Annotated in this window: 51 protein-coding genes (2 of these 51 only partly in view); 29 read left to right on the top strand and 22 right to left on the bottom strand. The window is 33.5% G+C overall.

Features of this window, described 5'->3' with window-relative positions; translation table 11 throughout:
- On the top strand, positions 1-349 hold the end of the coding sequence (locus tag P3U32_RS11410) for a LacI family DNA-binding transcriptional regulator (protein ID WP_323703297.1). The gene continues 659 nt to the left of window position 1, outside the view; the window shows 349 of its 1008 coding nt (coding positions 660-1008); the start codon falls outside the window, past its left edge; it ends in the stop codon at positions 347-349.
- Between the two features lie 15 nt (positions 350-364).
- Here P3U32_RS11410 and P3U32_RS11405 read toward each other — a convergent pair whose 3' ends face one another.
- The 5 genes from P3U32_RS11405 to P3U32_RS11385 form a co-directional block, all read right to left on the bottom strand.
- Positions 365-1591 carry an Nramp family divalent metal transporter gene (locus P3U32_RS11405; RefSeq protein ID WP_323703296.1) on the bottom strand — a complete coding sequence of 409 codons (1227 nt, stop codon included), beginning with the start codon at positions 1589-1591 and terminating at the stop codon, positions 365-367.
- A gap of 40 nt (positions 1592-1631) precedes the next feature.
- Positions 1632-2576, bottom strand: coding sequence for a dihydrodipicolinate synthase family protein (locus P3U32_RS11400; RefSeq protein ID WP_323703295.1), 945 nt, complete (start codon positions 2574-2576; stop codon positions 1632-1634).
- A 325-nt stretch (positions 2577-2901) separates the two neighbouring features.
- Entirely contained in the window at positions 2902-3780 is an 879-nt protein-coding gene (locus tag P3U32_RS11395; protein WP_323703294.1) for a hypothetical protein, read from the bottom strand.
- A gap of 22 nt (positions 3781-3802) precedes the next feature.
- Positions 3803-4093, bottom strand: a complete 291-nt coding sequence (locus P3U32_RS11390) for a hypothetical protein (RefSeq protein WP_323703293.1) — start codon at positions 4091-4093, stop codon at positions 3803-3805.
- Positions 4094-4462: 369 nt separating this feature from the next.
- Complete coding sequence (locus P3U32_RS11385; protein WP_323703292.1) at positions 4463-5641, bottom strand: MFS transporter; 1179 nt, start codon at positions 5639-5641, stop codon at positions 4463-4465.
- 278 nt (positions 5642-5919) lie between these two features.
- Here P3U32_RS11385 and P3U32_RS11380 point away from each other — a divergent pair, with 278 nt between their 5' ends.
- On the top strand, positions 5920-6129 hold the full coding sequence (locus P3U32_RS11380) for a DUF6007 family protein (protein ID WP_323703291.1): 210 nt from the start codon (positions 5920-5922) through the stop codon (positions 6127-6129).
- 72 nt (positions 6130-6201) lie between these two features.
- On the opposite strand, the gene P3U32_RS11375 is transcribed toward P3U32_RS11380, so the two are convergent.
- Positions 6202-6384: a VraH family peptide resistance protein gene (locus tag P3U32_RS11375; RefSeq protein ID WP_323703290.1), complete on the bottom strand. Its 183-nt coding sequence runs from the start codon at positions 6382-6384 to the stop codon at positions 6202-6204.
- Positions 6385-6456: 72 nt separating this feature from the next.
- Positions 6457-7326 carry a LysR family transcriptional regulator gene (locus P3U32_RS11370; protein WP_323703289.1) on the bottom strand — a complete coding sequence of 290 codons (870 nt, stop codon included), beginning with the start codon at positions 7324-7326 and terminating at the stop codon, positions 6457-6459.
- A gap of 115 nt (positions 7327-7441) precedes the next feature.
- Between P3U32_RS11370 and P3U32_RS11365 the strand changes: the two genes are divergently transcribed.
- Positions 7442-7993: a flavodoxin family protein gene (locus P3U32_RS11365; protein WP_323703288.1), complete on the top strand. Its 552-nt coding sequence runs from the start codon at positions 7442-7444 to the stop codon at positions 7991-7993.
- A gap of 212 nt (positions 7994-8205) precedes the next feature.
- A protein-coding gene (locus tag P3U32_RS11360) for an IS3 family transposase (protein ID WP_323702460.1) occupies positions 8206-9347 on the top strand; the annotation gives its coding sequence in 2 pieces (ribosomal slippage) (positions 8206-8476 and positions 8476-9347; 1143 coding nt in all).
- Between the two features lie 57 nt (positions 9348-9404).
- On the opposite strand, the gene P3U32_RS11355 is transcribed toward P3U32_RS11360, so the two are convergent.
- Positions 9405-9659: a DUF3923 family protein gene (locus tag P3U32_RS11355; protein ID WP_323703287.1), complete on the bottom strand. Its 255-nt coding sequence runs from the start codon at positions 9657-9659 to the stop codon at positions 9405-9407.
- 675 nt (positions 9660-10334) lie between these two features.
- On the opposite strand from P3U32_RS11355, the gene lepB reads away from it, so the two are divergent.
- Both lepB and P3U32_RS11345 read left to right on the top strand, forming a co-directional pair.
- Positions 10335-10916, top strand: coding sequence for a signal peptidase I (gene lepB / locus P3U32_RS11350; protein WP_323703286.1), 582 nt, complete (start codon positions 10335-10337; stop codon positions 10914-10916).
- A 93-nt stretch (positions 10917-11009) separates the two neighbouring features.
- Positions 11010-12017 (top strand): aldose epimerase family protein, encoded by a 1008-nt coding sequence (locus P3U32_RS11345; protein ID WP_323703285.1) that lies wholly within the window; start codon positions 11010-11012, stop codon positions 12015-12017.
- Positions 12018-12076: 59 nt separating this feature from the next.
- Here the strand turns inward: P3U32_RS11345 and P3U32_RS11340 are convergent, their stop codons facing one another.
- Positions 12077-13456 (bottom strand): MocR-like transcriptional regulator GabR, encoded by a 1380-nt coding sequence (locus tag P3U32_RS11340; protein WP_323703284.1) that lies wholly within the window; start codon positions 13454-13456, stop codon positions 12077-12079.
- Between the two features lie 102 nt (positions 13457-13558).
- Between P3U32_RS11340 and gabT the strand changes: the two genes are divergently transcribed.
- The 3 genes from gabT to P3U32_RS11325 are packed head-to-tail and all read left to right on the top strand — an operon-like array spanning position 13559 to position 17614.
- A complete protein-coding gene (gene gabT, locus P3U32_RS11335) occupies positions 13559-14845 on the top strand; it encodes a 4-aminobutyrate--2-oxoglutarate transaminase (protein WP_323703283.1) in 1287 nt (428 codons plus the stop codon).
- 35 nt (positions 14846-14880) lie between these two features.
- Positions 14881-16272, top strand: coding sequence for an APC family permease (locus P3U32_RS11330; protein ID WP_323703282.1), 1392 nt, complete (start codon positions 14881-14883; stop codon positions 16270-16272).
- A complete protein-coding gene (locus P3U32_RS11325; protein ID WP_323703281.1) occupies positions 16235-17614 on the top strand; it encodes an NAD-dependent succinate-semialdehyde dehydrogenase in 1380 nt (459 codons plus the stop codon). The genes P3U32_RS11330 and P3U32_RS11325 overlap by 38 nt, the downstream gene beginning before the upstream one ends.
- A gap of 1176 nt (positions 17615-18790) precedes the next feature.
- On the opposite strand, the gene P3U32_RS11320 is transcribed toward P3U32_RS11325, so the two are convergent.
- Positions 18791-20140: an amino acid permease gene (locus P3U32_RS11320; protein WP_323703280.1), complete on the bottom strand. Its 1350-nt coding sequence runs from the start codon at positions 20138-20140 to the stop codon at positions 18791-18793.
- 668 nt (positions 20141-20808) lie between these two features.
- Between P3U32_RS11320 and P3U32_RS11315 the strand changes: the two genes are divergently transcribed.
- The 3 genes from P3U32_RS11315 (at position 20809) to nagE (ending at position 23452) form a co-directional block, all read left to right on the top strand.
- Positions 20809-21399, top strand: coding sequence for a nuclear transport factor 2 family protein (locus P3U32_RS11315; RefSeq protein WP_323703279.1), 591 nt, complete (start codon positions 20809-20811; stop codon positions 21397-21399).
- 80 nt (positions 21400-21479) lie between these two features.
- Positions 21480-21836 carry a zinc ribbon domain-containing protein YjdM gene (locus P3U32_RS11310; protein ID WP_323703278.1) on the top strand — a complete coding sequence of 119 codons (357 nt, stop codon included), beginning with the start codon at positions 21480-21482 and terminating at the stop codon, positions 21834-21836.
- Positions 21837-21979: 143 nt separating this feature from the next.
- Positions 21980-23452, top strand: a complete 1473-nt coding sequence (gene nagE, locus P3U32_RS11305; RefSeq protein ID WP_323703277.1) for an N-acetylglucosamine-specific PTS transporter subunit IIBC — start codon at positions 21980-21982, stop codon at positions 23450-23452.
- Positions 23453-24125: 673 nt separating this feature from the next.
- Here the strand turns inward: nagE and P3U32_RS11300 are convergent.
- A complete protein-coding gene (locus P3U32_RS11300; RefSeq protein ID WP_323703276.1) occupies positions 24126-24875 on the bottom strand; it encodes a MurR/RpiR family transcriptional regulator in 750 nt (249 codons plus the stop codon).
- A gap of 150 nt (positions 24876-25025) precedes the next feature.
- Between P3U32_RS11300 and P3U32_RS11295 the strand changes: the two genes are divergently transcribed.
- The 11 genes from P3U32_RS11295 (at position 25026) to P3U32_RS11245 (ending at position 40719) form a co-directional block, all read left to right on the top strand.
- Positions 25026-26606, top strand: coding sequence for an alpha-glucoside-specific PTS transporter subunit IIBC (locus tag P3U32_RS11295; protein ID WP_323703275.1), 1581 nt, complete (start codon positions 25026-25028; stop codon positions 26604-26606).
- Between the two features lie 138 nt (positions 26607-26744).
- The gene (locus P3U32_RS11290) at positions 26745-27821 is read left to right on the top strand and encodes a M42 family metallopeptidase (RefSeq protein WP_323703274.1); all 1077 of its coding nucleotides are present in this window, start codon (positions 26745-26747) and stop codon (positions 27819-27821) included.
- A gap of 245 nt (positions 27822-28066) precedes the next feature.
- The gene (locus tag P3U32_RS11285; protein WP_323704884.1) at positions 28067-29077 is read left to right on the top strand and encodes a Delta(5) desaturase DesA; all 1011 of its coding nucleotides are present in this window, start codon (positions 28067-28069) and stop codon (positions 29075-29077) included.
- A 697-nt stretch (positions 29078-29774) separates the two neighbouring features.
- Positions 29775-30605, top strand: coding sequence for a BglG family transcription antiterminator LicT (licT, locus tag P3U32_RS11280; RefSeq protein WP_323703273.1), 831 nt, complete (start codon positions 29775-29777; stop codon positions 30603-30605).
- 188 nt (positions 30606-30793) lie between these two features.
- On the top strand, positions 30794-32701 hold the full coding sequence (locus P3U32_RS11275; protein ID WP_323703272.1) for a beta-glucoside-specific PTS transporter subunit IIABC: 1908 nt from the start codon (positions 30794-30796) through the stop codon (positions 32699-32701).
- 15 nt (positions 32702-32716) lie between these two features.
- Positions 32717-34168 carry a 6-phospho-beta-glucosidase gene (locus tag P3U32_RS11270; protein WP_323703271.1) on the top strand — a complete coding sequence of 484 codons (1452 nt, stop codon included), beginning with the start codon at positions 32717-32719 and terminating at the stop codon, positions 34166-34168.
- Entirely contained in the window at positions 34168-35625 is a 1458-nt protein-coding gene (locus P3U32_RS11265; RefSeq protein WP_416361226.1) for a glycoside hydrolase family 1 protein, read from the top strand. Before P3U32_RS11270 ends, P3U32_RS11265 begins: the two co-directional genes overlap by 1 nt.
- Positions 35626-36668: 1043 nt before the next feature.
- A complete protein-coding gene (locus tag P3U32_RS11260; protein ID WP_323703270.1) occupies positions 36669-38612 on the top strand; it encodes a BglG family transcription antiterminator in 1944 nt (647 codons plus the stop codon).
- A gap of 2 nt (positions 38613-38614) precedes the next feature.
- The gene (locus tag P3U32_RS11255) at positions 38615-39055 is read left to right on the top strand and encodes a PTS sugar transporter subunit IIA (protein ID WP_323703269.1); all 441 of its coding nucleotides are present in this window, start codon (positions 38615-38617) and stop codon (positions 39053-39055) included.
- A 1-nt stretch (position 39056) separates the two neighbouring features.
- On the top strand, positions 39057-39341 hold the full coding sequence (locus P3U32_RS11250) for a PTS sugar transporter subunit IIB (protein ID WP_323703268.1): 285 nt from the start codon (positions 39057-39059) through the stop codon (positions 39339-39341).
- A 19-nt stretch (positions 39342-39360) separates the two neighbouring features.
- Positions 39361-40719 (top strand): PTS ascorbate transporter subunit IIC, encoded by a 1359-nt coding sequence (locus P3U32_RS11245; RefSeq protein ID WP_323703267.1) that lies wholly within the window; start codon positions 39361-39363, stop codon positions 40717-40719.
- A 59-nt stretch (positions 40720-40778) separates the two neighbouring features.
- Here the strand turns inward: P3U32_RS11245 and P3U32_RS11240 are convergent, their stop codons facing one another.
- Genes P3U32_RS11240 through P3U32_RS11225 form a run of 4 tightly spaced genes read right to left on the bottom strand, consistent with a single transcriptional unit; the run spans position 40779 to position 44298 of the window.
- Entirely contained in the window at positions 40779-41549 is a 771-nt protein-coding gene (locus P3U32_RS11240; protein WP_323703266.1) for a DeoR/GlpR family DNA-binding transcription regulator, read from the bottom strand.
- A 24-nt stretch (positions 41550-41573) separates the two neighbouring features.
- Positions 41574-42437 (bottom strand): ketose-bisphosphate aldolase, encoded by an 864-nt coding sequence (locus P3U32_RS11235; RefSeq protein WP_323703265.1) that lies wholly within the window; start codon positions 42435-42437, stop codon positions 41574-41576.
- 24 nt (positions 42438-42461) lie between these two features.
- A complete protein-coding gene (locus tag P3U32_RS11230; RefSeq protein WP_323703264.1) occupies positions 42462-43841 on the bottom strand; it encodes a PTS fructose transporter subunit IIC in 1380 nt (459 codons plus the stop codon).
- A gap of 10 nt (positions 43842-43851) precedes the next feature.
- A complete protein-coding gene (locus P3U32_RS11225) occupies positions 43852-44298 on the bottom strand; it encodes a PTS sugar transporter subunit IIA (RefSeq protein WP_323703263.1) in 447 nt (148 codons plus the stop codon).
- Between the two features lie 1330 nt (positions 44299-45628).
- Between P3U32_RS11225 and P3U32_RS11220 the strand changes: the two genes are divergently transcribed.
- From P3U32_RS11220 to P3U32_RS11200, 5 genes are all read left to right on the top strand, one after another.
- Positions 45629-46771, top strand: a complete 1143-nt coding sequence (locus P3U32_RS11220) for an NADH-dependent flavin oxidoreductase (protein WP_323703262.1) — start codon at positions 45629-45631, stop codon at positions 46769-46771.
- Between the two features lie 151 nt (positions 46772-46922).
- Complete coding sequence (locus P3U32_RS11215) at positions 46923-47378, top strand: DM13 domain-containing protein (protein ID WP_323703261.1); 456 nt, start codon at positions 46923-46925, stop codon at positions 47376-47378.
- A gap of 77 nt (positions 47379-47455) precedes the next feature.
- Positions 47456-47893: a DoxX family protein gene (locus tag P3U32_RS11210; protein WP_323703260.1), complete on the top strand. Its 438-nt coding sequence runs from the start codon at positions 47456-47458 to the stop codon at positions 47891-47893.
- Positions 47894-47898: 5 nt separating this feature from the next.
- The gene (locus tag P3U32_RS11205; protein WP_323703259.1) at positions 47899-48579 is read left to right on the top strand and encodes a response regulator transcription factor; all 681 of its coding nucleotides are present in this window, start codon (positions 47899-47901) and stop codon (positions 48577-48579) included.
- On the top strand, positions 48580-49623 hold the full coding sequence (locus tag P3U32_RS11200) for a HAMP domain-containing sensor histidine kinase (protein ID WP_323703258.1): 1044 nt from the start codon (positions 48580-48582) through the stop codon (positions 49621-49623).
- A gap of 364 nt (positions 49624-49987) precedes the next feature.
- Here P3U32_RS11200 and P3U32_RS11195 read toward each other — a convergent pair whose 3' ends face one another.
- Positions 49988-51499, bottom strand: a complete 1512-nt coding sequence (locus tag P3U32_RS11195; RefSeq protein ID WP_323703257.1) for a glycosyltransferase — start codon at positions 51497-51499, stop codon at positions 49988-49990.
- 177 nt (positions 51500-51676) lie between these two features.
- Between P3U32_RS11195 and P3U32_RS11190 the strand changes: the two genes are divergently transcribed.
- A complete protein-coding gene (locus tag P3U32_RS11190; RefSeq protein ID WP_323703256.1) occupies positions 51677-52333 on the top strand; it encodes a CPBP family intramembrane glutamic endopeptidase in 657 nt (218 codons plus the stop codon).
- Positions 52334-52378: 45 nt separating this feature from the next.
- Here the strand turns inward: P3U32_RS11190 and P3U32_RS11185 are convergent, their stop codons facing one another.
- The 6 genes from P3U32_RS11185 to P3U32_RS11160 form a co-directional block, all read right to left on the bottom strand.
- Positions 52379-52795, bottom strand: coding sequence for an Rrf2 family transcriptional regulator (locus P3U32_RS11185; RefSeq protein WP_323703254.1), 417 nt, complete (start codon positions 52793-52795; stop codon positions 52379-52381).
- 69 nt (positions 52796-52864) lie between these two features.
- Positions 52865-53494: an NAD(P)-dependent oxidoreductase gene (locus P3U32_RS11180; protein ID WP_323703252.1), complete on the bottom strand. Its 630-nt coding sequence runs from the start codon at positions 53492-53494 to the stop codon at positions 52865-52867.
- Positions 53495-54018: 524 nt separating this feature from the next.
- Complete coding sequence (locus P3U32_RS11175) at positions 54019-54417, bottom strand: aggregation-promoting factor C-terminal-like domain-containing protein (RefSeq protein ID WP_323703250.1); 399 nt, start codon at positions 54415-54417, stop codon at positions 54019-54021.
- 685 nt (positions 54418-55102) lie between these two features.
- Positions 55103-55975, bottom strand: a complete 873-nt coding sequence (locus P3U32_RS11170; RefSeq protein WP_323703249.1) for a glycine betaine ABC transporter substrate-binding protein — start codon at positions 55973-55975, stop codon at positions 55103-55105.
- A 17-nt stretch (positions 55976-55992) separates the two neighbouring features.
- Entirely contained in the window at positions 55993-56829 is an 837-nt protein-coding gene (locus P3U32_RS11165; protein ID WP_323703248.1) for an ABC transporter permease, read from the bottom strand.
- Positions 56822-57671, bottom strand: partial view of a quaternary amine ABC transporter ATP-binding protein gene (locus tag P3U32_RS11160; RefSeq protein ID WP_323703247.1) — the 3' portion only. It continues 188 nt past the right edge of the window; only the last 850 of its 1038 coding nucleotides appear in the window; the start codon falls outside the window, past its right edge; it ends in the stop codon at positions 56822-56824. Before P3U32_RS11160 ends, P3U32_RS11165 begins: the two co-directional genes overlap by 8 nt.

Raw genomic sequence — 57671 nt, 5'->3', positions numbered from 1 at the left:
CATTAAAGGTCAGGAACAACTCGTTGAAGAATTTTTAAATGATCACAAAGAAATTACTGGCATGATTTGTTCATCCGATAATATTGCGCTAGGGATTATTAATGTTGCTAAGGAACTTAATATAGATATTCCTGGACAATTATCTATTATAGGTAGTGATGATACACCTGTGAGTCATTTAATTACGCCAAAATTGTCAACGACACATGTTGATTTGAAAGAAATTGGAGAGACAGCCGTAACGCGGTTATTAATAAGATTATCGAATGAAAAAGAAGAACTTCGTCGAATGAATTGCATTTTTCCTATGAAATATATCGAACGTGAAACAACAACTTTCTTGAAATAAGAAAGTTGTTGTTTTTTAAAACATATTTATAACAGAGGCGACTATTAATCCAACACAGAATATATAACTGATGACCATTGCGATTTGTAGTAGATAAGGTCTCTTTTCTCCTTTGTTGACATCTTTTTTCAACAGAAGAATGGTCATAAATAATCCTGCAACAGGTGTCGCGATAGATGTTGCGATATTTGAAATGTAAATAAGTTCTATCGGTGATCCACCGTAGCTAAAGCTAATAATTGATGAAATGATGAGTACAATAACTGCACCTATTTGTATTGATTTATGATCTAAGTTAGTTGGCTTATCAAAACCAGCATTTAATAATACAACTGAACGATGTGTATTACCTAACAAAGATGAGAATGCAGCTGCTAATAATGCAACACCCATAACAATTGGTGCAAAGCGATGACCTAAAAATGGTTTCAATAAATCGCTTAATTGTGTAGGTGATGTAATTGATAAATTATAAGGATGTAAAACAATCGCACCAACTAACACGATTGCTCCACTGACAATAATGACACCGACAACATGAGCTAAAGCATCTGCTAACATACCACCATTATATAAATCATCTTTAGACCATTTCTTCTCTTTACTTAGATAGGTTCCATAAATACCAGTTGTAATAGATGCATGAGTGCTTATAAAACCTAATGCAAGCAGCAAGCTACCACCAGGTAACTGCCAATGCGTTAAACCGCTCGTCATTAGTTTAACATCTGGTCCACCAACACTCGCTAAAGAAATGTAAAATGCAATGATCATACCGAAAATACAAAGCAGAATGAGTTTTTCAACTTTTGTATATACATTTTTAGAAAAGTAACAATAAATGAGTACAAGCAACATAATGATTGCACCAATTTTCCAGTCGATACCAAACAATAAGTTCATTGCTGCACCGGTACCTGAAATGTTACCTATTGTAAAGAATACGCATGATAAAAAGGTCGAAACACCAACTAAAATCGAGGCGGGTCGTCCAAAATAATGCCTAATCGCTTTTATTGATGGCATACCTGTCAGTAAAGTAATTCTATATGATGCGATGACAAAGGTAACACCCATAAATGCTATAGGGATAAATAACCATAGTAAGCTGTAACCGTAAGATGCGCCAACCATAGAAGCGGTTGTAATTACGCCAGGACCAATGACGACACCGGTTAATACGATGCCGGGACCAATACGTTGGATGAGTTTAATAAAGTTTAATCTTTTTACATTTTCCAATAGTCATCACCACAGATTTGTTTAGAAGTTACACGAACTTCTAGTATTTTATTTTGTCGAGTAGTCCTACAGATTTTAATCCTTCAGTAATTTCATCCTTTTCTTGTTGAGTTAAAGGTTCTACCGGTTTTCGTGCGTGATTTGTTTTGATGATGCCACGTTGATACATTGCTTCTTTCATACGTAAATGAGAGCTTGATGATGGTTGATCCATTTTATAAATGGCGTGTTTTAATTTGAATATTTCATCGTATGTCTTTTTAGCAGAAGCGATGTCATCGTTTTTAACATGATTTACTAAATCAGAGATTAAATCAGGAACGAAACATCCAAATCCTACTAGTGCACCTTCAATACCTTGAACTAAAGTAGGTAACAAGTATTCGTCATGACATGTAAGTATCGCACAATCGGGTGCTTGTGCTTGTAAATTTCGAACGTGTAGTTCGTAAGTTGCGATGTCCCTTTCACCTAATTTGAAAGCTACTACATTTGGGATTTTAGCCATATCTAATAATTGTTGAGTTGAATAAGAAGATTTTGTATCAGCAGGATATTGATGTACAACGATGCCAATATCAATTGCTTCTGCGACATCAGTAAAGTAATTAACAGGTGAGTCATCTTGCATACTAAATCGTAACCAAGAATGTGGAGGCATTAATAAGATAGCTTCGCCACCAGCTTTTTCAACAGCTTGTGCATGTTGGATCGTTTCAATTGTACCTTCTGCCGAAACACCAGAAATAACAGGAATCTTACCTTGTAATTCATCGACAGCAATACTAACGACTTTCGCACGTTCTTCAGGTAATAAAGTCATAATTTCGCCAGTATGACCATTAACGACAATGCCGTTCACGCCATCATGATCTGCGACCCATCTTACTAAATCTCTGAAACTTTGTTCGTCAATTGAATCATCATCATTAAAAGGTACTAATACAGCTGGGAATACGCCACTCCATTTTTCTTTGTTTTTCATATTAAACACCCCTAAAGTTAATTTACGTAAACGTTTACGTTAAAGAGAATACTAAAGTAAGCGTTTCCATTTGTCAACGAATTTATTATAATTTTTCACTAAAAATATAAAAAGACCCCTACCTTCGAATTGAAATTCAAAGGTAAGGGTGCACTTCATATTAAAAAAATATTTCTATATAAGGGCCAGATTCTCTATTGTTTTTGTTTTCCAATTAATACTTATGTACTTGAATTTGTAAACTATCAAACATAAAAGTACTGTACCGAGAGCTTGTATTTAAATATAAAAAAAACCATTACACAATGTAATGGTTTAAAATGATTTATTTTTCTTTTACTGAATCGTCATCTGGTTGATCTAATTCAAATTTTTCTGTTTTATCTCCAACTTCAGTAACTAAATATCTGTAATCTTCGTAAGCTGGCTCACTGTAGCCATTATCTTCCTCAGTATAATCTATGTCACTCAAACCTGCTATTTTTGTATCATATAATTCCATCGGTGAGACTACATTAGTGAAATAACTTCCATAAATATCAGGATTGGCAGCTTCTTTACTATCCCTATAGATTCCATTTTTACTGTCTTCATCGAAATCATGTCCAGCTAAATTTATAAATTCTTTTTCTGTACTATTTCCTGTTTCGTCAGTAGAAGCTTCTATAGTTAACTTTTCAAAAGATGGTTCTTTGTATTTAGTGTTTTCAACTTTCTTAGCTATTTTTTTGTACAAGTTTAAATGTTTCTTAATTTTTTCATTTGATGTCATGTCATCAGATTCATTATTATTATCTCCATTTCGATCTAAGACCGTTTCATCATCTTCTATATTAGACTTATAATTATTTAATGTTTCGGTTTGGACCTTAGAAAAACTTTCTTTATCTCTATTTTTTATATAATCTATTTTTTCGTTATCTTTCATTTTAATGATTTTTCCTAAAGTCGTATTAGAGGAGTCTTCGCTCATGTCATCATTGTATACTGCTATTTTATTATCTTTACTGACTATGTATTTTACGATTTCAGAATCTTTTCCTAAACTCGCACTATCATCTGAGCTGTTTTTTACTACATAGGAAATTGATTCTTTTCCGTCATTAAATATGTCACTATACTTAACTGTTTCTTGTTCATTTACTTTGCCACAACCTGCCAAAATAATAGTGAATATACTGAATACTGTAATTATTTTTTTCATGTTCTATTTTCTCCTCAATTCTTTATTCTATTTTCTTGAATTTCATTCCATCAAGTATCAATTTATCGTCTTTATATTTAAGATCAGCTTTTTCTCCATCGATATTTGCTTTTAAATCACCATTATCCTTCTCTTCAATCTTTCCTTTTAACGTTAAACCACTTTGTGTGATCTCAAATACATTATCATCTATTTCTAATTGATACCCCTCATTATGTTCGTCTTCCCAGTTACCTTGAATTTTATCTTTAGTAGTACCACAAGCTGTTAAAATAACAGATACTAGCAATAATGGAATAAAAATTTTATTCATGACAATCCCCCTGTGAATATATATAATTATTAAAATATTTAATGCAATGTTATCATACTTTTCTTTATATATTCAATATAAAATTAAAAATAAAATAAGTGTAGTATTTTTCGTATTAAAAATTTCTGTAATTAATATATTTAAAAATCTATATTAAATAAAATACTAAAATAAGTGTTACGAGCCGATGATGATTTTATTATAATTTTTCACTAAAAATATAAAAAGACCCCTACCTTCGAATTGAAATTCAAAGGTAAGGGTGTACTTTATTTAAGCTTGAATATTGTTGAAGTGTGTTATGTTTGCGCATAGTTTAACAAGTTACCACTGTAATAAAACAGAGATTAAACCGACTATTTATTGCTTTTAAATAATTCTTTTTTTCTTTTGTAATTTCACATTATAAATATAAAGAAGTAATGGTATTACTAATAGAGCAGAACAAATAATAAACGTTAAATTATAGCCTAATTTTAAAATTATAAATCCAAAGATTATTCCTGATAGTATTTCACCTAAAGCTCCTGAAGCGCCATTTAAAGAAAATATAGTTGCCATACTTGTTGATTTATTAGACATTTCTTGGTTTAAAGCATTGTTAATTAAAGCGTTCATTAAATCATCTGCTATTGTTACTAAAGAAATACTGATAAACGCAACAACCTTTTTCCCGATCGATAATAATAAAATCAACAATATAGCTATAAATGTAATTAAAACATTATACTTTTCTGGTACTTGATTTAATTGTTTATCAAACATAGAAAACATATGTAATAGTATTAATAAAGCAATGCCTCCTACTGTAGTGACAAAGCCAAAAGTTGCTTCGTCTATGTTTATATGTTGAAAGTATGGTTGCCAATATCTATCAATGGTGTCTATGACAAAAGCAAAGAAGAAACTAGCTATGATAATGTTCAATGTTCTTTTATTTTTTAACAGTGTAACGCTTGAATTTTTAATAATATCAACTATAGAGCTTTGATTTTCTTCAGTTACATGCTGTTTATTTTTGCTGATTTTTACAAAAGTGATTAAATATAAAGTTAAAATTAATGAACTCATTCCAGCCAATGCAAACGGTAAAAACTCATTCACTTTATATAAAATCCCTGATAAAGGAGAAATTATAATGATGAACAAAATAAATATCTTTGTATTATTGAAGAGTACCTTTGAAAACTCATTTGGTTTTACTACTTGACTGATCCAAGATTCAAACGTTCCTGAAAATAATGTCTCAGACAAAGCCCAAGTTAATAACAATGTTATTAGTATCAGTACATTAGAAGAAAGCGGGAATAACAGCCAAGTTATTGAAAGACATATGAAGGAGGTTATTAAATTGGATTTAATTCCAAATTTATCAGCAATAGCCCCAGAAGGCACTTCAAATATGAATTTCATTATTTCAAAAACAGTTCCTATTACTCCTAATAAAAAAAGATTATATCCTGAATTATATAAATATATAATCCAAATCGGAGCATAAAATCCTATAGTAATACCCCTCAAAAGTGAAACTATGTATAGTTCTTTCATTTTATCGATACAACTCCTTTAAATTTGCAGGGGATGCAATTTTTATAAAACATTTTTTATATAATATTACACTAAAAATGATTCTTTAGTAAAGGTGTATTTTTAGCATAATTTCTTTAAAGCTAGGGTTATTGGAAATGGCATGAATTCGGTTTATGTAAGCAAGATAAGAGGAATGATAAATTAAAATTCAAAAAACAAAATGTGTTTATTTTACAGGATATGGGATATTTGATATTTAGAAGCATGTTCAGTTTTTGTAAAAAGAAGGTGAGATAATGGATAATCTAAAAGAATCATTAAATAATTTAGGGTGGCTAGATTTAATTTTCTTAATACCTTTATTCTTCTTATACTCATATTTACCTACTTATAATGTATTAAGTTTTATATTGAATGTAGTAATTGTTATTTTAGTCTCTATAGGATTAGCTACTTTATCATTAACAATAAAAAGTATTTTGAAAAATAAACATCCCAAAAGTTGAATGAGAACATTCGACTTTTGGGATGTTTTGAATTTTAATGTAAAAGTATTTAATGATTATAAATAAAGCATCTTATGATTTATAGTTCTTTAAGTAATAAGCGCCACCTAAAAGTCCAGCAGGGATACCGAATATTGGTGTGAATATGCTGCTTAAGACAAGTGCAGCAACTGCTAATACAGCAATGTTATACTTATTTAACTCTAAATCTAATAAATCATCAAAACTTTTCTTTAATACATCTTTGATTTTCAAGAGAAGCACCTCTTTCCGTAATGGTTTTATTTACCATATTATAATTTAAAATTGTAATATAAGTCAAAATTTTTATAACTCTATTGAAAAGACACTTTCAATAAATGAAGATACACTTTCTTTATGAGTTTGTGCATTGTAAAGAAGGTTCGTCTTGAGCGTTGTAAATTCATAATCTAAAGGAACTAAGTGTAATTGATTTTCTGCTAATTGCTGATCAACAACAAATTGAGGTAACAATGCAATGCCTCCGAAGTTTTTCAAATGAAGGAGTAAGGATTCTATACCAAGGAATTCTATTTTTTGCATCGGATTGATATTGTTTTTAAAAAGTATGCTCTCCATTTGTTCCCTATAACTACAGCCTTTTTCAGTAAAAAGTATAGTTGATCGTTCTATATCGCTTAATTGAAATGTTGAAAGTGGTTCACGTGTAACTAGAACGAGTTTGTCTTCTGAAATAGGGATGTTGTTTAAAGAATGATTGATAATATACTCATCAGTAATTAACGAAATATCCGTTTCAAAATTGGATAATTCTTCTTTAAGGTGAAAATTAGAATGTGCTGTTTTAAAAGTAATATTCACATTAGGATGATCGATAAGCCATTTACTGATTTTATCTGCATATCTATAGATAAATTGGCTTTCTTGCATATGAACAGCTAAACTTTCGGAATGGTGATATAAACCCTTGATTTCCTTTTCGAATTCTATATTACTATCGATGATATTTTGTGCATATTTTACATAAGTTAAACCTTCGTTCGTTAATTCAATGCCGTATTTCTTTCTATGAAAGAGGGTTACACCTAATTCGTTTTCTAGTTTTTCAATATGACCTGATACGGTCGATTGAGAATAATTTAATAAACTCGCAGTTTTAGATAGATTTTTAGTTTCACTTGCTACTAAAAAGGTCTTAATAAAATTAATATTCATCATGTACTCCAATCAATAATCGCTTTTCGTGATATCTGATATCTTAAAAATCAATTTTAATAATAACATAAAGTAGAGTAATATGAGTATATACAAAAATATAGGAGTGTAAAAAATGATTACTTGCTTATTAGGTAGTAGTAGAAATAATGGGAATTCAAATGCACTAGCAGAAAAATTACTCATAAATACTGAACATAAAATGATCAATCTTTATGATAAGAAAATAGATAAAGTAATAGACAACAGACATTCAACAGAAGGATTTAAGAATATACATGAAGATGATTATGACAATATTTTAGATGATGTTATGGATGCTGAAACTGTTGTATTTGCGACACCATTATATTGGTATTCCATGAGTGCTTCTTTGAAATTGTTTATTGACCGATGGACAGAAAGTCTGAGAGATACGAATAGACCACATTTCAAAGAGGAAATGGCGAAGAAAGAATTTATTGTCATTATAGTTGGTGGAGACAACCCAGCTGTTAAGACAAAGCCGTTAATCGATCAATTTAAATATATTTTTGAATTTATGAACATTACGAACTATTCATTTATTGTTGGAGATGCAGTTAAACCATTAGAAATAGAAAAAGACGTAAAAACACTTGAGAAAATAAATACATTAAATCAAGAACTCGTAAATCGAAATAAATGAGTAATAAAATGAATAAATTAGAAATCAGCACAATTATATTTTGTATCTTTATAATAGTCTTGTCATTGGCATTGCTAGTATGGGGGTATTAAACACAACCATAAAAAACACCCGTCTCAATATAACTGCACTAACCCCAGGATGTGGGAGTAAAATAAAAACACTTTCGTTGAATTCATATTAAAATGAATTTATACGGAGGTGTTTTTTCTATGAAAAGAGTGGCATATTCAGTTGAAACAAAATATAAAGTAGTAGAAATGAAACTTAAAGGATATAGCGCAAGAGAAATAATGGATGCTTTAAATATTAAAAATGAATCTCAAGTTAAAGTGTGGTGGAAATGGTATAGAAATGGGGAAACACATAGATTCAATCAACAAGTAGGTAAACAATATTCCTATGGAAAAGGAAATGAAGAATTTAGCACTGTTGAAACACTAAAAATTGAATTAAAGCGCAAAGAAGTAGAAAATGAAATTTTAAAAAAGTACAAGGAATTGGAAAGGAAGTGGTCCCAGAAGTAGTTGTTGAATTAGTAAATGAATTGAAATCTAAATATACAGTGAAAGTCATTTTAGAAGCTTTAGATATTCCAAAATCAAATTATTACAGATGGAAAAACAAAGATTTCAGTATATCTGAGGATGAACGAGAAATTATAGAACTATGTAAGAAACATCGTTTTACATATGGTTATAGAAAAATAACTGCCTTGTTAAATAGAAAAAATAATAAAAAAATTAATCACAAGAAAGTACAAAGGATTATGCAAAAACATAAATTAAATTGTAAAGTACGCGTGAAGAAATCGAAAAGACCAGGAAACCCATATTATAAGACACATAATCTATTGAATAGAAATTTCAAAGCAGAGAAACCTTTAGAAGTACTTTTAACAGATATCACTTATTTACCCTTCGGGAATACAATGTTGTATCTTTCATCTATCATGGATGCTTACAATGGTGAAATTGTGGCATATAAAATTGGTAAAAACCAAAATCAAGAATTAGTAAATGAGACATTAAAACAACTTCAATTGGAACCAGGAGCTATATTACATAGTGATCAAGGAAGTGTGTATACTTCTTATGAATACTATGCCCTATGTACAGAAAAAGGCATTACCAGAAGCATGTCCCGTAAGGGAACGCCAGCTGATAATGCCCCAATAGAATGTTTTCATGCCTCTCTAAAGTGTGAAACATTCTACTTAAACAGTGAGCTTAGAAGCTCTAATACTATTGTAATAGATATTGTCGAAAATTACATTGAAAACTATAATAAAGTTAGAATTCAACAAAAACTAGGCTACTTATCCCCTATAGAATATAGGAAATTAGCAGCCTAGAAAATAGTGTTTTTATTGAGCTCCCTTAGTAAGGGTGCAGTGCCTAACTAATAAAAGTTAATGAGAAGGGTGTTTTTGTTGATGATTTAATTTTTTCGAATATGTAAGATTAATAATTAACCAAGCAATTTGAGTTAAAAAAGGTAAGATAAATAATGTAGACATAATACCAATAGACATCCATTTTATTTCTGTCGTTTGAACAGCGCCAGCAGCATCAACTTCTCTAAACCATAAGAATAAAGCAAAAGCGATAAATGCACCAAGTTCGATAACAGTTAATATCCACCATAAAATCCATGAAACCCTCATGACAAACTCCTTTCTAAATAACTTATATCATTGTAGTTAAATCGTATCATTCGTTTTGTAAAACAGCAATATTTGTCAAAAAAGACTACAAACATCAATACTAAACCTATTTTATTAGACGAGCCGATTAATTTATCTTTTGAAGGTTAAATAGAGAGTAGAAATCTATAAGAAAGAGTAGAAATTACAGAAGTTTATAAGATTGATACTTACTATAATATAATAGTAAGTGAAATAGATGGCGGCTAATTCCATGGAAAAAATGGGGTGATGCCTATGTTATTGGTTTAGCTCCTAGAAAGGAGTAACATGACTGATTATGAATTACTCGTGATCGTGCTTATGATCATAGCAGTCATACAGAAAAGTAATAAAAATCAATAAAAAAATAACCATCTAAGTATCAACTTAAGCTGATTTTTAGAATGGTTATTTTTTAACATAACTAAAAAAGCTACCGTCTTTTTAACGGGCTTACATCAAGGGTGGCATGTTACTGCATGTCGCCCTTATTTCATGTTTATAATATCACGATTTGGTATATTTTGTCTATTAATTATGAAGTTTTAATATATGATACTTATGTTATATAAATTTATTTTTATGTTATGCTATAATGAAAGGAATTGTAAACATAAAAGATTTAATAAAGACTAATAATATAGGGGAGATATAATGGTTAAAAATATTTTGGAATGGATTGCTTCTATTGGTGTTGCGCTTGTTGCGGCATGGGTAATCACGACATTTGTAGGAACTAAATATCAAGTACATGGAGAGTCTATGCATCCAACTTTTGAAAATGGCGATAATCTTGTGGTAAGTAAAATTTCTAAATCACTTGATACTATTAATAGAGGCGATGTGATTATTTTACATGGTAATGAGAAAAAAGATTATATTAAAAGATTAATAGGTGTTCCTGGCGACACAGTTGAATATAAGAATGATCAACTTTATATAAATGGTAAGAAAGTTGATGAACCATATTTAAATTATAATAAGGAACATAAATTCTCAGAGTATCTAACAGAGAATTTTGATGTTTCAGATACGAGAAATTCAGGCGGCAATAAAGTAATTCCTAAAGACAAGTATCTTGTGTTAGGTGATAATCGTATGAACAGTAATGACAGTCGTCTTGAACTTGGTTTAATTACGAAAGATCAAATTGTTGGAAAAGCTAAAATGAGAGTTCTACCAATGAAGAATATGAAATATGATTTTTATTCAGATTCTTTTGATAAAGTGAATTAAGACATTTGTAAAACACATCTTTATTAATTATTTTATTAACTATGATAAAATTTAAATACATTAACCTTAACAATATAGAATAGAGGCAAGTATATGGCTTTTAATATTGAAGTATTAGATGAAAATAAAAATATCGATTTAATTACAATTTATGATGACCAATCAGAAATTAAATTTACGAATTTTGGAATGAGAATCGTTGATTGGAAAGTGAATGGGCAATCGGTTATATTAGGACCGACTAAACAGGACGATATTATTAAATATTATGAAGAGAATCCTTATTTCTTCGGAGCAACTGTCGGAAGATATGGTGGACGTATTGATGGCGCTATATTTGATTTGAACGGTGAAAGTTACCAATTAGAACAAAATGATGGTAAACATAATCTTCATGGTGGATCACATGGTTTGCATACACACATTTGTGATTACGATATTGTTAATGAAGAAACAGCCGTTTCAGTGATTTACTCAGTAGAATTAAAATCTTCAATTGATCATTTCCCAGGTGATATGGATATTAAAATCACACATCGTTACGATTTGATTGAAAAAGAATGGCATATTGAATATGAAGCAACAAGTACAGAAGATACATTATTTAATCCAATGAATCATGTGTATTTTAATTTGAATAAAGAAAAAAATACAATTGATAATCATACCATTCAAAATGACATTAAAATGTACCGTTTAAATGATGATCAAATTGTGGAATCGAAAGAAACAGACGATATTAATGAAATATTAACTAAAGAGAGTTTAACGTTCAAAGATATTTTTGAAAGTGACTTGCCACAAATTAATCAGTATAACGGTTTAGACCACCCGATAGATTTAAAGAAACAGCCATTTAAAGTATCGTATGAAACATTAGAAGTAGAAATGAATACTGATCATGATTATGTTGTATTGTTTACATTGAATGATGTTGATTGGAATGATCAAGAACAATCTATTGTAGAACATGCAGGATTCACATTAGAAGCACAGTCAATTCCAGATGATATTCATTTGCTTGAAGACCAAGCACCTTCTATTTTGAAAAAAGGACAAACTTACCAAAGTAAGACAAGTTATAAACTTAATATATTATAGTAGAAATAGGAAAAGTTGGATGATAGTCACATCCAACTTTTTTGTTTGTTGAGCGTATTTCAATCTTCATTAAATATTTCTTTCAACTTGAGTACAGCAGGTTCTATGTCTTCTAATTTGATTTTTGCAAAACCAATAATAAGTGTCTTTTGATTTGATTCTGGCGGTTCATCAACCATGAAGCGTCTTAAAGTATATAATTCGATATTTTTTTCGGAGGCTTTTTGTTCTATTGTTCCGTAACTGTGGTTTGTTTTGATGTTCAATAGAAAATGCAGTCCTGCTTTCATATCGTATATAGAAATGTCTTCTTTGAATGATTTTTTTAGTGTTTTTAATAGGCATTCTCTTTTTTCTGAATAGATGTGGTGCATTTTACGTATATATTTCTCATAGTTGCCTGACTTAATAAACAAGTGTAATGCGTAGGCGTTGATTGAACTTAAATCTGTGATTGATGTGTGAGTCGCCAAATCAAATGGATATAATAGTTGTTGCGGTAAAATCATATAACTGATTCTTAAACTTGGCATCAACGTCTTCGAGAAGGTACCTAAGTATATGACGCGATCGTTTTTATCTAAACTATATAATGAAGGGATATTATCTGTTCCATATTTGTATTCACTATCATAATCATCCTCTATGATGAATTTATTGTGCTCAGTTACCCAGTTGAGCAACTCAATCCTTCTTGAAATCGGCATAATTGTGCCTGTTGGAAATTGATGTGAAGGCGTCGTAACGATAAAGTCAGGCTGATTAGATTTGATATGATTAACAGATAAACCTTTCTTATCAAGTGGGACATTTATGATTTCTTGTCCCATGCTTATAAATAATTGTCTCATACGAGAGTAACCTGGATTTTCGATAGCAATTTTTTGATGTGATGCAAATGTTTGAAACAATGTACTTAATAAATTTCCTGTTCCTGAACCGATAATAATTTGTTCTGGACGACATACGACACCACGTTTATACGAAATGAGTTGAGCAATGGATTGTCTTAATTCAAACGGACCTTTAAAAGGTGGTATTTCAGACATTTCATTTTTGAATTGATAATACGCTTCTTTAACGTGTTTAGACCAAACATCAATCGGAAATTCAGTGATGTCTGTTGTCATATGAGAAAAAGAATATTGGAATGTTGAGTTTAGTTCTATCGATTGTGTATTTAAAGGTTGAGTTATTTGTTCGTCTTGTATAATGAGTTGGTTCAAAGCTTCGACGAAATAGCCTTGTCTTTCTTTTGTATAAATATATCCTTCTGCAAAAAGTTGCTCGTACGCATTTTTAACGGTGTTAATGCTTACGTTTTGATCGTTAGCTAATTGTCTCTTGGAAGGCAATTTTTGATGACTGCTATATTGTTGAGATAGGATATCTTGTTTTAATTTAAGATAAATTTCTCTATATTTGTAAGAATGTTCCACAAAACCACCCCTTCTGGTACCATTTGAAATTAAAAACTGGTACTTTTCATTATACCAATAATTTTTTAAGATGTACTAAATAAACAATAGGAGGGATTTTAGATGGGTAAAACACAAGAAGAATTAGTAGCGTTAAGAAATGAATATGTAGCAAGAGGTGTAGGTAACGGTAATACACATATCGCTGATTTTGCTAAAGGGGCAACAGTTACTGATAATGAAGGTAAAGAATGGATTGACTTTGCAGGGGCAATTGGAACATTGAACGTCGGTCATTCACATCCTAAAATAACTGAACATTTAAAAAACGAACTTGAAAGATTTATTTTACCTGGATTTAATGTGATTATGTATGAGAGCTATATTAAATTAGCTGAGAAATTAGCGGAAATTACACCAGGTGATCATAAGAAGAAAACAGTACTATTAAACTCAGGTGCTGAAGCTGTAGAAAATGCAGTTAAAATTGCACGTAAATATACAGGTAGACAACAAGTGGTTTCATTTATAAGAGGTTTCCACGGTAGAACGAATTTAACAATGTCTATGACGAGTAAAGTTAAGCCATATAAATTTGGATTTGGACCATTTGCACCAGAAGTATATCAAGCACCATATCCATATTTAGCTGACAAGCCAGAAGGACTAAGTGATGAATCATATATTGATTCAGTTATTAAAGACTTGAACAATTTCTTTATTGCAACGGTAGATCCTTCAGAAGTCGCTTGTGTGGTTATTGAACCAGTTCAAGGTGAAGGCGGATTTATCATTCCTGACAAAAAATTTATGCAAGCGTTAAAAGCAATTTGTGAAGAACATGGCATCGTGTTTATCGCTGACGAAATACAAACAGGTTTTGCTCGTACAGGTAAAACATTTGCGATTGAACATTTTGATATTGTTCCTGATTTGATGACTGTATCAAAATCACTTGCTGCAGGATTTCCATTAAGTGGCGTTGTTGGTAGAAGTGAAATTATTGATAGTCCAAATCCAGGTGAAATTGGTGGTACATATGCAGGAAATCCACTTGCTTGTGAAGCGGCACTTAAAGTAATTGAAATTATTGAAGAAGAAAATTTAAATGCAAAAGCTGAACAACTAGGTGCAACTTTAGAATCGACATTAAAATCATACAAATTAGAGCATGATTATATTGGAGATATTCGAAGATTAGGTGCGATGGTAGCGATGGAAATCGTTAATCCAGAAACGCAAGCACCAGATAAAGCTAAGACAGCACAAATCGTTAAAGCGGCAAACGAACAAGGATTGTTATTGTTATCTGCAGGTATTAATGGTAATGTGATTAGATTCTTAGCACCATTAGTTATTACTGAAGAAGAACTAAACAAAGGATTATCTATATTAGAATCTAGTCTATAAGAAAAATATAAGACTAATAAAAATGGGGTATGTATATGAGTTCTCAATTTAATAAATCAATGAATATTGTAGATGTATTATTTCTTGCGATTGGAGCAATGCTCGGATGGGGCTGGGTTGTTCTTTCGGGAGAATGGATATCAGAGGCAGGATTTTTAGGAAGTGTCATCGCATTTGTACTGGGTGGTTTACTCGTAATATTTATCGGATTAACATATGCTGAACTCGCTTCAGCAATACCCGAAACAGGTGGGGGATTTGTGTTTGTTAAGAAAGCATTTAGTCCTGGCGTAGCCTTTTTCTCAGGGTGGTCTGTATTATTTGGATATGTTTCCGTTATTACATTTGAAGCAGTAGCATTACCAACTGTTATCGACTACGTCATTCCTTTTGAACATAAAGGACTCTTGTGGAATATTGCAGGTTGGGATGTTTACTTAACATGGGTATTAATTGGTTCAATTGGTAGTATTATTTTAACTTCATTAAATTATTTCGGTGTAAAACCAGCAGCAATTATGCAAACGGTATTTACAATATTTATTGTCGGTGTGGGACTAATGCTTGTGTGTGGTGCAGGATTTAATGGTGACTTCACACATTTAAAACCGTTATTTTCAAATGGTGTAGGCGGTACGATGTCTGTACTGATTATGATTCCGTTCCTATTTGTAGGATTTGATGTTATTCCTCAAATTGCAGAGGAAGTGAAAGCACCATCAAAGAAAATTGGTGGCATACTTGTCATTTCTATCATTGCTTCTGTTATTTTCTACTTATTAATTGTATTCGGTGTAGCAACAGGATTAACACCAGCGCAATTAAAATCTAGTAATTTAGCAACTGCTGATGCAATGGCGAATCTATTTGGATCAGGTGGATTTGGCATCTTGCTTGTACTAGGTGGCGTTGCAGGTATTATTACAAGTTGGAATGCATTTATTATCGGTGGTAGCCGTATCTTATATGCAATGGCTAAAAATAACATGATACCTAAATGGTTTGCATATATACATCCAAAATATAAAACACCAACGCATGGTATTTTATTCTTAGGTGTGTTGGCATTTATCGCACCGTTATTAGGTCGACCAGCACTTGTTTGGATTGTTGATGCAGGTGGTATTGGTGTTGTATTAGGTTACTTACTTGTAGCATTCTCATTCTTAAAACTAAGAAAAAGTGAACCAAACTTAGAACGTCCATATAAAATTAAAAGTGGTAAACTTGTCGGATGGATTGCCGTGATTTTAAGTATCGCATTTATCTCGATTTATTTACCTGGTATGCCATCATCACTTGTATGGCCACATGAATGGATTATTGTATTTGTTTGGTACGGTATAGCTGCAGTTCTTTATTTAACTAAACCAAAAGGGGATGAAGCATTTGAAACAGCACAGCGTTTACAATCCAGCAACAAATGAAATCGTCAAAACAGTTGATTTTACAACAGAAGAAGAAGCAAATAAAAAAATCGAAAAAGCGCACGAAGCATTTTTATCTTGGCGCGAACTTGATGCACATGATCGTTCAGCTCGATTATTAAAATGGTATCAACTTATCGATGAGCATAAAGAAGAATTAGCTGAGTTGATTACTTTAGAAAATGGTAAGCCATATAAAGAAGCGTTAGGTGAAGTAGCTTATGCTAATAGTTATATTCAATGGTATGAAGCTGAAGCAAAACGTGTTTATGGTTCAACGATACCAGCGAATAATCCAAATAAAAAAATTATTACAGATAAATTCCCTGTTGGTGTCGTTGGCGCGATTACACCGTGGAACTTCCCAGCAGCAATGATTGCTAGAAAAATGGCACCAGCTTTAGCAGCAGGTTGTACAATCGTATGTAAACCTGCATTGGAAACGCCATTAACGACAATTAGAATGGTAGAGTTGGCGCATGAAGCAGGTATACCTGAAGATGCGATTCAATATGTGATTTTAAGTGGTCGCGATGCAGGACGTATTTTCACAGAAAGCCCAATCGTACAGAAGATTACTTTTACAGGATCAACACCAGTCGGTAAGAGTTTAATCAAAGCATCAGCAGATACTGTTAAAAATGTAACGATGGAATTAGGTGGCTTAGCACCAGTCATTGTTCATAAAGATGCAGATTTAGAATTGGCAGTAAATCAAACGATTGCTACGAAGTTTAGAAATTCAGGACAAACTTGTATTAGTGCAAATAGAATCTTCGTTCATCAAGATATCGAAGAAGAATATGCACGACTACTTACTGAGAAAGTACATGCTTTAAAAGTAGGTAACGGATTAGAAGAAGACGTAGACATGGGTCCATTAATCAACGAACAAGCCGTTGAAAAAGTAATTGATCATATTGAAGATGCGATTGAAAATGGTGGAGAGACATCACAACCAATTGATCAGTTGAAAATCGGTGGCAATTTCTTAAAACCAGTGGTGATTCGAAATGCGAACTTAGATATGAAAGTGATGCATGAAGAAACATTTGGTCCAATAGCAGCAATTATGACATATGACGATTTAGATGAAATTATAGAAGTCGCAAATGATACAGAATATGGATTGGCTGCTTACTTCTTCACGAATGATTATCGAACAGGATTTAATATTTATAACAAACTCGATTATGGCGTGATAGGTTGGAATGATGGTGCACCATCAGCAGCACATGCCCCATTCGGAGGATTTAAAGAAAGTGGATATGGTCGTGAAGGCGGTATTGAAGGAATTGAACCATATTTAGAAACAAAATATTTATCAATAGGCAATATATAAAGATTAGGAAAAGAAAACACACCACTTCAAACGCTGAATAATCAGTGTCTGAAGCGGTGTGTTTATTTTTTGTAGTAAATTATGATGTAGTGTTGTTGAAGTTGTAGATTAACTTTGTAGTTAAGCGACGAGATGGTTAAAGTCGTAGATTAACTTTTGAATTAAGCGACGAGATGGTTAAAGTCGTAGATTAACTTTTGAATTAAGCGACGAGAAGGTTGAAGTTGTAGATTAACTTTTGAATTAAGCGACGAGAAGGTTGAAGTCGTAGATTAACTTTTGAATTAAGCGACGAGATGAGTGAAGTCGTAGATTAACTTTTGAATTAAGCGACGAGATGAGTGAAGTTGTAGATTAACTCTTGAATTAAGCGACGAGAAGGTCGAAGTTGTAGATTAACTCTTGAATTAAGCGACGAGAAGGTCGAAGTCGTAGATTAACTTTTGAATTAAGCGACGAGTTGGTCAAAGTTGTAGATTAACTTTGTAATTAAGCGACAAGATGGGTGAAGTCGTAGATTAACTTTTGAATTAAGCGACGAGAAGGTCGAAGTCGTAGATTAACTTTTGAATTAAGCGACGAGTTGGTCAAAGTTGTAGATTAACTTTGTAATTAAGCGACAAGATGGGTGAAGTCGTAGATTAACTTTTGAATTAAGCGACGAGAAGGTCGAAGTCGTAGATTAACTTTTGAATTAAGCGACAAGATGGGTGAAGTCGTAGATTAACTTTTGCATTAAGCGAGGAGATTGGGTAAGTCGTAGATTAACTCCTGAATTAATCCAAGAAAAGGCTCAAGTCGTGAGTTAACGCAGAAGTTAATCCAAGAAAAGAGCCAAGTCGTGAGTTAACGCTGGAATTAATCCAAGAAAAGGCCCAAGTCGTGAGTTAACGCAGAAGTTAATCCAAGAAAAGAGCCAAGTCGTGAGTTAACGCGAAAGTTAATCCAAGAGACGCCCCAGCCAACCCAATCACCCAGTATCCAACTTAATCCATAAATAATTTAATGAATACGTATCCGATGATAATGATTGCTAACATAATAACTATTGGTAAAAGTAATGAAAATGACATCATATCACTCCTTAATTTTTTGCTCGTATCTTCTATATATAAACATGATAACAAAAAAAGCATCAAACCTCATTTACTAACTGAGGCTTGATGCTTTAATATTTTATTTTTTACGTTTATTCATATAATAAACCACTAATAATAATATGATCCATAATGGTGAGTATATTAATGCGGTACGTGTATCTTCAGCAAAGAATAAGATAACAAGTACGAATGCGAAGAATACTAATGAAAGGTATGATCCTATCACGCCAAATGGATTTTTAAATTTAGATTTCTCATGTAATTGAGCATCTTCTTTTCTAAATTTAATATAACAAATTAAGATGATTGACCAAATAAATATAAAGAAGATGGTCGCTAATGTTGTTACGAGTGTAAATACATCATCTGGAATGAAGTAATTTAATATCGCAGCGAAGAATAATACAACGCCAGAGAATATTAATGCTGGGTATGGAACACCACGTTTATTCGCCTTGCTTAACCCTTTAGGTGCATGCCCCGTTTGTCCAAGTCCATAAACCATACGACTATTACTAAATAATCCACTATTCGCTGCACTTGCTGCAGACGTCAATACGACGAAGTTAACAATACCTGCTGCAGCTGGAATTCCCGCTAGTACAAATAAATTAACAAAAGGACTTTCTTCTGGAGCGATCTTATTCCAAGGTGTGATACTCATAATGATGAGTAAGCTTAATACGTAAAAGATTAAAATACGTATTCCAAGAGAATTGATAGCTTTAGGTAAATTCTTTTCAGGACTTTTTGTCTCACGTGCAGTAACACCTACAAGTTCAATTCCAACAAAGCTGAATACAGCCATTTGGAAGGCCAACAAGAAGCCCATTGCACCGTTAGGGAACATACCACCATGAGAATATAAATTGTGGAATCCTGATTGTATACCAGTGCTTGATTTAAAGCCGTTTAAAATGAGCCACAAGCCAATGACAATTAATAAGACAATGGCAATAATTTTTATAAGTGCAAACCAAAATTCGATTTCTCCGAACAATTTAACAGTCATCAAGTTTAATCCTAACAATAGAACAACTGTTGCAATTGCGGATACATAAGAGGGTACGTCAGGATACCAAAACTGAATATATTTAGCTACAGCTGTAATATCAGCGATACCGGTTGCTACCCAACAGAACCAATACGTCCAACCTGTTAAAAATCCAAACAATGGGCCTAAATAATGTTCGGCAATATCGATGAATGAATTGTAGTTACTATTTGAAAGTAACAGTTCTCCCAATGCACGCATCATAATAAATAAGAAAAATCCTATAATAATATATACAAATAAAATTGATGGGCCGGCTAATGAAATACTTTTACCTGCGCCCAGAAAAAGACCGGTACCAATTGCGCCACCAATAGCAATCAACTGTATGTGCCGATTTGACATACTTCTTTTTAATTCGTGATCTTCCATTTCTTTTCGCTCTCCTTAATTTCCAAAAACGCTTATGTAACAGTTTAATTTGAAAAAACAATATAAAAAGCATTATACTACTATTTTTCCAAATATGCATTTGAATGAACGTGGAGAATTTGACTATAAAGTGAAGAAACCTCTGACATTATCTACTAGTAAGCGAATACATAAAATAATTTAATCATAGCTAGCACGATCGTTTAATACAATACAGAAGTAATGTTATTTAACACGTTGAGTAACATAAGTTAACGCATTTTTTATTTTTGAAAATAATAGTTGTAAAATGAAATTAACTTAAATTTAAGGAGGGGATATCATGTTAACAGGCATCTTACAACCCATTGTCGATTTAATCACTGCATTAGGACTTTAATTGCAAGCGCATGAACATGGTACATATTCTTAAATTTTTATATTCTAACTTCAAAAACAAAGAGGCTGGGACATTAATAATGTCTCAGCCTCTTTTAGTATCTAGTCATCCTTGCAGGGGCGGGACTACGAAATCTTTTTTAAATAAATTAGATTTCTGTCCCGCTCCCTTTGTTTTATGTGTCATCAGTTGTGAATGCATGATTGAAAGGGTATATTAAAGAAGAAATCGGAAATACAGAAACAATTAATTTGAACTGAATGCCATTTCAAAAAAGGAGTTGTACGATATGACAAACTTACCTAAAATAGGTCAACCAGCAACACGCGCATTAAATGAAATTAATGTTTCAACATTAGAGGAAGTAGCACAATTTGATGAGCAGAATTTATCAAATTTGCACGGTGTAGGACCAAAGGCGATTAGAATTTTGAACGAGGCGTTACAGGAAAAGGGTTTGAATTTTAATAAACTTGATGAAGATTTAAGTCATTTGAAATTTGTTGTACGTGGAGATTTAAATTGTGACAATGCACCAAAGAGAAGAATTGTTAGAGATATCGTCGTTGGATCCACGGCAGGAGATATAAAAGCAGTAGAATCTTGGCTAACAGATGATTTAATTTGGGAAGTGCCTGGTGAATTTGAATTAACTGGTAAAGATGCGTTTATCAAACAGCTGCAAGCATATACAGAAATGGTAAAAAGTTTAGAAATAAAATCAATATTATCACATGGTAAAGAAGCATCTATACATGGCACGATGATTGATCGTTCAGGTAAGCCGATGCATTTTGCTGAAATGTATGAATTTGCTAGTCATAAAAAGGATTCCAAAATCAAAAAAATAACTTCGTATATAATGATGAAACACGATTAATAAATTGTATAAAAAAGTCCCTAATTCAATGAAATTATGGTAAATTATATTAGAAATGATATATTCTCGGAGGTAGAAACATGGAAAACACATTACCAAATTGCCCACAGTGTGATTCTGAATACACATATGAAGATGGCGCATTATTGATTTGTCCTATGTGTAATCACGAATGGACAGCAAACGGAGACGATGCTGAAGATACAGATCAAGCTGTGATCAAAGACGTTAACGGTGTCGAATTACAAGACGGAGATACAGTTACTGTCGTTAAAGATTTAAAAGTTAAAGGATCATCTAACTCAATTAAACAAGGAACGAAAGTTAAAGGCATTAAACTAGTAGATCCTGAAGATGGTCATGATATTGATTGTAAAATACCAGGATTCGGTCAAATCGGATTGAAATCATCTGTAGTTAAAAAAGTAAATAAATAATTAGCTTTTGCTGATAAATTCAGGAGTGAAACTTTGGAATCTAGTAAATATATTTAGATATAGTTTCACTCCTATCTTTCATTTTAGAGGAAATATATTTACAATAGTATGTAAGCGTTTAAAGAAAAAAGGGGGACGTTATTATGAAAGGTTATATGCAAAAGTTTGCACAGTCATTAATGCTGCCGATATCAATTTTACCGGTAGCAGGTTTGCTATTGGGGATAGCATCATTCATTGACTCTGGTGCAATTAACGGTAAGGGGAATGGAGTGGCGATATTTTTAGCCAATGGTGGATTGTCGGTTATTGATAATTTGCCGATCTTATTTGCAGTAGGTTTAGCATTTGGGATGTCGAAAGATAAGAATGGTGCAGCTGCATTGAGTGGGCTCGTATCATTCTTAGTCGTTACAAACGTATTGAAGACTGAATCAATGGCAAAAGTATTGCACGTCGCGCCAGATAAGGTCGATTTATCATTCACGGGAATTAGTAATGTATTTATCGGAATCATTTGTGGTTTAGTTACTGCAGCAATTTATAATCGATTTAAAGATACGAAATTGCCAACTGCATTTTCATTCTTTAGTGGGAAGAGATTGGTACCAATATTATCAGCAGCAGCAATGTTAGTGATTTCACTATTATTAATGTGGTTATGGCCACCTGTATATAATGGTCTTGTAAGTTTCGGGGAAATGATTTCTAAACTTGGACCATTAGGCGCAGGTTTATACGGATTCTTTAATAGATTATTATTACCATTTGGCTTACATCATGCGTTAAACCAAGTATTCTGGTTTGATATTGCAGGTATTAACGATATTTCAAACTTCTGGTCAAGTACAGGGGAAAAAGGAATCACAGGACGTTATCAAGGTGGTCTGTTCCCAATTATGATGTTCGGTTTACCAGCAGCAGCATTAGCTATTTGGAAAAATGCTGAAAAACGTAATAAAAAAGTTGTCGGTTCATTAATGTTAGCGGCAGGTATTGCTTCATTCGTAACAGGGATTACAGAGCCATTAGAATTTTCATTCTTAGTAGTGGCACCAATGTTATTTGGTATCCATGCAGTGTTAACGGGTATTTCGATGTTTATTGCAGCGACATTCCATTGGACAGCAGGATTTACATTTAGTGCAGGGTTGATTGATTACTTGCTCAGCTTAAGCATACCAATTGCGAATAAACCATTGATGTTATTATTGCTCGGACTTATCATGGGCGTTGTCTACTTCGTCGTATTTGATTTCGCAATTCGCACATTTAATTTGAAGACACCAGGTAGAGATGGATTGATGGAAGAAGCGGCTAAAGTAAGTGAAGACGATAATAGTGTGAATTCAGGAGCAAGTGGTCAAGCTAAAGTATCAAACAAAACAAAATTGATTTATGAAGCAATCGGTGGAGAAGACAATATCGAAGCCATTGATCATTGTGCAACAAGATTGAGACTAACGCTTAAAGATACAGGAATTGTAGATCAAGATAAAATTAAAAAATCAGGTGCTTTAGGTAACAAAATAATTAGTGATAAAAACATACAAATTATTATAGGTACTGATGTACAATTTACAGCAGATGAATTGATGCAAATGAATAAAGAATAATAGATATAATAATGTAGAAATACAAAATTAATTCAGAAGCCGACAAAGTTAGATACTTTGTCGGCATTTTTTTATGCGCATGCTTTCCGCGGGCATGTTCTCAGCCTGTAGTCTTCGAATCATGCTGTTCCCGCAGGAGTCAGCGAAAAAAATGCTTAGAATAGCTGTTTTGAGTATAATAATAGAACTTTTTGTAATTTAGGTTTATTCGTTTATAATAACTTTAAAAAAGTAAATTATTTCATTTTATGGGTAATATTGATAATTATGTGGGAGTTTGATTATAATAAAGGGGATGTTACCTATGGGACATTTATTTCGTTTGGCAATACTAGTCAGTAGAGGATTATTTTTAGGTGGAGACCAAAGGAGAAGAAAATAAGTTGTTAAAATCAGAAAATAGGTGGTTATATTTATTATCTAGCATACTTACTTTTATGATAGCCTATAGTATTTATGTTATGTATAGTCAGACAATAGGGGTAATAGGGTTTGTTTTAATGTTATTTGAAATAGGTTTATTTATTTATTTTAGTGTGAAAAAGAATGAATAAATCTATAAAAATAATTTATTAAAAGGGGCTGAAACATTATGTTTCAGCCCCTTTTTAAGTCTGCTGTCAGTCTTGCTGTAGACTGACGGATGTCTAATGTGGTTGTCATGAAGCCTCTGCTAGTGTGAGGTCTTCCATTCGCTATACTTACGAATGATGATTTCAAACACCATATGATATGGTAAGAAACTTGAATATGAAATGTAGTTGAATAGATTTATAGGTGAGCTATTAACGTAAATATTGAAGTTTGCATTCTGAGCTAAGTAATTATCTTTTAATGTTGTGATTGAAATATATTGTATGTTTCTTGTTCGAAGTATTTCAATATTCTCTTTAAGATGTGATGTATCTCCAGAGAGTGAAATAATAAATAACAACTCATTTTCTTTCATTTGATCTGTTACGATTTTAAGTTCAGTTTCATCGTTGAGGACCATGACTTTTTTATGGATTGAAAGAAAATGTCTTTGTGCATCTCTCGCTACATTTAACTGTGCTACACCTGTACCGTAAATATAGATGTTCGGCGATTGATCGATTTGTTCACTTATGAAATCGAAGTCTATCATTTTTAAATGCTTCAATGTTTGAAGCATATCTTGTTCTAATTTTTCTATTATATCTGTTGATGGCTTTGAAGTTTGTTTATTTAACTTGATATAAGCTTTGAAATCACTATAACCGTCGAATCCAAGTTTTCTTGATAATCGATGAATTGAGGAGATAGATGTATGTGATATGTCTGCGATTTCTTGTATTTTTAAGCGATGTATCAAATGTATGTTTTTATTGATCATCTGTATGATATGTATATCATTATCGTTTAATTGTTGATAATGTTCATTAATCAATTTATCCAGAATCATAGTACGCCTCCATTCAAGTTGAAAAAATTTTCAGGTTTTGAAAATATAATCTAATTTTACTATGTGATTTCTAATTACGTCAAACGTATTGGCAAATGAAAACGTTTCCTATAATGTAGAGATAATCAGAAACAGAAAAGGGGTTATAATATGAATGCAATTAAACGATTTGGCAGTGCCATGATAGTTCCAGTTTTGTTATTTGCGTTTTTTGGTATTGTTGTAGGATTTGCAACTTTATTTAAAAATCCAAATATCATGGGTGACATCGCAAATGAAGGGACGATGTGGTTTAAGATTTGGAGCTTAATCGAAGCGGGTGGTTGGACAATATTCAATCATATGGAATTAGCATTTGTAATTGGCTTACCAATTTCTTTGGCGAAAAAAGCACAAGGTAGAGCAACGTTAGCTGCTTTAATGATTTATCTTGTATTCAACAATTTCGTTAATGCGATATTAACACTTTGGCCGAAAACATTCGGCGTGGATTTATCTAAAGGTGTTGAAAATGTAACGGGCGTGAAAGAAATAGCGGGGATAGCGACGTTAGATACTAGTATCATTGGTGCCATTTTTATTTCAGCAATCGTGATTTGGATACATAATCGTTTCTACGATAAGAAATTACCTGAAATGGTAGGTATATTCCAAGGGTTACCATTCGTAGTTATGATAGGATTCTTTATTATGATCCCAATTGCATTTATTGTATGTGCGGTATGGCCATCTGTACAGAATGGTATCGCATCATTACAAGGTGTAATGTTGCATTCAGGATTTGTCGGTGTTTGGTTATTCCACTTCTTAGAAAGAATATTAATTCCAACTGGTTTGCATCACTTTATTTACACGCCGTTTGAGTACGGACCTGCAGTTGTAAATGGTGGATTAAAACCATACTGGATCGAACATTTAGCAGATTTCTCAAATTCTAAAAAATCATTGAAAGAGCTTTACCCATATGGATTCTTACTACAAGGTAATATTAAAATATTCGGTTGTTTAGGTATTGCATTAGCAATGTATGCATCTACACCTAAAGAAAATAAGAAAAAAGTATTAGCACTCGTGCTTCCAGCAGGTTTGACAGCTATTTTTGCAGGAATTACTGAACCATTAGAATTTACATTCTTATTTATTGCTCCATATTTATTCTTAATTCATGCGTTACTTGGAGCAACGATGGTAACAATTATGTATTTATTTGGTGTTGTTGGTATTCAAGGCGGTGGTGCAATTGAAATTGCAGCAATCAACTGGATTCCATTATTCCAAAACCATGGAAACACGTATATTGCGCAGTTTATTATCGGCATCATCTTTGTCGCAATTTACTTCTTTGTATTTAAGTTTATTATTGAGAAGTTTAACGTACCTTTACCAGGTAGAGTATCTGATGATGGTGAAGCAAAACTATTTACTAAAGCAGATTACAAAGCGAAAAAAGGTAGTGAAGCGGATACAAGATTAGATAACAATGCATCTGAATATGATACAAAAGCCATATACTATTTAGAAGGATTAGGTGGTAAAGATAATATCAAGGATGTAACGAATTGTGCGACTAGATTAAGAGTTACTGTGAAAGATGCAAGTCTTGTTAAAGACAATGCTTATTTCACTGAGAATCAAATGGCTCATGGTGTTGCGAAGAGTGGTACGAATGTCCAAGTAATTGTTGGCTTAAGTGTACCGCAAGTGAGAGATTCATTTGAAACAATGATTTAGAAGTGATGATATATCAATGGTCATGGTAAGGTGAATAACCTTGTCGTGACCTTTTTAATGTAAAGGCTTGTTCCTAGTAGCAATGCTCAAAATAGTGATATTATGGATATGTTATACAAATAATAGGGGGGTTTTTAAGTGGGAAATTCAGTAGAAATATTAAAGACGTTAACAGATATTAATGGTATCGCAGGTTACGAACATCAAGTTAAAGCGCAAATGCGAGAATATTTAGAACCAGTCAGTGGTGAAATTATTGAAGATAACTTAGGTGGGATATTCGGTAAGAAGAAGGGTAAAGAGGGATCTAAGACAATCATGATCGCTGGTCACCTTGATGAAATTGGATTTATGGTTACACAAATAGACCCAGACGGCTATATCAAATTCACGCCAATCGGTGGTTGGTGGAGCCAAGTGATGTTATCTCAAAAAGTAACAATCACAACGGATGAGGGTAAAGAAATCAGAGGCGTTATTGGTTCGAAACCACCACATGTACTCAGTCCTGAAGAACGTATGAAACCAGTAGATATTAAAGCAATGTTCATCGATATAGGTGTAGATAATAAAGAAGAAGCGGAAAGTTTAGGAATTGAATTAGGAAATATGGTTACACCTTATTCTGAATTTGAAGAATTAGGAAACAGTAACTATTTAACTGCGAAAGCATTCGATAATCGCTTCGGTTGTGCATTAAGTGTTGATGTTCTTCGTGAACTAAAGAATGAGTCTCTAGGCATTCATTTAGTATCAGGTGCAACAGTACAAGAAGAAGTAGGTTTACGTGGCGCGAAAGTTGCTGCAAATAAAATTAAACCGGATTTATCAATTGCAGTAGACGTTGGTATTGCACATGATTCACCTGGTTTATCAGGTAATGGCCACGATACTAAATTAGGTAATGGCCCAATTGTGATATTAATGGACGGATCCAATATTGGTCATGTCGGTTTAAGAACGTTTATTAAAAATGTTGCTAAAGAGAAAGAAATAGATCTTCAATGGGATACAATTACCGGTGGCGGTACAGATGCTGGTAGTATCCATGTGGCAAATGAAGGGACACCTACCATTTCCATCGGCGTGCCATTACGTTACATGCATTCAAATGTTTCTATACTTCATAAAGAAGATTATTTAAATGCAGTAAAATTAGTTTCAGAAATAGTTAAAGCACTGAATGATGATGCAGTGAAAAATATTATTTGGTAAATGGAAGCGTTTGAAATTATGTTGTAAAACGTGACTATGACAAGGTTTATATCACATATTATGACCAAGTAATAATTTATTATTAAAATCAAACAAATTATTTGTATGAATTTTAAAAAAATACAAATGGATATTGATTGTAAAGAGCAATATTATGCTATATGATAAGTAATAGAGATGGAAGTACTTGATTCATTCAAGTACTTCCTTTTTCTATATTTATTGAATAAAAGGAAGTGGAAATCATCGAAAAAGAAAAGAAGAAATTGCTCCGAAAAATGGTCAAACCGTTTGAAAATAACAACTTAAAGAAAAGTACAATTCAAATTATAAATACATTAATTCCGCTAGTCGTTATTGTCGTAGCAGGATTCTTATTATATCCATTACATTGGTCATTATCTATATTATGTGGCGTACTTGCATCAGGATTTTTAATTAGAACATTTATTATATTCCATGATTGTTGCCATGGATCATTTTTAAGTAAAAAGAAAAATAACGATTTACTAGGAAATATTACTGGTCTTCTCACATTCTTCCCATATGAAAAATGGCGTAGAGAACATATTATTCACCATACAAGTAGTGGTAATTTAGAAAAGCGTGGTATCGGTGATATTTGGGTTATGACCATTGAAGAATATCATGAAGCAACGAAGTTTACGCAGTGGAAATACCGCATGTATCGTCATCCATTTGTGATGTTTGTCTTAGGTCCTATATTCTTATTATTTATTTCAAATCGAATGAACGATAAAGACGCCAAAGGAAAAGAAAAACGAAATACATGGATGCATAATATCATTCTATTAGCATTTTATGTGGGAATGTTCTTCTTAGTAGGTGCAGTACCATTTATGTTAGTATTTTTCCCAATGTTATTTATTGCGGGTATGCTAGGTATTTGGTTATTCTATATTCAACATACATTTGAAGATTCATACTTTGAAGAGTCATCAGAATGGGATTACGTTAAAGCTGCGATAGAAGGTAGTTCTTACTATAAATTACCTAAAATCATACAATGGATGACAGGTAATATTGGTTATCATCATGTGCATCATTTAAGTCCAAGAATTCCAAACTATGAATTAGAACAAGCGCATGATAAGACACCACCGTTACATCACGCAACAACGATAACAATTAAAGATAGTTTAGCATCATTGAAATATAAACTATATGATGAAAAGAACAAATGCTTTATCACTTTTAGAGAATACACACGTAGGTTCAATAGTAGACAAGCATAATTAAATATGAGCGTTAGCTCTCAGAGTGCCGGTAAAGTCATAAACTTTGCTGGCTTTTTTATAATGAACAGGAGTCATCGCAAAAGAACCATAGAATATGCGAACATTGTAGTGTAACGAGATAGATCTGAGAAACAATCCCGTTAGAAAATCTAACGAGATAGAAAGTGAAAACAAACTCGTTAGCGGATAAATAGCCCATGGAAAAGTCTAAATTAACAGTAAAAAGTGAGAAAATCATGTGCTAACGAGATAGTTCTGAGAAACAATCCCGTTAAAAAATCTAACGAGATAGAAAGTGAAAACAATCTCGTTAGCGGGTAAACAGACCGCGAAAAAGTCAAAATAACCTATAAAAAGTGAGAAAATCATGCGCTAACGAGATAGATCTGAGAAACAATCCCGTTAAAAAATCTAACGAGATAGAAAGTGAAAACAATCTCGTTAGCGCGCAAATAGACCGCGAAAAAGCCAACATAACCTATAAAAAGTGAGGAAATAACGCGCTAACGAGATAGAAAGTGAAAACAATCCCGTTAGCTGCCGCTCTCCCAAAAAGACAATCCACTATGTTAGTTTTTACAAAGAATAAAACGTAAGTATAGTTTTTTGTTCTAAAATATTTAACAATTCCAAATTATTGCTATAATAATAATTAATTGAAACACAAGTGCATTTATTGAGAAGGGTGAATGTCATGAAAATAACGAAAATATTAAACAATAATGTCGTCATTTCAAAGATTAATGGGGAAGAAAAAATTGTTATGGGTGTCGGTATTGCTTTTGGGAAGAAGAACGGCCAACAGTTAGAGAAAGAGAAAATTGATAAAGTATTTAGAATGACAAGTGAAGAACAAGAAAGAATGTTAACTTTAATTAAAGAGTTAGATGATGACGTCCTGCTTATTTCTAGAGAGATCATAGTAGAGGCAAACCAATTATTTAAAGAACCGCTTTCTGAATCTATTTATATCGCTTTAACGGATCATATAAATTATGCGATTAAACGCTGTATAGAAGGAACGACCATTAATAATCCGCTCTTATATGAAATTAAACGTCTTTATCCTCAAGAGTTTAATATTGGTTTATTAGGTATTGATAAAGTATCTGAACGTTTGGATATTCAATTACCTAAAGATGAAGCGGGATACATCGCAATGCATATTGTTAATGCAAATATGCACGAATCTATTTCAAATGTTTATGAAATAACAAAGATTACACAAAGTATCGTTAATCTCGTAAGGTATCATTTTAATTTAGATTTATCAGAAGAGTCGTTGAGTTATGAACGTTTTATTACACATTTGAAATTCTTCAGTCAAAGGCTGATTCATACAGAAAGTTTAGAAGAAGTTATGGATGTGTCATTACTATCATCATTACAAGAAAAATATGTAGAATCTAATATTTGTGTCGATAAAATTGGTACGCTATTGAAGCAAAATTATAATCATGATTTATCCAATGATGAAAGGGTTTATTTAATACTTCATATCGCAAGATTATTAAAATCTTCATGAAAGCGTTGACAAAATAAATGAAAGCGCTATAATTAGGTTAAATTAATAACAATTACTTTAGACATCAATTTATTTGTTGTTTGGGATTGTAACTTTAAGCAGGCAAAACCCAGAGTAATGCATGACGAATGTTTGTATTCGTATGTATTATTCTGGGTTTTTTCTATGCGAAAATTGGAGGGATATAGATGAAATATGAAGATTTAGCTAAGGATATTGTAGAGAAAGTCGGGGGCGAAGAGAATATAACTTCTCTTACACATTGTATTACGAGATTAAGATTTCAATTGAAAGATCATGGGAAAGCTGATACAGAATATCTTAAGAATAAGGAAGGTATCGTTACAGTTATGGAATCTGGTGGACAATATCAAGTTGTTATTGGTAACCACGTTCCAGAAGTATATGAAGCTGTCAGTAAAGTCGCACATTTAAGTGAAAATGATAGTGGAGGTACACTCAGTAATGGTTCGTTATTTAATCGATTTATCGATTTAATTTCAGGGATTTTCCAACCGATACTAGGTGTGTTAGCAGCAGCGGGGATGATTAAAGGATTTGCTGCATTATTTATGGCACTTGGATGGATCACCGAAACATCAGGAACGTATCAAATCTTACACGCGATTGGAGATTCACTATTTTACTTCTTCCCAATATTCTTAGGGTTAACAGCTGCTAAGAAATTTGGATCTAATCAATTTATTGGAATGGCATTAGGGGCTGCACTCGTTTATCCAACAATCGTTGCGGCAATGACAGCAGGTAACAAAGATGCAGCGATGTTATTTAGTGACACGTTCTTTGAATCTGAATCGGCATTAAACTTTTTAGGTATACCAGTCATTTCTATGACGTACACGTCGAGTGTTATTCCGATTGTACTTTCGGTATTTGCCGCTTCAATCTTAGAAAAATATTTAAAAGCGATTATTCCGAATGTTGTTAAGACATTCTTAGTACCATTCTTTACTTTATTAATTATTGTGCCATTAACATTCTTAATTATTGGTCCTATATCTTCATGGGCAGCTAATTTAATTGGCGCTGGTGCATTAGCATTGTATAACTTTAGTCCGTTAGTGGCAGGATTATTGTTAGGCGCATTCTGGCAAGTGTTTGTAATATTTGGTTTGCATTGGGGATTAGTTGCCATCGCAATTAATAACATCTCAACAGCAGGTTCCGACTTTATTATTCCAATTACATTTGCAGCATCATTTGCGCAAACAGGTATTGTACTTGGCATCTTATTTAGAACAAAAAATAAACAACTGAAATCATTAAGTATCCCAGCATTTATTTCAGGATTGTTTGGAGTAACTGAACCAGCCATTTATGGTATTACATTACCAAGAAAGAAACCATTTATTTATAGCTGTATTATCGCTGGTATCACTGGCGCATTGATAGGTGTAGCTGGCACGAAGATGTATATGATGGGTGGACTCGGTATATTCGGTTATACAGTATTTATCGGTAAAAGCGGATTAGATATGGCATTCTGGATGTCATTGATCGCAACAGGTATAGCGGTCGTACTTGGTTTAATCGTAGGATATTTAACACATAGCGATAAGCATGAAGTTGAAATTGATAAAGGTAGTGAACCATCAAAAGCTAAAAGCGAAGGCATTGTTAATGATGTGCTTGTAGAAGCACCAGTAACAGGTAAAGTTATTGATTTAACGACAATAAATGATCCAGTATTTTCATCATTAGCGATGGGTAAAGGCATTGCCATTCAACCTGAAAGTGATATTGTTGTCGCACCTTTCAATGGTGTTGTGGAAAGTTTATTCCCAACCGGTCATGCAATTGGATTGAAATCAGAAACTGGTGCAGAAGTATTAATTCATATCGGAATCGACACAGTTAAATTAGAAGGTAAGTATTTTAAAGCGCTTGTGTCACAAGGAGAAACAATTGAGATTGGACAACCTTTGATTGAGTTTGATAGAGAAACCATTATTGAAGAAGGCTACGATCCAGTCATTCCGGTTGTTGTTACCAATACAAATCTTGCTAAAGATGTCATTCTTGAAGATGCAAAATCAATTGAAACAGGAAAACATATTTTAACCGTTATTTTATAATAAGGAGGAATAATAATGAATTTAAGAAAAGACTTTTTATGGGGTGGAGCTATCGCAGCAAATCAATGCGAAGGTGCGTATGATGAAGGAGGTAAAGGATTAAGTTTAGTTGATGTACTTCCAGCAGGTGATGAAAGACGTATCCCATTATTTGATCCAGCAAAAGGATTACAAGAAACGTTCGATTATTATCCAAGTCACGAGTCGATTGATTTTTACCATCGTTATGAAGAAGACATTAAATTGTTCGCTGAGATGGGTTATAAAGTGTTAAGAATGTCGATTTCTTGGCCAAGAATTTTTCCGAATGGTGATGAAGCAGAACCGAACGAAGAAGGTTTAGCATTCTATGACAAAGTATTTGATAAATTAGCTGAATATGATATCGAACCGTTAGTTACACTTAACCACTTTGATACACCATATCACTTAGCAACAACATATGGCGGTTGGTATAATCGAAAGACAGTAGACTTCTTCGTCAATTACAGTCGCGTGGTGTTTGACCGATATAAAGACAAAGTGAAATATTGGTTAACACATAATGAGATTAATATGATTTTACACATTCCTTTTATTGGAGGTGGTTTAATTATTGAAGATGAAACGCAAGCAGATCAGATGAAATATCAAGCAGCACATCATTTGTTAATTGGATCAAGTCTCGCTACTAAAGTAGGTAAAGAAATCAATCCTGATTTCCAAATTGGTTGTATGTTAGCTGCGGGGGAAGTTTATCCGAATACATGTCATCCAAATGATATGTTAGCCGCATTGAAGAAGAATCGTGAACAGTATATTTTTATCGATGTGCAATCAAGGGGAGAATATCCTAAGTACAGTAAGCGCATGTTTGAAGAATTGAATGTAACGATTCATCAAGAACCTGGTGATGCAGCTATATTGAAAGAACATACAGTCGATTTCATTTCATTCTCATATTATTCAAGTCGTCTCGAAAGTGGTGATGATGAAGTTAATAAAGAGAAAGGCGCAGGTAATGCCTTTGCATCATTGAAGAATCCATATTTAGAAGCGTCAGATTGGGGTTGGCAAATTGATCCGGTCGGCTTACGTGTCACAATGAATCAAATTTATGATCGTTATGAAAAGCCATTATTTATAGTAGAAAATGGTCTCGGTGCCAAAGATGAAGTTACAGAAGATGGACAAATTCATGATGAATATCGTATTAAGTATTTAAGTGAACATTTAGAACAAATGATTGAAGCGGTCAACGATGGCGTTGAATTATTAGGTTATACATCATGGGGATGTATTGATTTAGTATCTGCAGGAAGTGGCGAAATGAAGAAACGTTACGGATTTATTCATGTAGATAGAGATAATAAAGGGAATGGTACGTTAAACCGTACGCCTAAAGATTCATTTTACTGGTATCAAAAAGTTATTCAAACAAACGGTGAAGATTTAAGTTATAAAACAAAACAATTGGAGGAACGTTAATGATGAATACAAATACTGGATTTAGAGAAGGATTTTTATGGGGTGGCGCTACAGCAGCAAATCAAATTGAAGGTGCTTTTGATAAAGATGGAAAAGGCTTATCAAGTGCAGACTTTGTAGAATATATACCTAAAGAACAACGCAAGAAAGATAATCATATGGAAGTAACAACAGAAGTGATTCAAAAGACACTAAGCGGTGAATACACAGGAAGATTCCCTAAACGAGAAGGAATCGATTTCTATTACAACTATGAATCAGATATTAAATTATTAGCTGAGATGGGATTCAAAGCATTTAGATTATCTATCCATTGGTCTAGAATATTCCCAAATGGATATGATGAAACGCCGAATGAAGCGGGATTAGCTTTTTATGAAAATGTTTTTAAAACGTTAAGATCTTATGACATAGAACCAGTAGTTACATTGAGCCATTATGAAACACCATATGGCTTAACAGAAAAATATAACGGTTGGGTAGATCGTGCAGTAGTCGGTCATTTTGAAAACTATGCGAAGACGGTATTTAATCGTTATAAAGGATTAGTGAAATATTGGATTACATTTAATGAAATCAATATCATTAATATCTCACCATTCACAGGTGGCGGCATTCTTTCAGATCAATTAGATAATCCGAAAGCAGCATCATACCAAGCTTTACATCATCAATTACTTGCATCAAGTTTAGCTACTAAAGCATTACGTGAAATAGATGCAGACGCACAAATGGGATGTATGTTAGCAAGAATGAAACACTATCCATACACTTGTAACCCAGAAGATGTGTTGAAAGCAATGCAAGATGATCAAATGAACTTATTATATACAGACGTACATGCATTAGGAGAATATCCTAACTACTATAAACAATTTTTAAAAGAAAACAACATTGAACTACAAATCGAAGACGGCGATTTAGAAACATTGAAGGAATATACAGTGGATTACATATCCTTTAGTTATTACATGTCATTACTTTCAGCAAATAGCGAAGAAGGAGAAGTTACTGAAGGGAACTTAATGAATAGCTTGAAGAATCCATATTTAGAAGCGTCAGATTGGGGTTGGCAAATTGACCCAATTGGTATTCGTATCGTATTAAACGAATTCTGGGATAGATACCATGTACCATTATTTATCGTAGAAAATGGATTAGGTGCGAAAGACGAAGTCGAAGAAGACGGAAGCATCCATGACACATATAGAATCGATTACTTAGAAAAACATATAAAAGAAATTAAAAAAGCCATACAAGACGGCGTCGACGTGATTGGCTATCTTGCATGGGGACCAATTGATTTAGTATCAATGTCTACAAGTGAAATGAGTAAACGATATGGATTTATATATGTTGATAAAGATGACGATGGGAACGGAACAGGCGCAAGATCTAAAAAAGACTCTTACAATTGGTATAAAGAAGTCATCGCAACAAACGGAGAAAATCTATAAATATTAAATGAAGAAAACAAAGTTTTATAGCTGGGAGGCTATAAAACTTTGTTTTTTTGTGACGTTTGAGACGGTGTGGGTGTGGTGGAGTTAGGTTGTTTGGAGATTTTGTAGTTAGGATCGGTGAAGTCGTAGATTAATTTTGTGGTTAAGCGACGAGATGGCCAAAGTCGTAGATTAACTTTTGAATTAAGCGACGAGTTGTGTAAAGTCGTAGATTAACTTTGTAGTTAAGCGACGAGTTGTGTAAAGTCGTAGATTAACTTTGTAGTTAAGCGACGAGATGTGTGAAGTCGTAGATTAACTCTGTAGTTAAGCGACGAAATGGCTAAAGTCGTAGATTAACTTTGTAATTAAGCGACGAGATGGCTGAAGTCGTAGATTAACTTTGTAGTTAAGCGACGAGATGGCTGAAGTCGTAGATTAACTTTTGAATTAAGCGATGAGATACCTGAAGTCATAGATTAACTTTGTAATTAAGCGACGAAATGGCTAAAGTCGTAGATTAACTTTGTGGTTAAGCGACGAGATGCCCGAAGTCGTGAGTTAACGCAGAAGTTAATCCAAGAGAAAGCCCAAGTCGTGAGTTAACGCTGAAGTTAATCCAAGAGAAGGCCCAAGTCGTGAGTTAACGCAGAAGTTAATCCAAGAGATGCCTTAAGTCGTGAGTTAACTCTGGAGTTAATCCAAGAGATGCCCAAAGTCGTGAGTTAACGCTGGAATTAATCCAAGAGATGGCTCAAGTCGTGAGTTAACGCGAGAGTTAATCCAAGAAATGGCCCAAGTCGTGAGTTAATGCCGAAGTTAATCCAAGAGTTACCCTCAACCTCAAGCCCAGCAACAAACCCAATCCACCTCACATTCCATGTCCTACATCCACCAACATCACATCCACCTCACCACTCTCCTAATGACACCTCGGGCTTTTATGTGTAATGTTAACAATAATATAGATGTGAAATGTTTCGGATTTTAAAACGAAATAGATTACACATCTACTACCATTAGGAAACGCTTACAATATACATAGGGAGGTTATTTGATTGCTTAGTAAACGACAAAGTAATATGTTGTCTTATTTATCATCTGAGAATGGCTTTGTTACTATTTCGGAATTGGCGTTATTATTCCAAGTTTCAGAACGTACGATTCAATATGATTTAGAATTTTTGGAATCGTATCAGAAGCGATTGGATATTAATGTTGATCGAAATAAGAGTTTAGGCGTCAAAGTGTCGTATCGAGAAGATCATCATCGTGATGCGCAAGTTGAGCTGGATATTCATTATTCTAAAAATGAACGTAAAGAACAGATTATTCTTAGATTATTCGAATCTTCAAAACCGATGAGTTCTCAAAGTTTAGCGGATTTATTGAATGTATCTCGTCGCACGGTTGTGGATGATTTGAAGTCAGTTCAACTGTGGTTAGAATCTTACGAGTTATTGCTAGTTTATAAAAGGAACAAAGGTTTTGTAATTGAGGGTAATGAGCAGAAATTAAGAGAGGCTTATGCGCACGTTGTTCATGAGTACTTTCGTAAATCTACTGCACAGATTGGCATTGATCTTTTTTCAAAGGATGAACTTGAAAAAATTAGACGTGCTGTGATTTCTACATTAAGCAATCAAGATTTCCAATTAGTACAAGTAGCGATTGATGGACTGATTTATCATATTATTATTGCAATTCATCGTGCAAGGGAAGACTTTGTATTTGAGATTCCTGATGATGAATATGACAGGTTGAGCAAGACTGAAACTTTTGAAATCGCTATTCAAATGATGAATCGATTAGAGGATGTCTTTGATATTGCGTTTCCTAAAAGTGAAGCGGCATTTATTACACTGCATTTACTAGGTGCACGTGTGAATAAATATCATGATGAAGAAACGCAACATGAATTGTCTGATTTAACGCAGTTACTCATTCAAAAAGTCAGTGCCCAAATTGGTATTCCTTTGAACCATGATCATAAGTTAGCAACTGGACTTGTTACGCATTTACAACCAGCAATTCATAGGATGACATTTAATATGTCTCATACGAACCCTTTAAAAAATGAAATTTTGAAAGAATATTACGATTTAGTGTTAGCTATTCAGCAACATATTTGGATTTTAGAAGAAAATTATCAAGTGACATTTAATGAGGATGAAATCGCATATTTAGCGTTACATTTCGCATCTTCAATAGAACGATTATCGAATGAAGAAGTGGTACAAATTAAAGTCATTCTCTTATGCGGCTCGGGTATTGGTACGTCTCAATTATTGAAAAGTCGGATTACAAATATTTATCCGGAACTAGAAATATTAGATGCATTTTCAGCCTATGATATTTCTGAACGATTTCTTAAATCACATGGTGTAGATTATATGATTTCAACAGTACCGGTTGAAGGATTTTCAGTACCGACGATAGAGGTTTCTCCATTTTTAACAAAAGAAGATCGAAACAAGATTAATGAAATGATTAATGATTATAGAGAACGATTTATTACGAGCTATACGTCGGTTGGTCCAAATTTGAAAGATGTGTTGCCAGAAAGATACATCCATGTTGAAAGCAAAGCATCTAGTAGAGATGAAGCCATTCAAATGAGTGTCCAAACATTAGTTGATGCTGGAGATGTGAATAAGCAATATGGTGAAGACATTATGCATCATTTAGATAAATTTGGACCTTACATGGTGATTGGTCCAAATATCGCATTACTTCATTCGAACTTTGACCATGTAAATGTACCGGTAAGTATGGCGATTACACAGTTTAAAGATGGCATAGATTTCGGACATGATAGATTTGATCCAGTAAAAGTCATCGTCGTATTAGCAACAAGTCATCCTAAAATGCATTTAAATGCACTTGGGCAATTGAGTCGAATATTAATGGATGAAAAAATGCGAAATGCATTCATTGAAGGTAGTAAAGAAAACATAATCAAAACAATTCAATATGTAAGCGAAAGCGAGGAGGGCATCTAAATTTGACGAACATATTATTAGAAGAACATATACAGTTGAAAAAATCAGTAACCGATTGGGAAGAGAGTATACAAATAGCTGCTCAACCACTTTTAGAAGAACAGTATTTCAATCAACAATATATAGATGAAATGATTAAAAGTGTACATGATATGGGACCGTATATTGTCATCGCACCTGAAATTGCGATTGCACATGCGAGACCGAATGATAATGTACAACGCGTCGGTTTAAGTTTATTAAAGTTAGAAGAACATATTAATTTTTCGGATAATGGTCATTACGCAACGTTAGTGTTTGTATTAAGTGCGATTGATCATGAAGCACATCTCGAAATTTTAAAACAGTTGGCTACAATTTTAAGTAATAAAGAAACAGTTGCATCACTAGTTGCAGCAAAAAATAAAACAGAAATTATAAATATATTTAAGGAGAATGATTAATATGAAAATTTTAGTAGTGTGTGGACATGGTTTAGGAAGTAGTTTCATGGTAGAGATGAATGCACAAGAGGCATTGAAAAATTTACAAGCACCAGCAGATATTGAAGTTGAACATAGCGATATTATGACAGCAAGTGCAGATATGGCAGATTTATTTATTTGTGGAAGAGATTTAGAAGAGAACGCACAAAGATTAGGTGAAGTCGTGATTCTTGATAACATATTAGACAAAGAAGAATTACAAAAGAAATTAGAAGAAAAATTAAAAGGAATGAATATATTATAAGTGAAAAGGGGAAACAATTATGAATTCAATATTGGGGTTTTTTGTAGACGTATTTAGTCAACCAGCTATACTCGTTGCACTTATTGCGTTGATTGGTCTTATTGTCCAGAAGAAATCAGCAGCTGATATTACTTCAGGTACGATTAAGACAATCTTAGGTTTCTTAGTGTTAAGTGCCGGTGCAGGTGTTGTGACAAATTCACTAGAGCCATTTGGGAAGATGTTTCAGGAAGCATTTGGCGTGCAAGGGGTTGTGCCAAATAATGAAGCCATCATTTCAATAGCATTAAAAGACTACGGAACAACAGCAGCATTAATCATGATGTTCGGTATGTTAGTGAATATTTTAATCGCACGATTTACAAATTTGAAGTATATATTTTTAACAGGTCACCATACATTTTATATGGCTGCGTTTTTAGCAATTCTATTAACGGTCGGTAATATTACAGGAACGATGACTGTTGTTATGGGTTCAATTATCTTAGGACTGATTATGGCTGTCTTACCGGCGTTAGGCCAATCTACAATGAAGAAGATAACAGGATCAGACCAGGTAGCCATTGGACATTTCGGTACAGTCAGTTATTGGGCTGCTGGTGAAATAGGTAAATTATTTTCTGGGAAATCAAAATCAACAGAAGATATTAAATTCCCTAAAGGTTTAAGTTTCTTAAGAGAAAGTACAATCAGTATTTCATTAACGATGATCGTACTTTATATCATTGCAGCTTTATTTGCTGGTCCGAAATTTGTACATTCTGAACTGAGCGATGGTACAAACTTTATCGTATTCTCAGTCATTCAAGGTGTTACTTTTGCGGCAGGTGTGTTTATTATCTTAACTGGTGTGAGATTGATATTAGCTGAAATTGTACCTGCATTTAAAGGTATATCAGAGAAATTAGTACCAAATACGAAACCAGCATTAGATTGTCCAATCGTATTTCCTTATGCACAAAATGCCGTACTTATAGGATTTTTCGTAAGTTTCATTACTGGAGTCATCGGTATGTTAATCATGTTCTTAGTCGGAGGCGTTGTTATACTTCCAGGTGTTGTACCACACTTCTTCTTAGGTGCGACAGCAGGTGTGTTTGGTAACGCAAGAGGCGGAATTAAAGGCGCGATTGCAGGTGCAGCATTGAACGGAATATTAGTGACATTCTTGCCATTATTACTCTTACCGTTTATGGGAGATTTAGGCGCAGCATCAACAACATTCTCAGATACTGACTTCTTAGCAGTAGGTATTGTTGTTGGTTATATCGCAAAATTCTTAGGACTTGCTGGTGTTATTGCAGCTGTCATCGTTATTGGCGTATTAGGCGTGTTATTACAAAAACGATCTAATAAAGCAGTTGGAGAAGAGAAATAAAACGAGGATTTCATAAATTTTAAAAAGCATGTCGGATATCATCCGACATGCTTTTTAAGTTAATTTATACAATTAATATTATTTCTTTTTAGTAAATTGAGTTCATTTTTCGATAATTGATAGTCTGTAACGATTGTATCTATATCATGTAAGTTAAGGCTTTTATGAAGAAATGTGTTATGGAATTTATCTTCAGTGACGAGTAACACTAAGTGCTGTGAATTTTGTCTGAAAGCGTGCTTTATAAATGCTTCGCCTTCATTTGTCTCGGTTGCCCCTTTTTCTAAATCAAATCCTCTACATGAAACAAATGAAATATCAGCATTATATGTTAAGGCATCATTAAATGCTTTTGATCCATTAATTGTATTTCGTTTTTTCACTACGGATCCACCTAAAATATTTATTTGAGCATCTGTAAACTCAGATAATAAAGTTGCTGTAAGTACGCCATTCGTGATGATTTGTAATCCTTCAAATTTAGATAACATTTTAATGAGATGTAACGTTGTCGTACTTGAGTCTATAAATATAACCATATCATCACTGATTAAGTTCTTCGCTTGTTCTGCAAGTTTATGTTTATTGTCCTGTTCATTAAAATTAATGATTTTCATTAAATAGGGTAGGTCAATTTTTTGATTATCTATAATCATTGCACCACCGCGTGTTCTTCTGACTAGCCCTTTCTTTTCTAACTCGATTAAGTCTCTTTTTACAGTTGCTTCACTATATTTTACTAAATCAATTAAATCTTGTATTCTTGCAAATTGAACAATTTTCAAATGATTAATGAGCATTTGTTGACGTTCTTCAATAATTTTCAGCATTGGACAGTCCGCCTTTTTAAAAGATTATATATATAAACTGCTTTTTCCAACAGTATTCAATAAGTTCATTTTATATTTGACGACTTCTTTAAGCTTTGAATTTGCCTTCGGATAAACTTCGTTAGGTTCATACATATTTTTATTATCAATTAATGTTTGTCTAACTTCTTCAAAGAAGACGCTCTTTAAATCAGAACTTAAATTCACTTTTCCTACGCCATGAAGGATGGATTCTTGGACTTCATTATCAGGATTACCTGAACCACCATGAAGAACGATAGGAATGGATAATCTTGAATGGATTTCTTTTAATAAGTCTATATTTAATTTCGGTTGTTTGCCTTTAGGATATAGACCGTGAGAAGTGCCGATAGCTACAGCAAGCGTATCAATGTTTGTTTCTTTAACAAAGTGTTCAGCTTGATCGGGATCCGTATATATAATCTCATTCGTACCACCTTCAGCTGAGCCGTTATTACCAATTGTTCCTAATTCCGCTTCGACAGAGACACCAACATAATGTGCATATTCAACGACTTTTTTAGTGATTTCTATATTATCCTCGTAAGATTTTGTTGAAGCGTCGATCATGACGGATGTATAACCATTCCTAATTGCACGTGTTACATCATATAATGTAGCACCGTGATCTAAATGTATTACAACAGGCACTTTACTATTTAAGGCATAACTTCTTACTATAGATACAAAATCATTTCCTAAATATTCGATTTCATCAGGATGAATCTCTAGAATAACTGGGGCGTTTAAGTTTTCAACTTCTTCCATTATTGATTTCAGCATATCGAAACTACTTATATTGAATGCAGGAACTGCAAATTGATGTTCATTGGCTACTTTAAGTAAATCTTTCATATTATATAACATTTAATCTCCACCTTGTTTGAGTTTTTAAATCATTTTTGAGTTTTGTGCAGGGGCAACTTTTTTCTTTAATAATCCTACAGATAATGCAGTGACAATCATTCCACTCATGATTGCGATGAGATAGATAAATAAATGGTTGATAACATTAGGGATAAAGATGACCCAAATGCCGCCATGCGGTGCGAGAGATGTGATACCTGCACCCATTGATATCGCTGCAGCTGTTGCAGAACCTAATATGAGACTAGGAATAACTCTGAGTGGATCAGCAACGGCGAATGGAATGGCACCTTCTGTAATATAAGATGCACCTAATACCCAACATGATTTACCTGAAGTGCGTTCTTCTACAGTGAATTTATTCTTAAATAATACAGTAGCAAGTGCTAAACCTAATGGCGGTGTCATACCGGCTACCATACAAGCTGCAATTGGACCATCGACACCGGCAGACATTAATCCGATTGAAAACGTAGAAATGGATTTGTTGATAGGACCTCCCATATCAGCGGCCATCATTGCACCAATTAATAATCCAAATAAAATGCCAGAAGATTGACCGAAATTGTTTAACCAATGTGTCAAAGTGTCTAATAACCAAGAAATAGGCGTATTGATGAGAAATACCATTGCAAGACCGACGACTAAAATCGAAATGAGTGGCACAACAATCAATTGGTAAAGCGCTGAAAGTGATTGAGGTACTTTAATTTTATTCGCTAAAATGTTAGTAACATAACCAGAAATCAGACCACTAATCATTCCTCCTAAAAATCCAGAACCATCAACGGTAGCTAACGTACCACCGACTAAACCAGGAGCAAACCCAGCTCTACCAGCAATGGAAGATGCAATCCCAGCAGATAAAGCAGGAACCATAAGTTGGAATGCAGTATCGCCACCAATTTTAGAAAGTGCACCAGCTAATTTGTTGTAGGCATGTGATTCAGGATCTGAAGCGTTGATACCAAATGCGAAACTAATAGCAATTAATATACCGCCAGCAATAACAAAAGGAAGCATATAATTTACGCCGTTCATAAAATGATTATAAATACCTGTCTTATTTGAATTGTTTTTCTCTTTCTTTTCGAGGTGAATGACTTCAATATTATTTAAGCCTTCTTCAATTAATTTTTCAGAATCTCTAATCGCTTGAGCAGTTGAAACTTTTTTAATGTATTTTCCATGAAATCGATCCAATTCAATATCTTTATCGACTGCTAAAATTATTAAATCAGCATTATTGATTTCATCTTGAGTAAGTACGTTATCAGTTTTGGATCCTTGTGTTTCAATTTTTATGTTATGTCCGAGTTTTTGTGCCGCCATTTTCAATTTTTCAGCAGCCATGTAAGTATGTGCAATTCCTGTGGGACAAGCGGTAACTCCAACGATATTCATAAAATCCCTCCTATTCAGACAATAGTTTTATAATTTCATCAGCAGTGCTAGCATCTTTAATAGATTGTCGAAAAGATGCATCCATTAATAATTTTGCAAGTTCACTCAAAATATCCAAATGTGAATGATGTGCATTTTGTGGTAAGGCAATAAGAAAGACTATGTTTATTTGAGTATCATCGAGCGCGATGTAATCAGATAAATGAGCAGTCTTCGCGAATGTAATAATCGGTTTGTTAATATACTTTGATTGCGTGTGAGGAATACCGAAACCATCCTCAATTCCCGTAGAAACAATTTCTTCCCGTTTGTATAAATCCTTTAGAAACTTTTTCTTATTCTTTAAATAACCATTTTCATTTAAAACATCAGTGAGTGAATTAAAGAGTTCATTTTTATTAGAGATAGATGGATCAAAAATAAAAGTGTTCTTATCTGTAAGTGTAACGAGTGACATAAATGTGGACCTCCTTCGCTCTATAAGTAAGCGCTTACTTATTAGATGTAATCATAGCACAGTATTCAAACTGTTCAATAGTTTGAACGATTTATGTCAAGTTGCTAAATTTTAGTGCATTCTATTAACTTTTATGAACGAATTCAGTCACTAATATAGATTTTAAGAAGGATGTTTACTTGATAGGAGGAGTGATTTTGTCATTTAGAGAGGGATTGGGTGAAGTCGTAGATTAACTCTGTAGTTAAGCGACGAGATGGTGAAAGTCGTAGATTAACTTTTGAATTAAGCGACGAGAAGGTCGAAGTCGTAGATTAACTCCTGAATTAAGCGACGAGATAGGTGAAGTCGTAGATTAACTCTGTAGTTAAGCGACAAGATGGCCAAAGTCGTAGATTAACTTTGTAATTAAGCGACAAGATGGCTAAAGTCGTAGATTAACTCTGTAGTTAAGCGACGAGATGGTCGAAGTTGTAGATTAACTTATGAATTAAGCGACGAGATGGTGAAAGTTGTAGATTAACTTATGAATTAAGCGACGAGATGAGTGAAGTTGTAGATTAACTTTTGAATTAAGCGACGAGATAGGTGAAGTCGTAGATTAACTCCTGAATTAAGCGACGAGATAGGTGAAGTCGTAGATTAACTCCTGAATTAAGCGACGAGATAGGTGAAGTCGTAGATTAACTCTGTAATTAAGCGACGAGATGAGTGAAGTCGTAGATTAACTCCTGAATTAAGCGACAAGATGAGTGAAGTCGTAGATTAACTCTGTAGTTAAGCGACGAGATGAGTGAAGTTGTAGATTAACTCTGTAGTTAAGCGACGAGATAGGTGAAGTCGTAGATTAACTCTGTAATTAAGCGACGAGATAGGTGAAGTCGTAGATTAACTCTGTAATTAAGCGACGAGATGAGTGAAGTTGTAGATTAACTTTTGAATTAAGCGACGAGATAGGTGAAGTCGTAGATTAACTCCTGAATTAAGCGACGAGATAGGTGAAGTCGTAGATTAACTCCAGAATTAAGCGACGAGATAGGTGAAGTCGTAGATTAACTCCAGAATTAAGCGACGAGATAGGTGAAGTCGTAGATTAACTCCAAAGTTAATCCAAGAGTCGATCCATTCCGCCCAACAAACCGATCACCACAATCAATCCTTCCAAATATCAATCCACTCAACTCACCAAAAATCATTTCTCACTTAAATTTCCTACACCTAATAGGTTCTCAAAATTAAACTCATTAATCTTATCTTTTTTATAGGCAATAAATTAGTAAATAGAAATCTAAAGGTGTTATAGTGTTATTTCACAAGGAGGAATTATACAATGAATGAAAAATATACACCATTATTTAAGTCTTTAAAATTACCAAACGGTGTGGAGGTTAAGAATAGATTTGTCTTAGCACCGCTTACACATGTATCGTCAAATGAGGATGGTACAATTTCAGATATTGAAATTCCATATATTGAAAAACGTTCTAAAGATGTAGGTATTTCTATATCTGCAGCGAGTTATGTTGAACCTCTTGGACAAGCTTTTCCAGGACAACCTTCAGTATCAAAAGATGCTGACCTTCCAGGTTTAAAAAAACAAGCTGAAGTTATGAAGAAAAATGGAGCTAAAGCTTTAATCCAAATTCATCATGGTGGAGCAATGTCATTACCAGGTTTAACGCCAACTGGTGAAGCGGCTGCGCCTAGTGAAGTTGAAGTAAGAGGCTTTGGTCAACAAGAAACGCATGTTGCACGTGAGTTAACGGTTGAAGAAATTGAACATTCTATAGAATCATTTGCGAAAGCAACTAAAATTGCTATTGATGCTGGATTTGACGGTATTGAAATTCATGGTGCGAACCATTACTTAATTCACCAATTCTTCTCCCCTTATTACAATAGAAGAGAAGATGCATGGGGAGATCATTTAAAATACCCATTAGCTATTATTGAAGCAGTGACTAAAGTTGTTCGTGAACACGGTACACCTGACTTTATCGTTGGTTATCGTTTCTCTCCAGAAGAAGTTGAATCTCCAGGGATTTCAATGGAATTAACTGAGAAATTAGTTAAAGCTCTTACTGAACAGCCACTTGATTATTTACACGTATCATTAATGGACATTCACTCTACAACAAGAGATGGCCGTTATAAAGGTGAACAACGTGTGAAATTATTATTAGAATGGATAGATGGTAAATTACCATTGATTGGTATAGGTTCAATCTTTACTGCTGAAGATGCAATTAAAGCATTAGACACTGGTGCACCATTAATCGCATTAGGTAGAGAATTATTACTAGACCATGAATTTGTTGCGAAAATCGAGCAAGGTAGAGAAGATGAAATCGTTTCTGAATTTGATCCAGAAAGAACAGATTTACATGAATTACCTAAACCTCTATGGGAACAATTTAATGCTAAATTCTATCCTTTACCTAGAAAAGACGAAAAAGCTACAGAAACTAAATAATTTATTTACGAGGCTGGGACATAATATAATGTCTCAGCTTTATTTATGAAAACATTTAATAAAGAGTTCATATTAGTTAATAAATAGTTAATGGTTTCAACACATCGAACGATATAAACTTAACTTATCAACGAAAGAGGAGATGTGTTAAATGAATATAACAAAGACAACTTTAGGCGCGTTTGCACTTACAACAACTTTATTATTGGGCGCTTGTGGTAATGATGATATGAAAAAAGACGACAAAATGGACACGAAAAGTGAAATGAAAGACAAAGATATGAGCAAAGACAAAATGAAAGACATGGATATGAAAAAAATGTCAGGTATGTTCAAATCTATGAATGATGAAATGGTAGAAGGTAAAGCTACGATTAAAGATGGTAAATTAATGCTTTCAGAATTCAAATCATCTAAAGCGCCAGACTTACATGTGTACTTAACAAAGGATGGTAATGTTGATAAAGGGATGGAAATTGATAAGGTAGATTATAATAAGATGGAACAGACTTTTGATTTAAAAGGTAAAGATACATCTGATTATAATGAAGTAACAATTTATTGTAAGAAAGCACACGTTGTATTTGGTAGTGCAAAATTAAAATAATAAACACGTGATTAAAGGGGGCTGGGACATAATCTAATGTCTCAGCCTCCCTTATCATTTAATCAAAGGAGAACATCATGAAGAAAACTTACTATATAATTTGTTTATTAATAAGAGTGATTAGTGGTTATTATATTTTTATGCAAGGTTATGAGAAATTGACAGGTGGCTTTAGTCTGAAAGGACTCACGCAAGTGATTGCGAATAATCAAGATACACCTGATTGGTACAAGATGTTCTTTGAAAATGTCATTGCACCAAATACGACGTTGTGGGAATGGGTTATTCCATTAGGAGAACTGATGATTGGTATTGCTTTAGTGATAGGGTTTTTGGAGTATTATGCAGCACTTTTTGGTATATTTATAATGGTAAATAATTTGTTGGCAGATATGATTTTTACGTATCCAATACAACTTGTAGGATTTATCATCATCGCTTTAAATATCCGAGGTATGCGCGTCATTTCTGCCAAATCCATTTATAAAACGTTCGTAAAAAAGAAAGCAGGTTAACGAATATGGCCAATATATTAATTGTAGATGACGAAAAAGATATTTTAGAAATTTGCAAAACGTATTTCGAATATGAAGGTCATCTTGTTCAAACAGCAAATAATGGTGAAGAAGCACTATTACAAATCAATGATACATTAGATTTAATTATTTTAGATATCATGATGCCGATCATGAATGGGTATGATGTCGTGAAAGAAATGAAGGCGAAACAATTAGATATACCATTCATTTACTTAACAGCCAAGACACAAGAACATGATACGATATACGCATTAACTTTAGGGGCAGATGATTATGTGAAAAAGCCATTTAGCCCAAGAGAACTCGTCCTACGTGCACATAATTTATTAAATCGAACTCAAAAATATAACAAACAAGATTATTTGAAATTTGGCGATTTAGAGCTATGTAAACAAGAAAAAATCATAAAGATTAACAATCAAGATATATCGTTAAGAGTGAAAGAATTCGATTTACTATGGTATTTAGCAGTAAACGAGAAAAAGGTTATACCTAAATCAGAACTGGTAGAAAAGGTATGGGGCTATGATTATTACGAGGATGCCAATACAGTTAATGTACACATACGTCGTATAAGAGAAAAATTAGAACAACATCAATATACAGATTATGTGATTAAGACAGTTTGGGGTTTAGGTTATAAATTTGAAAGGACGAAATAAATGCTAACAATTAGAACGCAAATGATGACTGCATTTATAAGTAGCATTGTATTAACTACAATAATTTTAGCATGTGCATATAAATGGATGTGGTTTAATAAACACATGACACTCATGCTCACATTAAGCGCAATTATCTCAAGTTGTCTTACAATAATGATATGTATTTTATTTATTAATCCACTCGTCAAACGAATTAAATTAATGAATAAACAAACAAAATTGATAGCAAATGGCAACTACAGTGAGACTAAATTGAAATTTGAAAGTCCGAAAGAAATGAAAGAACTCAGTGATTCTTTTAATAGGATGTCATGCAATATTGAACAACAAATTAAACAAGTAAAGTACGAACAACAAGAGAAAAGTGAAATGGTTCAAAATTTATCACATGATTTGAAGACGCCTTTATCTAGTATTACTTCATATGCTGAAGGCTTGAAAGAAGGCATTATCGACGATCCGAAAGAACAAGAAAAAGCATATGACGTGTTAATTAAACAAGCACAGCGTATATCCTATATGTTTGATGAACTAACGAGTGTGATGTCACTTAATAAAAATTTTCAAGAAATATATGAAATAGAGACGATTTATGTCGATAAATTGTTTGTTTCAATTTTGCAATCGTACGAACGACGGTTAGCGGAAGAACATCGATCAATCGACCTTCAATTGTGTGATCAAATCATATCGTTTAAACAATATAGATTACCTTTAGAACGAATACTGATTAATATTTTGGATAATGCATTTAAATTTACTGAAGCGGGAACGACGATAGAAATAAAACTTGTGAAATCATCGGATAATCAGCTCTGTATATCGATCAAAGATGAAGGACCAGGAATAGAAGAACAATATTTATCTCGTATATTTGAACGGACATTTAGAATTGAATCGTCTAGAAATAAAGCGACAGGTGGATCAGGATTAGGTTTGTATATTGCGAAAGACCTTGCTGTTCAAATGGGAGGCACGCTAACTGTAGAAAGTCAGGTAGGAAGCGGTACAACATTTGTATTAAATATACCAATGAAATAAGGGCGAGACTTTATTCAAGTCTCATCATTTTTTATGTGCATACTTTCCGCGGGCATGTTCTCAGCCTGTAGTCTTCGAATCATGCTTTTCCCGCAGGAGTCAGCACTAAAAAATGCTGAACATTGCAAGTGAGGCTCGACTAGCAACATTGAGCGTCTGAACATTGCAAGTGAGGCTCGACAAGCAACATTGAACGCTTGAACATTGCAAGTGAGGCTCGACTAGCAACATTGAATGCTTGAACATTGCAAGTGAGGGCTGACAAGCAACATTGAGCATAAAAAAACTGGATTTATAAAAATAAGTTCAGTTTGTCAACAGTATGATAAGGGTGAGACGTTGGTTCACGTCTCACCCTTATTTTTTATTTATGATTGCTGTGTATTGTATTTAATAATTGTTGCCATTGTTTAATGACCGCACTTTGAGCATATCTTTGTGCTTCTTTCACGCTATTTAATCGCATTGTCTGTTGAAGTTCTGGATGTTCAAGGAAGTATTTTACTTGCTTATATAATTCTTGTTCATTGTTTTTTGGAACTAAGAAACCATTCGTACCATTGATAATTAGCTCACTTGGTCCATAAGCAATATCGTAACTTATTGTTGGTAAGCCATTTGATAAAGATTCTAATAATGCTAAAGAGAATCCTTCCATATTACTCGTGATTAGACTAAGGTGTGACGTACGCATTTCTGTTGTTAAATCTGGAATGAATCCACGGAATTTCACATGGTCTTCTAATTGCAAAGTTTTCACGAGTGCTTTCATCTTAGTTATTTCAGAGCCATAACCGAAGAAATGTAATTCGATATTTTTGAAGTCTTCTTTTAATTTACTTAACAATCGAATTTGGTGATCTAGTTGCTTCTCCGGTGAATATCGTGCAATGGAAGCCAGTTTGATTGGTCCATTTGGTAAAGGTTGTTCTTCAATTGTTGTGACGTCATCAGTATAGCCGACTGGAATATTAAAGACTGGTATGGATGACTGAATGCGTTGTTCAACATCATGTTTTTGTTGGTGAGTAGATACGATAATTCCCGAAAAACGATGTAAATGCGAAAACACTGATTGATATATATTTTTAGTATCTGAAAATGCGATATTGTCATTATCTTTCACATGTGTACTGTGTAAGCAAGAAATGACAGGAATTTTAGAATCTACGAGTAAGAATGGTGGTGATGTTATGGCTGTCTTATCACTGAAATAGATATCTCCATCTTGATATAACGATTCATAGAAGAAAGCGAACCATTCGTTTTTCGACTCGAACATGTAGACTCTATTTTTATGATTATGTAGGAGAATACGTGTCAATTGATCATTCTTTGATTCGGGGTCGTAAAATATTTCTATTTTAACTTCTCCTTTAGGCGATAGAAACGATTCATGTAGCATTTTTTGATCCGTTGTTAAATAAATTACGCGACTTAAAAAGCCTCTCGAATCATAAATCTCTCGTTTTACTTTATTGTCTTTCGTATCAAAATAATTAATATAGTCGATGTGTTTGTATGTATTATCATAGAAACTTGCATAAATAATGCGTTTACCATTTGAAAATACACGAATGTCATTAGTGTTAGGAATGTATTTAATTTCATATTGATGTTCATATTCCCAATATTCAATCCAGTCTTTCACTGTATGACTTTGGACATTTATCGCTTCTTGAAAATAGTCATAAATTGAAAAAATGCTTTTTTGAACACCAAAAATCTCAGCATTAGCATGCAATCGCGGGTTCCATGAAAGTGTTAAAACCTTTGCTTTCATTTGATGTGTTTTAAATAACTTTAAACGATTCATGACGGCTTTTTCGATGCCTGTTATTTTGTTACCTAGATTACTAATTACGAAATAATTCATTTGAAAATCACCTGCTAAATAAATATTAAATATACATATAACATAACTCATTTACGTTTAAAATGTTATATAATTTATTGAAAATAACATAAAATATTTGTAGGTTGAATGAAATGGTTGAAATACCCACTTAGAAACCTCATTATTAAAGTAAGAAAAAATAATTGGAGCACACAGATGAATAATATACAGATTTGGAAAGATGACAACCCGATATCACAATCTAAGTACAGACATGTATTATGGCAATCCATTGTACTTATCATTGTTGGTTTGTGCACATATACAACAATTGGAATAGCGAGACATTGGGGAATACTTATTCTAGGCTTGCTATTATTTAGCTTGTTTATTTATTTAATGACAAAATTTAAGTTTGAATTATTTAAGCCGGAACGCATTCATAAACAAACATGGGTTTATATTTTTACAGCAGCAGTATTATCATTGCTTGTTTATTGGTCAATTGCTTTAATATTTGGTCAACCACACAATCAAATTGACGTTTATGATGATTTGAGGTCATTGCCATTATATGTTTCATTTATTATTTTCGTTATATTGGCGCCATTTTTTGAAGAACTTATATTTCGAGGATTTATAATGAAAGGCATATTTAAAGGGCATGTGTTGATTGGATATGTCGTGTCGAGCGTTTTATTTGGATTAATGCACGGTCCGACAAGTCTTTCAGAATGCCTGATATATATTGGGCTAGGGTTTGTATTTGGTGGCGTGTATTTATTAACACGACGTATTGAAGCATCTATGATATGCCATGCTTTAAATAACTGCGCACATATTTTGATATTTGTATTTATTTTTAACCATTAAAAAAACCGGAAGAAATGGGTGTCCATTTCTTCCAGTTTTTTATTGTTACGACATGACGGGTTGGGTCATTTGAGTCGCTAATGCTTCAAGTGTTGTTTGATTTAATTCTTCAACAATCTTTAAGTCTACTTTACTGTAAACATCATTTAACGCTGATTGAATATTTCTGCCAACGATACAATCAGGATTTGTATCTTGATGTATTTTCGCGAAATGATCTTCTTCTTGAATGAGCTGATACACAGCACCTAATGTTATTTCAGAAGCAGGTTTAGAAAGTTTATAACCAGCTTTACCTTGCTGACTTTCAATTAATTGACCATCTTTTAAATATTTACATATTTTTCTTACTAGTGTGGGGTTGCTGTTGATACTACCTGCAATCAATTTACTTGAAATAGGTTCTTCCTCAATTGAAAGTAACGATAGGATATGAATAGCAACAGATACTTGTGTGTTCACGATTTATCACCTCTTAGATTCTACTTCATTATAACTGTGAGTGTTGATAAATGCGATAGGAAATGGGAATTATTTTGAAACAACTGAGATTCGTTCTTGAATATGGTCGCCACTAGTTGCTTCATCTATTAAAGCAATTGCATAGTCAGCGTAACTGATTGTGCTTTCACCTTTACTATTTAGCGTGAATTTTTCACCAGCTAATGTATAATCTCCAGTTCTTTCACCATCAGCATTAAATTCAGCTGCTGGACTGATAAATGTCCAACGCACATCATCTCTTTGACGAAGTTCATCAAGTGCTTTACCTTGGCTTGTTGCAAGAGGTTTAAACATTGCAGGGAAGTCAGGCGTATCATAGAGTTGTGTTTTTAAATGATCATCCACAAATAAACTACCAGCACCACCAACGACAAGTAATCTTGTTTTTGAATGAGATAACAAGTCACTTAAATATTGCATCACATCTTGGTGTAGATGAAGTTTTTCTTCTCTAAATTCTCCAAAAGCGTTAACGACAACATCGAATTGTGTTAAGTCATCCGTTGTAAGCTCGAAAATATCTTTGATTAAAGATTGAGGCGCAACTGTTTTATTCGCATTACGAACAATTGCAGTTACATTTAATCCTCTATTTACCGCTTCTTCAGTTATAAGGCTACCCGCTTTACCATTTGCTGCAATAATACCAATTTTCATATTAAAAACCTCACTTGTATTTATTTTGGATACAAGTAAAATATATACCTTTTAGAAAATGAAATCAACAATAATAGTTCAGAATACATTTTCAATGATAAAAAAAGATTTAGGTAAGCGGCTAACGAGATAGTTTTGGGAAACAATCTCATTAGAAAATCTAACGAGATAGAAAGTGAAAACAATCTCGTTAGCGGGCAAAAAGGTGGCTCAAAAGTCTAAATCAACAACAAAAAGTGAGAAAATAACGCGCTAACGAGATAGTTCTGGAAAACAATCTCATTAGAAAATCTAACGAGATAGAAAGTGAAAACAATCTCGTTAGCGGGCAAAAAGGTGGCTCAAAAGTCTAAAACAACTATAAAAAGTGAGAAACCAACGCGCTAATGAGATAGTTCTGGGAAACAATCTCATTAGAAAATCTAACGAGATAGAAAGTGAAAACAATCTCATTAGCGCGACGTTTTGTCGACACAAAAAAAGCTGAGACAATATGTCTCAGCTCTGTTCTTATAGTCTGAATCTCACCACCAGTTATTCGCTTGACGGAATGCAATTGCTGCATCAATTGAACCGTAACGTTCTTTAGCGTAATTGATCATACCTTTAGTTTGTTCAGTTACACTTCCAGTACCCCAAGCTTCTTTTGTTTGACCAAGACCTCTATAGCCTAGTTCATTAACTGCGTTAGGGTTACCACTTGATTCTGGCATTACGATGTTATCCCATAATTCTTGAGTTCCGCCAGCAGCGATAAATTCTTTATATACTTCACTTGTATTAGATGAATCAGCAGTTTGTGTTGCTGAATAGTTTGTCGCTTGATTAGAGTAGTTAGTATTCTCACTTGCATCGGCTTGAGCACCAAACCCAGATGCGATAATTCCTGCTGCAGCTGTTGTTGCAAATAATAATTTTTTCATAACAATAATTTCCTCCATAATGCAATGTTTTGCATTTCTTAAATTTTATTTCTTTTGATTACTTTATACACTCTAACATCATTTTTAATATCATAGGTTACAGCAAAATAAAAACGAAATGTCTTTTATTTCATTTTCATTAAAAAGATGAATAGAATATGACACTAAAGAAATTAAAGTTATAAACCACTTTTTTATAAATATGATTAATAGGAAGAAAGAGCGTATTAGGGGCGCAGAATATTGCAAGTGGAGCGTGACTAGCAACATTGAGGCGCTGAACATTGCAAGTGGGGCGTGACAAGCAACATTGAGGCGCAGAATATTGCAAGTGGAGCGTGACAAGCAACATTGAGGCGCTGAACATTGCAAGTGGGGCGTGACAAGCAACATTGAGGCGCTGAACATTGCAAGTGGGGCGTGACAAGTAACATTGAGGCGCTGAACATTGCAAGTGGGGCGTGACAAGCAACATTGAGGCGCTGAACATTGCAAGTGGGGCGTGACAAGCAACATTGAGGCGCTGAATATTGCAAGTGGAGCGTGACTAGCAACATTGGGGCGCTGAACATTGCAAGTGGAGCGTGACTAGCAACATTGCGGCTTCTCCCAAAAAAATCCACACAAAAAAGCAACCTATACCATTATTCCCCATGGTATAGGTTGCGAATGCTTCAATCATTCATTATTTCTTAGAATCTTTTGTCCATTCTTTTACTTTATCAGGATTTTCTTTTACCCATTTAGCTGCTGCTTTTTTAGGTGAAGTTCCTTCTTGTATGTCTAACATAACTGATTCCATGTCTTTTTTAGTCCAGTTGAAGTTATCTAAAGTTTGATAAGCTTTTGGACTATTTTTCTTCAAGTCTTTACTTGCCATTGTATTAATATGTTCTGCTTTACCGAATGAACCTTTAGGATCTTTCAAGTATTTCAAGTCATATTTTTGGAACATCCAGTGTGGATTCCATCCTGTTACAACGATGTCGTCACCTTTCTTCATTGCTTGACCTAATGTTGTAGCCATTGCGCCTGAAGATGATGTTTCAACTTTCCATCCGTCTAATTTGTAATCTTTAACTGCTTTTTCAGATGCTTTTACAACACCAGCACCTGGTTCAATACCAGTGATATTTTTACCAGCTTGATTTTTCAAGTCTGAAATTGAATCGCCTTTAAAGTCTTTATTAACAACAAGTCCGATTTTAGCACCTTCAAGGTTTGGACCTAAATCTACTAAATCTTTTTTATGTTTCTTATATAAATCCCCGTGTGTGCCTGGTAACCAAGCACTTACCATTGCGTCTGTTTCACCAGAAGCTACTGATTGCCACATTACTGCATTATCTAATGGAGTAATTTCTACTTTATAACCTTCATCTTCTAATACTTTTTGAATCACGTGTGTTGAGGCTATTTCTGAATCCCATTCAACGTAAGATAAGTTTATGTCCTTTTTACCTAAGTCACCGTCTTTACTTGAACCGCCATTACCACAGGCAGCTAAGACTAATGCTAAAGAGAGTGTAAGTACAAGTAAACGCCATTTGTTCTTCATAGTTATTCCTCCTAGGATTATTTATTTTTTGATGATTGAGTAAAGCGGTCGATAATGATTGCGAGTATAACGATACTTAAACCAGCAACGAATCCTGAACCAACTTCAGCACGTTGTAGTGAACTTAAAACATCTCTACCTAAACCAGGTGCCCCAATCATTGATGCTATTACAACCATTGATAAAGCGAGCATGACAGTTTGGTTAACACCGGCCATGATTGATGCTTTAGCAAGAGGGAGTTGTACTTTGATTAATTTTTGCATAGAAGTAGTACCGAATGAATCACTTGCTTCTATTAATTCTGCTGAGATTTGTCTAATACCTAAATTAGTTAAACGAATCGTTGGTGGTGTTGCAAAAATAATTGATGCGAACACACCTGGTACCATACCAATTCCGAAAAATGCTACTGCCGGAATTAAGTAAACAAACGCTGGCATTGTTTGCATAAAGTCTAGAACGGGTTTCATAATTGCTTGGAAACGATCACTTTTAGACATTAAAATACCTAGCGGAACACCGATGATGACAGATAATAAACTACTGATAATAACGAGTGTCATCGTATTGAGTAATTCATCCCATAAGTCTTGATTGTAGATGAAGAATAAACCGACACCGATTAAGATAGGTGCGATAATCTTTCTATTCATGACGAAGTAAGCGAGAATCATGATAATGATGATAAATACAAATGGATGTATCAACTCAAGTAATGAGATGATCAGTTGCATAAAGTCACCTAAATAAGTCTTGATTGGTTCGAAGATGAAACTAAATGTATCTGTTAACCATTCAACAAAGGCATTAGCCCAATCGGAAACCGGTAATATAGGTAATAGATTAAGCATGATTCATCACCTCATTTCCATCTGCTAATGTTTCAAATACATCTTGGAAGTTAAGTTTTCCAACAATCGTGTTGTCTTTCTTAATCCAAAGTTCGCGAACACCAGATTTAAAGTGTGGAAAAGTCTTATACAACAATGATTCTGCATCGATAAATGACATATTGTCATTTACTTCTACTTGATCAACGGGTTCCATAATGTGTTTGACTTTTAATACTTTAGAACGATCAATGTCTTTAACGAAATCTTTAACGTAGTCGTTTGCTGGATTAATCACAATCTCTTCAGAAGTACCTACTTGTGCGATTTCACCATCTTTCATTAATGCAATTCTATCGCCGATATGTAATGCTTCGTCTAAGTCATGCGTAATAAAGATGATTGTTTTTTGCATGTTTTTTTGTAACTGCAAGAGTTCATTCTGCATTTCTTTACGAATAAGAGGATCTAATGCTGAGAAAGCTTCATCCATTAACAATATATCTGTATCATTCGCAAGTGCGCGAGCTAAACCGACACGTTGCTGCATCCCGCCAGATAATTGTTTAGGTAATTGATCTTTATAACCGCCAAGACCAACTAAATTTAATGATTCTTCTGCTTTTTCTAAACGCTTCTTTTTAGAAATGTTTTTAATCTCTAATCCAAAAGCAACATTCTCAACAACTGTTTTGAAAGGGAATAATGCGAAACTTTGGAAAACCATGCTTAAGTTTTCACGTCTGAAATTCCTTAAATCTTTCTTGTTTAATGAGGAGATGTTCTTAGATTTGATTAAGATATCACCGTCAGTAGGATCAATTAAACGATTAATCAAACGAATTAATGTTGATTTACCGCTC

Origin of the sequence: Mammaliicoccus sp. Dog046, assembly GCF_034039665.1 — a bacterium.
GTDB lineage: Bacteria > Bacillota > Bacilli > Staphylococcales > Staphylococcaceae > Mammaliicoccus.
Note: the sequence above shows the minus strand (reverse complement) of the source record. Positions and strands in the feature narration are given on the sequence as shown.

Excerpts from the sequence above, each read along its gene's own strand:
- P3U32_RS11400 (WP_323703295.1), bottom strand. The coding sequence starts at position 2,576 with ATGAAAAACAAAGAAAAATGGAGTGGCGTATTCCCAGCTGTATTAGTA.
- P3U32_RS11395 (WP_323703294.1), bottom strand. The coding sequence starts at position 3,780 with ATGAAAAAAATAATTACAGTATTCAGTATATTCACTATTATTTTGGCA.
- P3U32_RS11390 (WP_323703293.1), bottom strand. The coding sequence starts at position 4,093 with ATGAATAAAATTTTTATTCCATTATTGCTAGTATCTGTTATTTTAACA.
- P3U32_RS11385 (WP_323703292.1), bottom strand. The coding sequence starts at position 5,641 with ATGAAAGAACTATACATAGTTTCACTTTTGAGGGGTATTACTATAGGA.
- P3U32_RS11380 (WP_323703291.1), top strand. The coding sequence starts at position 5,920 with ATGGATAATCTAAAAGAATCATTAAATAATTTAGGGTGGCTAGATTTA.
- P3U32_RS11370 (WP_323703289.1), bottom strand. The coding sequence starts at position 7,326 with ATGAATATTAATTTTATTAAGACCTTTTTAGTAGCAAGTGAAACTAAA.
- P3U32_RS11365 (WP_323703288.1), top strand. The coding sequence starts at position 7,442 with ATGATTACTTGCTTATTAGGTAGTAGTAGAAATAATGGGAATTCAAAT.
- P3U32_RS11355 (WP_323703287.1), bottom strand. The coding sequence starts at position 9,659 with ATGAGGGTTTCATGGATTTTATGGTGGATATTAACTGTTATCGAACTT.
- lepB (WP_323703286.1), top strand. The coding sequence starts at position 10,335 with ATGGTTAAAAATATTTTGGAATGGATTGCTTCTATTGGTGTTGCGCTT.
- P3U32_RS11345 (WP_323703285.1), top strand. The coding sequence starts at position 11,010 with ATGGCTTTTAATATTGAAGTATTAGATGAAAATAAAAATATCGATTTA.
- gabT (WP_323703283.1), top strand. The coding sequence starts at position 13,559 with ATGGGTAAAACACAAGAAGAATTAGTAGCGTTAAGAAATGAATATGTA.
- P3U32_RS11330 (WP_323703282.1), top strand. The coding sequence starts at position 14,881 with ATGAGTTCTCAATTTAATAAATCAATGAATATTGTAGATGTATTATTT.
- P3U32_RS11320 (WP_323703280.1), bottom strand. The coding sequence starts at position 20,140 with ATGGAAGATCACGAATTAAAAAGAAGTATGTCAAATCGGCACATACAG.
- P3U32_RS11315 (WP_323703279.1), top strand. The coding sequence starts at position 20,809 with ATGACAAACTTACCTAAAATAGGTCAACCAGCAACACGCGCATTAAAT.
- P3U32_RS11310 (WP_323703278.1), top strand. The coding sequence starts at position 21,480 with ATGGAAAACACATTACCAAATTGCCCACAGTGTGATTCTGAATACACA.
- nagE (WP_323703277.1), top strand. The coding sequence starts at position 21,980 with ATGAAAGGTTATATGCAAAAGTTTGCACAGTCATTAATGCTGCCGATA.
- P3U32_RS11300 (WP_323703276.1), bottom strand. The coding sequence starts at position 24,875 with ATGATTCTGGATAAATTGATTAATGAACATTATCAACAATTAAACGAT.
- P3U32_RS11295 (WP_323703275.1), top strand. The coding sequence starts at position 25,026 with ATGAATGCAATTAAACGATTTGGCAGTGCCATGATAGTTCCAGTTTTG.
- licT (WP_323703273.1), top strand. The coding sequence starts at position 29,775 with ATGAAAATAACGAAAATATTAAACAATAATGTCGTCATTTCAAAGATT.
- P3U32_RS11275 (WP_323703272.1), top strand. The coding sequence starts at position 30,794 with ATGAAATATGAAGATTTAGCTAAGGATATTGTAGAGAAAGTCGGGGGC.
- P3U32_RS11270 (WP_323703271.1), top strand. The coding sequence starts at position 32,717 with ATGAATTTAAGAAAAGACTTTTTATGGGGTGGAGCTATCGCAGCAAAT.
- P3U32_RS11265 (WP_416361226.1), top strand. The coding sequence starts at position 34,168 with ATGATGAATACAAATACTGGATTTAGAGAAGGATTTTTATGGGGTGGC.
- P3U32_RS11250 (WP_323703268.1), top strand. The coding sequence starts at position 39,057 with ATGAAAATTTTAGTAGTGTGTGGACATGGTTTAGGAAGTAGTTTCATG.
- P3U32_RS11245 (WP_323703267.1), top strand. The coding sequence starts at position 39,361 with ATGAATTCAATATTGGGGTTTTTTGTAGACGTATTTAGTCAACCAGCT.
- P3U32_RS11240 (WP_323703266.1), bottom strand. The coding sequence starts at position 41,549 with ATGCTGAAAATTATTGAAGAACGTCAACAAATGCTCATTAATCATTTG.
- P3U32_RS11235 (WP_323703265.1), bottom strand. The coding sequence starts at position 42,437 with ATGTTATATAATATGAAAGATTTACTTAAAGTAGCCAATGAACATCAA.
- P3U32_RS11230 (WP_323703264.1), bottom strand. The coding sequence starts at position 43,841 with ATGAATATCGTTGGAGTTACCGCTTGTCCCACAGGAATTGCACATACT.
- P3U32_RS11225 (WP_323703263.1), bottom strand. The coding sequence starts at position 44,298 with ATGTCACTCGTTACACTTACAGATAAGAACACTTTTATTTTTGATCCA.
- P3U32_RS11220 (WP_323703262.1), top strand. The coding sequence starts at position 45,629 with ATGAATGAAAAATATACACCATTATTTAAGTCTTTAAAATTACCAAAC.
- P3U32_RS11215 (WP_323703261.1), top strand. The coding sequence starts at position 46,923 with ATGAATATAACAAAGACAACTTTAGGCGCGTTTGCACTTACAACAACT.
- P3U32_RS11210 (WP_323703260.1), top strand. The coding sequence starts at position 47,456 with ATGAAGAAAACTTACTATATAATTTGTTTATTAATAAGAGTGATTAGT.
- P3U32_RS11205 (WP_323703259.1), top strand. The coding sequence starts at position 47,899 with ATGGCCAATATATTAATTGTAGATGACGAAAAAGATATTTTAGAAATT.
- P3U32_RS11200 (WP_323703258.1), top strand. The coding sequence starts at position 48,580 with ATGCTAACAATTAGAACGCAAATGATGACTGCATTTATAAGTAGCATT.
- P3U32_RS11195 (WP_323703257.1), bottom strand. The coding sequence starts at position 51,499 with ATGAATTATTTCGTAATTAGTAATCTAGGTAACAAAATAACAGGCATC.
- P3U32_RS11190 (WP_323703256.1), top strand. The coding sequence starts at position 51,677 with ATGAATAATATACAGATTTGGAAAGATGACAACCCGATATCACAATCT.
- P3U32_RS11180 (WP_323703252.1), bottom strand. The coding sequence starts at position 53,494 with ATGAAAATTGGTATTATTGCAGCAAATGGTAAAGCGGGTAGCCTTATA.
- P3U32_RS11175 (WP_323703250.1), bottom strand. The coding sequence starts at position 54,417 with ATGAAAAAATTATTATTTGCAACAACAGCTGCAGCAGGAATTATCGCA.
- P3U32_RS11170 (WP_323703249.1), bottom strand. The coding sequence starts at position 55,975 with ATGAAGAACAAATGGCGTTTACTTGTACTTACACTCTCTTTAGCATTA.
- P3U32_RS11165 (WP_323703248.1), bottom strand. The coding sequence starts at position 56,829 with ATGCTTAATCTATTACCTATATTACCGGTTTCCGATTGGGCTAATGCC.